The sequence below is a fragment of the Paenibacillus sp. 203 genome, from assembly GCF_037027525.1.
GTDB lineage: Bacteria > Bacillota > Bacilli > Paenibacillales > Paenibacillaceae > Paenibacillus > Paenibacillus polymyxa_B.
On the sequence record NZ_JAXCHD010000003.1, the window covers coordinates 576,716 to 634,386 of the forward strand.

At 42.1% G+C, this 57,671-nt stretch carries 42 protein-coding genes, 1 tRNA gene and 9 pseudogenes (1 of these 52 cut by a window edge); 12 read left to right on the forward strand and 40 right to left on the reverse strand.

Annotation, left to right across the window (positions count from 1 at the left end; all coding sequences use genetic code 11):
- The 6 genes from WA407_RS09055 to WA407_RS09075 all read right to left on the reverse strand — a co-directional run.
- A protein-coding gene (locus tag WA407_RS09055) for a hypothetical protein (RefSeq protein WP_336077220.1) crosses the window boundary here: on the reverse strand, window positions 1-92 show its beginning. The gene continues 97 nt to the left of window position 1, outside the view; 92 of the gene's 189 nt are visible here — the first part of the coding sequence; the start codon lies at window positions 90-92; its stop codon lies beyond the left edge, outside the window.
- A gap of 108 nt (window positions 93-200) precedes the next feature.
- Window positions 201-656, reverse strand: a complete 456-nt coding sequence (locus tag WA407_RS09060; RefSeq protein ID WP_336077175.1) for a sugar-binding domain-containing protein — start codon at window positions 654-656, stop codon at window positions 201-203.
- Between the two features lie 30 nt (window positions 657-686).
- Window positions 687-953, reverse strand: coding sequence for a substrate-binding domain-containing protein (locus tag WA407_RS09065; RefSeq protein WP_336077221.1), 267 nt, complete (start codon window positions 951-953; stop codon window positions 687-689).
- 437 nt (window positions 954-1,390) lie between these two features.
- Window positions 1,391-1,558: a LacI family DNA-binding transcriptional regulator gene (locus WA407_RS26730; RefSeq protein WP_442952027.1), complete on the reverse strand. Its 168-nt coding sequence runs from the start codon at window positions 1,556-1,558 to the stop codon at window positions 1,391-1,393.
- Between the two features lie 12 nt (window positions 1,559-1,570).
- Entirely contained in the window at window positions 1,571-3,040 is a 1,470-nt protein-coding gene (gtfA, locus tag WA407_RS09070; RefSeq protein ID WP_336077176.1) for a sucrose phosphorylase, read from the reverse strand.
- Between the two features lie 11 nt (window positions 3,041-3,051).
- A complete protein-coding gene (locus tag WA407_RS09075; protein ID WP_336077177.1) occupies window positions 3,052-4,008 on the reverse strand; it encodes a carbohydrate kinase family protein in 957 nt (318 codons plus the stop codon).
- Between the two features lie 166 nt (window positions 4,009-4,174).
- Between WA407_RS09075 and WA407_RS09080 the strand changes: the two genes are divergently transcribed.
- Entirely contained in the window at window positions 4,175-4,339 is a 165-nt protein-coding gene (locus WA407_RS09080) for a hypothetical protein (RefSeq protein WP_336077178.1), read from the forward strand.
- Window positions 4,340-4,421: 82 nt separating this feature from the next.
- Here the strand turns inward: WA407_RS09080 and WA407_RS09085 are convergent, their stop codons facing one another.
- The 6 genes from WA407_RS09085 to WA407_RS09110 form a co-directional block, all read right to left on the reverse strand.
- A complete protein-coding gene (locus WA407_RS09085) occupies window positions 4,422-5,750 on the reverse strand; it encodes an alpha-glucosidase/alpha-galactosidase (RefSeq protein ID WP_336077179.1) in 1,329 nt (442 codons plus the stop codon).
- Between the two features lie 24 nt (window positions 5,751-5,774).
- Complete coding sequence (locus WA407_RS09090; protein WP_254325704.1) at window positions 5,775-6,542, reverse strand: carbohydrate ABC transporter permease; 768 nt, start codon at window positions 6,540-6,542, stop codon at window positions 5,775-5,777.
- 109 nt (window positions 6,543-6,651) lie between these two features.
- Complete coding sequence (locus tag WA407_RS09095; RefSeq protein ID WP_044645832.1) at window positions 6,652-7,524, reverse strand: carbohydrate ABC transporter permease; 873 nt, start codon at window positions 7,522-7,524, stop codon at window positions 6,652-6,654.
- Between the two features lie 75 nt (window positions 7,525-7,599).
- Window positions 7,600-8,931, reverse strand: a complete 1,332-nt coding sequence (locus tag WA407_RS09100; protein ID WP_336077180.1) for an ABC transporter substrate-binding protein — start codon at window positions 8,929-8,931, stop codon at window positions 7,600-7,602.
- 396 nt (window positions 8,932-9,327) lie between these two features.
- Complete coding sequence (locus WA407_RS09105; protein WP_336077181.1) at window positions 9,328-9,510, reverse strand: tyrosine-type recombinase/integrase; 183 nt, start codon at window positions 9,508-9,510, stop codon at window positions 9,328-9,330.
- A 113-nt stretch (window positions 9,511-9,623) separates the two neighbouring features.
- Window positions 9,624-9,806: a tyrosine-type recombinase/integrase gene (locus tag WA407_RS09110; RefSeq protein WP_336077182.1), complete on the reverse strand. Its 183-nt coding sequence runs from the start codon at window positions 9,804-9,806 to the stop codon at window positions 9,624-9,626.
- Between the two features lie 120 nt (window positions 9,807-9,926).
- Here WA407_RS09110 and WA407_RS09115 point away from each other — a divergent pair, with 120 nt between their 5' ends.
- Window positions 9,927-10,256 carry an NAD(P)H-binding protein gene (locus WA407_RS09115; protein WP_254325637.1) on the forward strand — a complete coding sequence of 110 codons (330 nt, stop codon included), beginning with the start codon at window positions 9,927-9,929 and terminating at the stop codon, window positions 10,254-10,256.
- A gap of 367 nt (window positions 10,257-10,623) precedes the next feature.
- Here WA407_RS09115 and WA407_RS09120 read toward each other — a convergent pair whose 3' ends face one another.
- Window positions 10,624-11,832, reverse strand: a complete 1,209-nt coding sequence (locus WA407_RS09120) for a CynX/NimT family MFS transporter (RefSeq protein WP_336077183.1) — start codon at window positions 11,830-11,832, stop codon at window positions 10,624-10,626.
- A complete protein-coding gene (locus WA407_RS09125; RefSeq protein ID WP_044645853.1) occupies window positions 11,829-12,521 on the reverse strand; it encodes a FadR/GntR family transcriptional regulator in 693 nt (230 codons plus the stop codon). The genes WA407_RS09120 and WA407_RS09125 overlap by 4 nt, the downstream gene beginning before the upstream one ends.
- 505 nt (window positions 12,522-13,026) lie before the next feature.
- Here WA407_RS09125 and WA407_RS09130 point away from each other — a divergent pair.
- Window positions 13,027-14,456 (forward strand): annotated as a pseudogene (locus WA407_RS09130) (IS4 family transposase).
- A gap of 217 nt (window positions 14,457-14,673) precedes the next feature.
- Here the strand turns inward: WA407_RS09130 and WA407_RS09135 are convergent.
- Window positions 14,674-15,726, reverse strand: coding sequence for a LacI family DNA-binding transcriptional regulator (locus WA407_RS09135; RefSeq protein WP_336077184.1), 1,053 nt, complete (start codon window positions 15,724-15,726; stop codon window positions 14,674-14,676).
- A gap of 368 nt (window positions 15,727-16,094) precedes the next feature.
- On the opposite strand from WA407_RS09135, the gene WA407_RS09140 reads away from it, so the two are divergent.
- From WA407_RS09140 to WA407_RS09155, 4 genes are all read left to right on the forward strand, one after another.
- A complete protein-coding gene (locus tag WA407_RS09140; protein ID WP_044648988.1) occupies window positions 16,095-17,426 on the forward strand; it encodes an ABC transporter substrate-binding protein in 1,332 nt (443 codons plus the stop codon).
- Between the two features lie 77 nt (window positions 17,427-17,503).
- Window positions 17,504-18,388: a carbohydrate ABC transporter permease gene (locus WA407_RS09145; RefSeq protein ID WP_044648987.1), complete on the forward strand. Its 885-nt coding sequence runs from the start codon at window positions 17,504-17,506 to the stop codon at window positions 18,386-18,388.
- The gene (locus WA407_RS09150; protein WP_152643882.1) at window positions 18,388-19,215 is read left to right on the forward strand and encodes a carbohydrate ABC transporter permease; all 828 of its coding nucleotides are present in this window, start codon (window positions 18,388-18,390) and stop codon (window positions 19,213-19,215) included. The genes WA407_RS09145 and WA407_RS09150 overlap by 1 nt, the downstream gene beginning before the upstream one ends.
- A gap of 11 nt (window positions 19,216-19,226) precedes the next feature.
- Window positions 19,227-21,347 (forward strand): Sip1-related alpha-galactosidase, encoded by a 2,121-nt coding sequence (locus tag WA407_RS09155; protein WP_336077185.1) that lies wholly within the window; start codon window positions 19,227-19,229, stop codon window positions 21,345-21,347.
- A gap of 78 nt (window positions 21,348-21,425) precedes the next feature.
- Here the strand turns inward: WA407_RS09155 and WA407_RS09160 are convergent, their stop codons facing one another.
- Window positions 21,426-22,253 carry a helix-turn-helix transcriptional regulator gene (locus WA407_RS09160; protein WP_302055320.1) on the reverse strand — a complete coding sequence of 276 codons (828 nt, stop codon included), beginning with the start codon at window positions 22,251-22,253 and terminating at the stop codon, window positions 21,426-21,428.
- Between the two features lie 213 nt (window positions 22,254-22,466).
- Here WA407_RS09160 and WA407_RS09165 point away from each other — a divergent pair, with 213 nt between their 5' ends.
- Window positions 22,467-24,662 carry an alpha-galactosidase gene (locus WA407_RS09165; protein WP_336077186.1) on the forward strand — a complete coding sequence of 732 codons (2,196 nt, stop codon included), beginning with the start codon at window positions 22,467-22,469 and terminating at the stop codon, window positions 24,660-24,662.
- 183 nt (window positions 24,663-24,845) lie between these two features.
- Here WA407_RS09165 and WA407_RS09170 read toward each other — a convergent pair whose 3' ends face one another.
- From WA407_RS09170 to WA407_RS09280, 23 genes and pseudogenes are all read right to left on the reverse strand, one after another.
- Window positions 24,846-25,340, reverse strand: a complete 495-nt coding sequence (locus tag WA407_RS09170) for a PTS sugar transporter subunit IIA (RefSeq protein WP_044648982.1) — start codon at window positions 25,338-25,340, stop codon at window positions 24,846-24,848.
- A gap of 8 nt (window positions 25,341-25,348) precedes the next feature.
- Complete coding sequence (locus WA407_RS09175) at window positions 25,349-26,854, reverse strand: sucrose-6-phosphate hydrolase (RefSeq protein WP_336077187.1); 1,506 nt, start codon at window positions 26,852-26,854, stop codon at window positions 25,349-25,351.
- 48 nt (window positions 26,855-26,902) lie between these two features.
- Window positions 26,903-28,357, reverse strand: coding sequence for a sucrose-specific PTS transporter subunit IIBC (locus WA407_RS09180; protein ID WP_336077188.1), 1,455 nt, complete (start codon window positions 28,355-28,357; stop codon window positions 26,903-26,905).
- Window positions 28,358-29,168: 811 nt separating this feature from the next.
- Complete coding sequence (locus WA407_RS09185) at window positions 29,169-29,816, reverse strand: TIR domain-containing protein (RefSeq protein ID WP_336077190.1); 648 nt, start codon at window positions 29,814-29,816, stop codon at window positions 29,169-29,171.
- 17 nt (window positions 29,817-29,833) lie between these two features.
- The gene (locus WA407_RS09190; protein ID WP_336077191.1) at window positions 29,834-31,279 is read right to left on the reverse strand and encodes an SIR2 family protein; all 1,446 of its coding nucleotides are present in this window, start codon (window positions 31,277-31,279) and stop codon (window positions 29,834-29,836) included.
- A gap of 17 nt (window positions 31,280-31,296) precedes the next feature.
- On the reverse strand, window positions 31,297-31,809 hold the full coding sequence (locus WA407_RS09195) for a toll/interleukin-1 receptor domain-containing protein (RefSeq protein WP_052646741.1): 513 nt from the start codon (window positions 31,807-31,809) through the stop codon (window positions 31,297-31,299).
- Between the two features lie 1,505 nt (window positions 31,810-33,314).
- On the reverse strand, window positions 33,315-34,463 hold the full coding sequence (gene nspC, locus WA407_RS09200; protein ID WP_336077192.1) for a carboxynorspermidine decarboxylase: 1,149 nt from the start codon (window positions 34,461-34,463) through the stop codon (window positions 33,315-33,317).
- Between the two features lie 163 nt (window positions 34,464-34,626).
- Complete coding sequence (locus WA407_RS09205) at window positions 34,627-35,628, reverse strand: asparaginase (RefSeq protein ID WP_336077193.1); 1,002 nt, start codon at window positions 35,626-35,628, stop codon at window positions 34,627-34,629.
- 443 nt (window positions 35,629-36,071) lie between these two features.
- Window positions 36,072-36,240 (reverse strand): annotated as a pseudogene (locus WA407_RS09210) (pyridoxal 5'-phosphate synthase lyase subunit PdxS); the annotation flags it as partial.
- Window positions 36,241-36,382: 142 nt separating this feature from the next.
- A pseudogene (locus WA407_RS09215) lies at window positions 36,383-36,932 on the reverse strand (YggS family pyridoxal phosphate-dependent enzyme); the annotation flags it as partial.
- Between the two features lie 314 nt (window positions 36,933-37,246).
- Window positions 37,247-37,623, reverse strand: a pseudogene (locus WA407_RS09220) (carboxymuconolactone decarboxylase family protein).
- 79 nt (window positions 37,624-37,702) lie between these two features.
- Window positions 37,703-38,048, reverse strand: a pseudogene (locus WA407_RS09225) (pyridoxal 5'-phosphate synthase lyase subunit PdxS); the annotation flags it as partial.
- Window positions 38,041-39,240: a benzoate/H(+) symporter BenE family transporter gene (locus WA407_RS09230; RefSeq protein ID WP_336077194.1), complete on the reverse strand. Its 1,200-nt coding sequence runs from the start codon at window positions 39,238-39,240 to the stop codon at window positions 38,041-38,043. The gene WA407_RS09230 and the pseudogene WA407_RS09225, both read right to left, overlap by 8 nt.
- 200 nt (window positions 39,241-39,440) lie before the next feature.
- Window positions 39,441-39,824 (reverse strand): annotated as a pseudogene (locus WA407_RS09235) (aminotransferase class V-fold PLP-dependent enzyme); the annotation flags it as partial.
- A gap of 310 nt (window positions 39,825-40,134) precedes the next feature.
- A pseudogene (serA, locus tag WA407_RS09240) lies at window positions 40,135-41,725 on the reverse strand (phosphoglycerate dehydrogenase); the annotation flags it as partial.
- Between the two features lie 373 nt (window positions 41,726-42,098).
- Window positions 42,099-42,172, reverse strand: a tRNA-Cys gene (locus tag WA407_RS09245).
- A gap of 226 nt (window positions 42,173-42,398) precedes the next feature.
- Window positions 42,399-43,640: a serine hydroxymethyltransferase gene (glyA, locus tag WA407_RS09250; protein WP_336077195.1), complete on the reverse strand. Its 1,242-nt coding sequence runs from the start codon at window positions 43,638-43,640 to the stop codon at window positions 42,399-42,401.
- Between the two features lie 58 nt (window positions 43,641-43,698).
- Window positions 43,699-44,097, reverse strand: a complete 399-nt coding sequence (locus WA407_RS09255; protein WP_254351522.1) for a GNAT family N-acetyltransferase — start codon at window positions 44,095-44,097, stop codon at window positions 43,699-43,701.
- Window positions 44,098-44,417: 320 nt separating this feature from the next.
- Window positions 44,418-45,731, reverse strand: a complete 1,314-nt coding sequence (gene hemL, locus WA407_RS09260) for a glutamate-1-semialdehyde 2,1-aminomutase (protein ID WP_254351523.1) — start codon at window positions 45,729-45,731, stop codon at window positions 44,418-44,420.
- Window positions 45,732-45,798: 67 nt separating this feature from the next.
- A pseudogene (locus WA407_RS09265) lies at window positions 45,799-47,267 on the reverse strand (aminotransferase class I/II-fold pyridoxal phosphate-dependent enzyme).
- A 31-nt stretch (window positions 47,268-47,298) separates the two neighbouring features.
- On the reverse strand, window positions 47,299-48,387 hold the full coding sequence (gene serC / locus WA407_RS09270; RefSeq protein WP_254351524.1) for a 3-phosphoserine/phosphohydroxythreonine transaminase: 1,089 nt from the start codon (window positions 48,385-48,387) through the stop codon (window positions 47,299-47,301).
- 90 nt (window positions 48,388-48,477) lie between these two features.
- A pseudogene (locus WA407_RS09275) lies at window positions 48,478-49,669 on the reverse strand (acetylornithine transaminase).
- Between the two features lie 214 nt (window positions 49,670-49,883).
- Window positions 49,884-50,627: a YggS family pyridoxal phosphate-dependent enzyme gene (locus WA407_RS09280; RefSeq protein ID WP_254351525.1), complete on the reverse strand. Its 744-nt coding sequence runs from the start codon at window positions 50,625-50,627 to the stop codon at window positions 49,884-49,886.
- 298 nt (window positions 50,628-50,925) lie between these two features.
- Between WA407_RS09280 and pdxR (WA407_RS09285) the strand changes: the two genes are divergently transcribed.
- Window positions 50,926-52,350 (forward strand): MocR-like pyridoxine biosynthesis transcription factor PdxR, encoded by a 1,425-nt coding sequence (gene pdxR / locus WA407_RS09285; RefSeq protein WP_254351526.1) that lies wholly within the window; start codon window positions 50,926-50,928, stop codon window positions 52,348-52,350.
- 453 nt (window positions 52,351-52,803) lie between these two features.
- Here pdxR (WA407_RS09285) and WA407_RS09290 read toward each other — a convergent pair whose 3' ends face one another.
- Window positions 52,804-53,523, reverse strand: coding sequence for a type 1 glutamine amidotransferase (locus WA407_RS09290; RefSeq protein WP_336077196.1), 720 nt, complete (start codon window positions 53,521-53,523; stop codon window positions 52,804-52,806).
- 384 nt (window positions 53,524-53,907) lie between these two features.
- Here WA407_RS09290 and pdxR (WA407_RS09295) point away from each other — a divergent pair, with 384 nt between their 5' ends.
- The 3 genes from pdxR (WA407_RS09295) to WA407_RS09305 all read left to right on the forward strand — a co-directional run bounded on the left by pdxR (WA407_RS09295) (window position 53,908) and on the right by WA407_RS09305 (window position 57,154).
- Window positions 53,908-55,338: a MocR-like pyridoxine biosynthesis transcription factor PdxR gene (gene pdxR, locus WA407_RS09295; protein ID WP_254351528.1), complete on the forward strand. Its 1,431-nt coding sequence runs from the start codon at window positions 53,908-53,910 to the stop codon at window positions 55,336-55,338.
- A 343-nt stretch (window positions 55,339-55,681) separates the two neighbouring features.
- Complete coding sequence (locus tag WA407_RS09300; RefSeq protein ID WP_336077197.1) at window positions 55,682-56,212, forward strand: TetR/AcrR family transcriptional regulator; 531 nt, start codon at window positions 55,682-55,684, stop codon at window positions 56,210-56,212.
- A gap of 291 nt (window positions 56,213-56,503) precedes the next feature.
- The gene (locus WA407_RS09305; protein ID WP_254351530.1) at window positions 56,504-57,154 is read left to right on the forward strand and encodes a GNAT family N-acetyltransferase; all 651 of its coding nucleotides are present in this window, start codon (window positions 56,504-56,506) and stop codon (window positions 57,152-57,154) included.
- Window positions 57,155-57,671: the final 517 nt, after the last annotated feature.

Consider the following 57,671-nt stretch of genomic DNA (forward strand, 5'->3'; position numbering starts at 1 on the left):
TCGATGACTTGTTCGTCCTGCATGATTTGAAGCTTAAGATGATAGAGGAAATCATTCAGCAGTTCCCATAGTTTCGCGTTGTGGATAGGGATGGTACCGTAAGTCCCCTCACACTCTTAGCGAAATGCTCCAGACTGATCCACACAAGTAACCTTGACCTGAGCCTGGCCTTTGATTCCCGCCGTATCAATATTTTTATCCTAGACGTAGGCCGTTCTAGGGGTTGTGTAAATCTTAACCGGCCTGTGAATTCCTGCATAATTGAAGAAATCAAAATAAGGGCTGTTTTTGAAAATTTTTCCTCTCCTCGGCACTTCCATCTCGCTGTAATTTTCCATTGGAAGCGTGGTTTCATCTACAATATTGTTTACCGCTACCGTAAGGCAATTTTTGTTGGCTCGAACCAGCGAGTTGATCTCGGCTTCGAACGGCGTGAATCCGCCCACATGCTCGACGACAAGTTGCCCGTTTACATAAACCTTAGCCATTTGTATTACAAGCAGCCAATCGCGATTTTTTGAGTCTTGGCTGCTTATTGTTTTAGGAAATATAAAAAAAGCACGCAAATCGCGTACTTTTATGTCAGATAAAGTTGTCCCTCGCTCTACCAACTCCACTAGATAAACATTCCTCTGGGAAATCGGCTCTAAATTCATTTGTTTTTGGATTAAATTCACTGCCTTTTGTCACATATCCTCAATCGGCTGTTTGATCGTTGTTATGCCCGGGCAAAGCCAAGACGCTATGCTAACGTCGTCGTACCTAACAATTTTAATTTGAACAGGAATATCTTTACCCAACTGTCTACACTTGTTGATTACATGCGTTGCGATAATGTCGCTGGTGACGAAAACACCCTCCAGATGGTGCGCCGCGAACATATTTGATATTATATTTTCGTATTCCTCTTGATCAAAAGCATCCATCTTAGTTTCAAGAACGATGGTTTCGATGTGTGCACTTTTTACAGCATTTTTGAATCCCTTGGTCCTGAGGTTGGAAAGCTATCTAAAGATTGATTTCCGCAAATATGGACAATCTTTCGGCAGCCTTTGCTAATGAGCAATTCAGCGGCTAACCAGCCTACTTGCTCATTATCCGTGCAACAAATGGAAAACCATCGATTAGGGGATCTACTGTTACGATTGGATACTTCAAATTACGATAAATCTCTGTATCCAATGATGGCTTCACATTATGATGCCGTTTACCTGGTTCCTTTTCATCAATTTTAAAGATTTCTGCTCTTTGACCGGATCCAACTGTGAGTTACACAAGAGCATTATGCATACGAACAAGGATGCATAATGCTATACTGCAAAGGTAAACTCACCGAAAAAGGGATGAGGAACATTAGGAATGATCAAGCCGATGACATTGAATTGCTTACTCAATAAAGAGCAAACAAGTTCGTTGGGTTGATAGTTAATTTCTTCGATAGTTTGATAAACTTTTTGCCGGGTTCCCTTGCTGATGTATCCTCGTTGTTTAGTACTCGAAAAACGGTAGTGACTGACACTCTCGCTCTCTTCGCTACATCGTATATTGTCCTCTGCATCTCTTTCGTTAATCAGACGAAATATTCAATCAAGTTGCTATTCTCATCAATGTATTGGATAGTGGTTCGCTTGGTTATAAGATCAATAAGAAGTTCGCAGTACTTCCCATTATGATCCCAACGCAATCTAATTTCTTCTGTTGATGATTCCTTTACTTTAAACTCTCCGTTAAATGCCTCATAATCGTTACGGAATTGAATGAGCTTCAGAAGCCGCTGTACAACTTCTTTTTGAAGCGATTGCTCGATTTCTTCAAGAGTGTAGTTGTGACGGTTAATTTCACGGCCATCACCGGTTTCCTCAACACGCTCATAGTCATTTTCTCCGGCAAGCAGCCCTACATAATACACTTGTGGAATTCCGGGTGCAAAAAATTGAATGGCTCTTGCAGCAAGGTAAGAATCATCATCGCAATTAAGTACGGAGTAGTAGGTACAGCGAATCTGATGCACATCGAACCCGTCCTCCCCTTTATGCTCATCCGATAGAATTAAGCTGAGATTGGAGCCTCTATCCAAACAGATGTTCACGAGTTCTTGTGCCTCTGTGGTATTAATTAGTCCGTCCAAATCAGGCTTAACTGGGATGCCGTCATGGCAGTCAAGCATCGTGAACTGCTTGGCGGGACGGGTCTTCAAGTAGTCGCAGAGAGCTACGCTAGACTGGTTTATAATGGCTTGCAGAATGCGGTAGGGTAAAATAAAGTCGTAAATCCAGTAACCATGTTCTGCTAATTTATACTGAATGGAGTGATGTGAGTGTACTTCTGGAAGCAGTTCAATCTCTAATGATTCAGCAAGATCCTTGATCCAACCAAGAAAATCATAAATTTCTGGTTCAACGAAAAAACAACTAGTTCCCAGTTTCTTAATAACGTATCCCACCGCATCCAAGCGAACAATTTTGACATTGTATTTTTTAAAATTTTCGAAGAATAAGGTGAGGATCTGTTTTGTCATTTCCGAACGGATATCTAAATCAATTTGTTCAGAAGGATCCGTCTTTCCGAACGTAGTCCATACTTTTTCATATGTGTCGCTCTCTTGAATTTGAAAAGTTGAGTATGGCTGTGGCTTGCGCAAGAACATCTTGTCTATATCTTTTTGTACGGGGATCCCATCATCCCAGAGTTTATCTAAGGTGAGGAATAGGTCTGAATATTTTGAGTTACGACCGTATCTTAGAAAGTCTTGAAAGTATTCCGATTTCTGTGAAATATGATTAACCATAAAGTCAACTAGGATATCGAAACGTTCTCCTATTTCACGGATATCATCCCACGTTCCAAATGAGGGGTCAATTTCAAGATAGGTAATCGGAGCAAAACCCCTGTCGCCTGAAGAAGGGAACGGAGGGAGGATATGTACACCACCCTTAAAAATTTCCGAAAAATGTGAATTGAGTACATTCTTTAACGTTTTTAAATTTCCGCCAAGCGAGTCAGGGTATGTAATCAATTGTACTTGATTTTTTAATGGCATGTTTGTTCCTCCTAAATTCGGTATAAGGAGCTAATGACTTCAAGTTTGGGCAAGTCTATGACGGCACCGGTAAATTGTAATTTGTAAGCACTTGTAGCAAACCCCATACGAAGGGATTCACGAATCGTATGACCTTTTATAATCCCAGCATAGAACCCTGACCAAAAAGCATCTCCAGCTCCTGTAGTATCTATCACGTCTGTGGCTAATGAAGGGAATTTTTCGATTGAGCTGCCGTTGGACACAAGCGCTCCTTTCTTGCCCATGGTCAATATAACTAATTTAGCTCCGAGTTCAAGAAACTTCTCGATGTATCGTTCGGGTAAGTCACTGCCAAATAAGCGCTCAGCATCATCCTCAGATGGTTTTAGAATATCGCTCTTTGCAATAATGGATTGAACGTAGCTGATCCCATCCTCGCCTTTTTCCCAAAGCCTTTTATGATAATTAGGGTCAAAGCAAACGAGCACACCGTTTTCTTTTGCAATTTCGATTGCTCTCTCGATTGTCTGGCGGACAGGATATTTGGAGATTGGCCAGCAGGAAAAATGCAATACTTTAGAATCTTTTAGGTACTGTTCAAGTTTTGAGGTGTAGACCAGTTGATAATCAGCCCCTCTATAGAAAATCGGTATTGGTGTCGATTTGCTTTTCGTCAGCATTACCATGCTTGTCGCCTCATGTACTGTTTGAATGCAATCGGTATTCATTCCGGCGTTTTGGAGCTGTTTCAAAAGAAAATTTCCTAATCCATCATCCCCGATCGCTGATGCTACCACCGAACGAATTCCAAGTTTTTTTGCATTCATCACGATATTAGAGGGTGATCCCCCAAAATACTTTTGATAACTATTGCTCAAGGAGTCCTCATTATAATCGGTTGATATCAGATCGACAAGAATCTCTCCGATTGCTAACAGATCATTATTTTTGTTATGAAAGGTGATTTTTTCATCTAAATTAAACATGGCTCTCCTCCCCAAATTAAAAGTAAAAGTATAGCTCCCATTTTATATGTCAATCGATTGGCATGTCAATCGATTGACATATAAAAATACTTGCCTCGTATGCAGCAGTTTGGACTTTTAGAAAACTTCTATTATACTGGTGAATTTAGGATAATATGCAACGGAATTGTCAATAACTTTTTCTACAACCAGGCCATACTGGCCCATATCGTGGGAGAAGCAAGACGGCGATTCAGGCATTGGTTTTCAGGAAGAATGGTACAAGGATAACCTTCCCGATTCGATCAGCATGTCCGTCCCGTCTTCGTTCAATGATGTCGGCTGGTTATAGTCCTAAGCCTGTTATTTTCGGAACGAATCGTGCTTCGATTCGGTTCCGTGACACACATTATTCATTTTTTATTAATCACACATTAACAAGTGGAAGTAAAATAATTCCGATCTTCAAAGGTGGGCAGCCATTCTCCGTGTGCTTCGATTAAGTCATCACATAAGGAAATGATATCATCCAGAGATAATTCTGCAGCTGTATGCGGGTCCAGCATGGCTGCCTGGTATACATACTCTTTTTTCTTGGTGACGGCCGCCTCAATGGTTAGTAGTTGGGTATTAATGTTGGTTCGATTCAATGCAGCAAGCTGCTCAGGCAATTCCCCTATATAACAAGGAGTAATTCCGCTGCGATCAGCGATACACGGTACCTCTACAATAGCTTTACGGGGTAAATTACTAATGAGCCCGCCTGAATTCAAAACATTGCCCGCAAACTTAAAGGAGTTATTGGTTTCCATAGCTTCGATAATTCTGGAGCCATATTCTTTTGAACGTTCGTGAACAAGATTCGTGTTTGTTGTAAGAGTTTCTCTCATTTGTTCCCAATCGCGTATTTGATTTTCACAGCGACGCGGATATTCATCTAGTGGTATGTTGAATTTTTCAATCAGTTCAGGATAGCTGCGCTTTATAAAGTAAGGATGATATTCTGCATTATGTTCGGAGGATTCTGTAACATAATATCCGAATTTATCCATAAGCTCGAAACGAACCATATCATGATGTTTGGACATCTGCTTCTGCAAAGCCCGCCGTTTAATCTCAGGATATAAATCTTTACCATCCTTTTTCACTTCGAGCAGCCAAGCCATATGGTTAATTCCTGCGATTTTTTCTTCTAATCCATCAGGATCCATGTCTAATGCCTTAAAGAGTTCCTTTGTGCAAACTTGAACGCTGTGGCATAATCCAACGGTTTTGACATTCGTATACCTCAGCATCGCACCCGTTAAGGAGGCCATGGGATTCGTATAATTTAAAAACCAGGCGTCAGGGCATACATCTTCAATATCCCTTGAAATCTCAAATAATACAGGTATGGTTCTCAATCCTCTAAATATGCCGCCAATCCCGATGGTGTCAGCAATCGTTTGACGAAGGCCATATTTTTTGGGAATTTCGAAATCAATCACGGTGCTTGGTTTATACCCGCCCACTTGAATAGCATTAATCACGTATTTAGCTCCTTCTAACGCTTCTCGCCTATTCATATAGGCTTTAATTGTGATTGTCTGATTGTAACGATCTCTTAGGTTGGTTAGCATGGTTTCGGATTCTTTTAAGCGTTTTTCGTCGATGTCGTACAGAGCAAACTCAAACCCATCAAGGGCGGATACCATCATACAATCACCTAATACATTTTTCGTAAAAATGGTACTACCCGCTCCGATAAAAGTAATTTTTCGCATTTGTTAATCCTCCCAAAACATAATTTATTTAATGCCTGTAAGCGTGACTCCTTCAATAATTTGCTTTTGGGCTACAATATAAATAATCAATACTGGGATAACAGAGATTGTCGTTCCGGCCATCATTAATGACCAGTCTGCTATATACAGGCCTTTAAACGTATTGAGTAACAACGGTACTGTAAATTTCTCTGGTGTATTTAAGAAAATTAAGGCATCGAGGAAGTTATTCCAAGAACCTAAAAAGACGAAAATTCCAACAGCTGCTAGGGCCGGACGAATCAACGGCATAATGATCCTCCAGTAGATCTTAAAGCTGCCTGCCCCATCGATGATCGCTGCCTCTTCCAATTCTTTCGGAATACCCATCATAAATTGCCGTAATAAGAATACAGCAAATGCATTAAATAAGGCGCCTGGAACAATCAAGGATAAGTGGGAGTCAAGCCACCCAATTTTCGTCATAATGATATACAAGGGAATCATCGTTACTTGTTTTGGAATCATCATGGTCGACAAGAAAAGAATAAATATAAGATTGGCACCGGGGAAACGGATTTTGGCAAATGCATAGGCTGCCATTGAGGCCGTAAGCAATGTAGCCGACACAGACACGGTCGTAATGTAGAAACTGTTCCAGTAAGCCCTTCCGAACGGCATCGCGGTCAAGGAATCTATATAATTTGACCATTTAATGGGGTGAGGGATCCATGCCGGAGGCACAAGAAAAATTTGTGACATATCTTTCAGTGAACTGCTTACAGTCCACAGAAAGGGAAAAATCATTATCATTGCTCCAAGAGTTAATACAGCGTGAAGAATAATTTGAGACAGCTTAATATTTTTCTTTACCTTTTTCTGTATGACTGGAATAACATTCTTATCAACATTTCTCATAACGTCATTCGCCATAGTGAACCCACCTTTTTGACATTTTAAATTGGATAAGAGTGAAGATCAGAATAATGACAAACAAAATCATTGCTGAAGCAGCGCTCTGTCCCATTTTAAAGTCAATAAAGCCTTGTTGATAAATATGGTACACGAGAGTATAACTTGCTTTAGCCGGCCCGCCATTCGTCATTACGAAGGCCTGGTCAAATACTTGAAAGGAGCCGATAACAGACATAATGGCAATAAAAAAAGTTGTTGGTGAAAGCAATGGCAAAGTAATGTTCAAAAACTGTTTAAAACGTGAAGCTCCATCAATTTCAGCAGCTTCATAATAGCTTCTTGAAATCCCCTGTAATCCGGCAAGGAAGATAACCATGTTGTTGCCAAGTCCCCACCAAATACTTAGCATAGCGATAGAAGGAATAACCCAATGCGTATCGGTCAGCCAATCAGGCCCGTTAATTCCGATATGCGAAAGAAGAAGATTCAAGACCCCAAAATCACCATTTAATATCCACATCCAAATAACCCCGATAGAAACAGAGCTTGTTACTACAGGCATGAAGTAAAATACCCGATAAAGTTCCTTCCCCCTCACTTTATTCAGGCCAACTGCCAGGAACAGGGATAGAAAAATGCTTGACGGAATTACGAATATCATATAATAGACTGTATTTTTCATTGCAATCCAAAAATCAGGATTGTTAAACTGGTTCGCAAAATTTTCGAAACCAACAAAGGTTCTTGCGCCAAACCCATCCCAGTTCATGAAACTTAACACAAGAGCATAAACAACCGGGAGCAAAGAGAAGACAAGCAGACCGATTAATTGCGGGGAAACAAAAAGATATCCCGCTAACGTCCTTTGACGATTTCGCATGACTCACCCTCCATTTAAAATCGAAATAGAGAAAGGGATCGGTTTCTCACTTTCCCTCTCCTTAATTTTGTGTAATTATTTGTTCGTTTCGTGCTCCTTTGTTAGTTTATTCGTTTCTACTGTAATATTATTGATTGTTGTGTCCACATCTTGTTTTCCCAATAGCAACAAATCGTATTGTTCGTTTACTCTTTCGCTTAAACCGGGAATACGCCCTTTGAAATACTTAAGGGAACCGTTGGCATAACCTTTTTCACGCGCATCAAGTAAATATTGAGAATGCTCTATCGTTTTGTCGCTTGTTACGATATCGTCAATACCGCTAACCGACGGAACCGCACTGCTGTTTCCGGCAAGCCGTGCCTTTTGGCCTTCTTTTGATCCATAGAAAGTCACAAACTTCATTGCTTCTTCCTGTTCTTTAGACTTTTTGTTTACGGCAAAGAAGGCTATGGGAACTTGTACTGGCTCCATTTTGTTGTTTGTGTTGGATGGCCAATAAATGTAATCAAATTCCATATTTTTCGCCTGGCTGAACATTGGGGTTAACCATCGCCCTGCTGCTACAATTCCCACTTGATTGGACATAAACATGGCATCTAATCCTTGCCCCTTTGGAAGAGAGCCGGCGTATTTAATTTGTCCTTTTTCCCTTAAGTCGTTTACAAATTGGATGGCTTCACGAGCCTTTTGATTTTGATCCATTACGTAGTTTCCTTGGTCATCATAGGAGAGACCTCCGTTTGACCAAATCCAGGTTTCCATTGTCCAGGTTTCACCAATAAATCCTTGTTTGCCGGCGTCTTTTAACTTCTTTGTTACTTCATCAAAAGCCGCCCAGTTCCACTTGCCTTCATCAAAATATTCTTGAGGCGTCTTAATTGCCAAATCTTTAAACATCTTTTTGTTGTAGTACATTACCAATGGACTACAGTCCATTGTAATACCATATATTTTGTCGCCATCTTTTGCAGCTCCCCATAAGCCGTCTGCATACTCATCCGGTTTGACGTAGCTATTGTCCGTTTTCATAAATTCGCCCAAGTTAGCAAGGGTACCGTTTTGTACTAACTTGACCATCGTAGCATCCCCGACATAGAATACGTCCGGCGCATTACCTCCTTGCAGCTGTGTCAATAGTTTCTGCTCATACCCGTCGCTTGCCACCGGTATCAGTTTTATTTTTACGTTTGGATGTTTTTTGGTGTAGGCATCGATTCCTTTTTGATAAATCTTTAGTTCAGCCGGGTTTCCCCAAGCGGACATCGTAAGGTTTACTGTTTTTCCAGTTACGCTTTCACCTGATTCAGAAGATGTTGATGTATTGCCACTGCAACCGGTAAGGGCAATCACGCCTGCAAGAATAGCTGGAACAATTCTCAGTATCGCGTTTGATTTCATTTTCATTTCTATACCTCCCGATTTAAAAAAAAATTTGAAAACAGTGAAATGATATTCTTTATTAGCCTTCTACGATTGTAACCGCTTTCTTTTTTGTTCTAAAAAAACTGTTCTCATTTGCCTATCTCACAAGAGGGATATGGCCCCCGCAGTCACCACTTCCCGCCCCCCCTTCAATAAGAAAAAGCTCCCCTGTGACCTCTCATAACGGATTGAACCTTTCATCAGGATAAAAAATTGCTCAATCAGAATACTTATTTTGTAAAAGGAGCTGTTGTTGTAATGATAATAAAACACGACCCTCATCATTCTCAATGGTAAGTTCATGCGATAAAAGGGTAAAAAAATGCTCTTCATGGGTTAGTACCAGTGAAGCTGACACCACCCGCAAAGTAGATGTTATTATATGGGAAACTTATTAATAACCTCGTTGTACTCCTGCTGGGCATCAGTGATCGCCAGCTTTGAATAGACCTCTAACGACTTACGGCTTTCGTGACCGGAATAAGGCTGTATGAGTGCGTCATCGATGCCCTGCTTTTTAAGCCAAGTCAACAGGAAATGTCGCAGCTTGTGAGGTGACAAGTTTTGTACAAGACCGACTTCTTCCGAAATATTTGGCCAATATCTATCTTATTTCCCGATCCATATATTTTTCTTCCATGATGATTGGAACAGATAAACCTCCTGTTTCTTTTTCAATTGGCGTGCATGGCCAGCATTCCCTTAAACGATTGAAGGAATGGGACAATGCGATTCTTGCTACCCTCGCCCTTATTAATCCGGATTTGGCAGTAGTGGAAATCAACATCGGTCAACTTGATATTGATCAGCTCGCTTACCCGACCCCCGGTATATAGCAGCGTCTTGGCGATCATCATGTCTTGGAAGTTCTTTGCTTGCCAAACCGCATCGTAGCGTTTAAGCTCCTCTTCTGTAGGTGCATAGGGGAGCTTCTTCGATGTTTTTGGCCCAGGGGGGATGTATTCGACGCGTCGAGTATGGCCAAAGCCATTGCTGATACAGATGTGGTTATCAGTTGCATAGGTCCAACCAGTAACTTCTCGCCGGGTACCGTCATGTCGGAGGGAATCCCGAATATTCTTGCGGCCAGCCAGCGTGCTGGAGTTAAGCGCCTAGTCATGCAGAGCGGCATTGGTCTGAGCAACGGGAAAGAACTTTCCGCAGTCAATCGGTGGGCAATACGCATTCACCGGCGCATCTTCTCGAAGACGATCAAGGACAAGGCCATTGCCGGGCGTACGGTGCAACGGAGCGACCTAGATTGGGTTATTGTACGACCGGACTTCGTGACGTGGCTGTCACTTTGAAATATACGGCAGACCCCTCAGCCCGCATCGCTCCGTTCCTGCCGCTTCCCTTCTCAGACTGTGCTGACTGCCTCGTACGGGTGTCGACGAGTGAGCCAACCTGGCTAAGGAAAATCATCTCTGGACATTTGCCTGAAGCTGCGTTGACCGATGTATTTCTCGACAAAAGGACACCCGCTATCTTTTTCATTACATATTTTCACATACATTTGCGGGTAGTATCAGCAACGCTGGTACTACCCCATAGCCATCAAGCTAAGAAATTAATATATCCCCAAAACGAAAAAACCTTTTAAATAAAGGTTAGCTTTTTTTCGTTTTGGGGGTATTCGAAAATTTTAACTTGATGGGTATGTGGTACTACCCCTTATACCGTGTGATTTTTTGAGGCGACCAATCCAGATATGAACAACAGAGCGCTAACGACAAGCAACAATAACAGAGGGAGGCTCCAACTTGCCGTGATGTCATGGAGTAAACCAAATAAGATCGGTCCAGTTGCTGCCAGCAAATATCCAACGGATTGCGACATGCCCGACAAAGAAACTGCATCGTGGGCATCTTTCGTCCGCAAGCTTAAAAAGATCATGGCCAAGCTGAACGCAAATCCCCCACCAATTCCGAGTAAAATTGTCCATAACGAAATGAAAGCATTTCCGCCGAAGTAAAGGCCTCCCAATGAGACAAACAACAGGATAGTCATTATGATGACCAGTAAACGTTGGTTCTTCATGCGTCCCGCAACGATCGGCACGATGAACGCTACGGGCAGCGCAGCGATTTGAAACAGCGATAGCATCCAACCGGCGCTGTCTTCACTCAAGCCCCGGCTTGTCATGATTTCAGGCAACCAAGCGACCAAAACATAGAAAATGAGAGACTGCATCCCCATAAAAATTGTAATCATCAATGCCAGCGGTGAACGCCACAGACTTCGACGTGCTGACGCACCGCCTGTTGTCGTCCTGGAAGACGCGTGACTCGCTCGAGCCTGAGGTAACCAGAATAGCGCGGCCAACAGAGCAAGTGCGCCCCAGATGCCTAGCGCGCCATTCCAACCGAAACCGAGATTACGTGCGAGCGGAACACTTACACCGGAAGCGATCGCCCCGCATAAATTCATCGACACGGAGTACACTCCTGTCATGAGGCCGACTTGACGAGAGAGATCCCGTTTAACCAGACTCGGAATGAGCACGTTGCACACCGCAATCGCGAGCCCTAGCAAAGCGGTGCCTACAAACAAAGAAGCTGTTGCAGTCAATGAGCGGATAGCGATACCCGCCATGAGCAGGACCAACGCATAAAGCATGGTCCTTTCCACCCCGAAGCGGCGTGCCAAAATAGGCGCGAACGGTGAAAGAAGCGCGAAAGCAAGCATCGGCAAAGTTGTGAGCAGACCTGCCCCAGCATTCGACAGTCCGAGGGAATCGCGAATCGAGCCAAGCAACGGGCCTACCGAGGTTAGCGGTGATCGCATGGTCAGTGAGATCAGGACGATGCCGATGATGATCGGCCAACTCGACGACAACGACTTCTTCACCATCGTTGCCTTCGTATCGCTTTGTACGCTCACGGCTGTTTCCCTCCTTTGACGTCGAGAACAGCTTGCGATTCCGCAATATAACGGTGAACCGCTGCCACAGCACGATCGGCGTCCTGATCGACAATCGCTTCGACCAGTTGCCGGTGCATTTCCAAGAAATCCGCACCGACTTCATAACGAGTCAAGCTTGTAATCGAATCTTGCGCTGCTTCAGCGATATGGTCGTATAATTCGATCAATATTTCATTGTGAGATGCAGCGACGATGCTTTGGTGAAGACGAATATCCTCCGTTACAAAGCCATCAATGTCACCGAGTGCTGCCGCCGCCTCGCAGCGTTCAAGTTGGAGAAGAAGTTCATTCGCCTCGTCGCTCGTTCTGCGTTGCGCAGCCAGATGTGCTCCCTCACGTTCGAGAGCATGCCGGACTTCTAACGTTTGCAGCGTATCGGAGTGCAAAATGCGTTTTTGCAATACGACCCCCAAAACACTTGAAGAGCAGACGTAAGTTCCGTCACCTTGTTTCGTCTTCAAGAGTCCCGCATGTATTAATGCCCGAATGGCTTCCCTTAATGTATTGCGGCTAACATTCAATTCAGTCATCAACTTCGGCTCGGCCGGAATGCGCATCCCGACAACCCACTTACCGGATTCGATCAAACTTTCCATTTGCAGTGCAACTTGCTCAACCAGCGTTAGTCGATTTGTTTTCTGAAGCATAGGTTAACTCCTCCAACATTTATTTATCAAACATAGGATGTTTGGTATATTGGCATTTTATCACACTTATTTAATTGAGACAAATCCCTGCCCATTCGTAATAGTATAAAGTTCCGTTTATTATTTAGTAAATGGAACATCGAGCTTTTTGAAATACATATTGCCTAAAAAACATAGCATAGATATATTGATTTCAAATGCTTGGTTCCGACTCTAACCATTTTTGGAACCGACGATTACGTCTTAGATTAAATACATGTAAACAAAGTGGAAGCCCTTATTTAACAAGGACTTCCACTTTTGGAGTTTAGATAACTGACACTACGCTGGAACTACCCCTAGCTCGCTTACAGGCTCGGCGCGAGACATGGATTAGTCTTTGTGTATAGGGGTAATACCCCATGCCCATCAAGCTAAGATGAATCTATACCCCAAAATGGAAAAATAAGCTATCCTTTCTATATCAAGCATAATTCAATAGAAAGGATGGTTTGCCATGAATTCTATTCCACTTTCTATCAGCGAAGAAATGCATTTACTAGCCCAACAGCTTCAACATCATTTTTCTCCTACCCAACTTGAGGAGCTCGCTAGAAAAGCTGGCTTCGTCCAACGAAAAAGCAAATATACCGCGCAAGATTTGGTTTCCTTATGTGTCTTTTCAAATGATCATGTATCTGTGACTCCCCTCGCACGATTATGTAGCCAACTAGATGCTTCCAATCAGCTTTCGATGAGCGCAGAAGGATTGAACCAGCGGTTCAATCCTTCTGCAGTTGCCTTCCTTCAATCCCTTTTTTCAACGCTTCTCCAAGAAAAAATCTCGACTTCTTTCTCGCTGCCTTGTGAATGTAACTCCTAATATCATCGGATCCGTATTCTGGATTCGACTGTTTTTCAACTTCCAGATCCCTATGCAGACCGTTACCAGGGATCCGGAGGAAGTTCTCATACGGCTGATATGAAAATTCAACTCGAATACGAGTTGAAAACCGGAGAATTCTTACAAGTGGATGTTGGCCCCGGAAAAAACAACGACGGTTTATATGGTTCAAAACGAGCGAAAACGGTGGGAATGAATGATCTTTGTATTCGAGATTTGGGCTACTTTTGTTTAGAAGACTTCGAAGAAATAGAGCAGCGAGGAGCTTTTTATGTTTCGCGGTTAAAATTGAATGTCCGCGTATATGAACAAAATAAGGAAGTTGAACAATTCAAAGATGGCAAGGTAAAAAAACAATCATTGTTCAAAGAATCGATCTGGAAGCTATCATGAATTGCCTTCAATCCGGAGAAATGGTAGAACTTTCCAAAGTGTATCTGGGTCTCTATAAAAAATTTCGTACACGGCTTCTCATTTGCAAACTTACGGAAGAACAGACTCAAAAGCGGCTCCTGATGCGTGCTAAACAGGAGAAAAAGAAAAACATGACTTACAAAGAACGAACAAAACGCTTAAGTGCCATCAATATCTACATGACCAATGCCCCTGACATTTACTTAAAAAAAGAGCATGTCCATGACCTGTATTCCCTACGCTGGCAAATCGAGATTTTATTTAAAACGTGGAAATCCATCTTCCATATTGACCGATGCAAGCCGGTCAAAACCGAACGTTTTGAATGTCATGTATACGGGCAGTTGATCGCCATTTTGCTTAGTTCTTCTCTCATGTTTCAGATGCGTAGGCTTTTGTTGATGAAGAAAAAGAAAGAAGCCAGTGAATTCAAAGTAATCTGTATCTTAAAAGAATATTTTCTTTCTCTACATGATGCCATGAAAAAGCAAGCAGATGATGTACAGCGGGTGCTTCTCCAATTCTTTCGGATGATTGAAAAGAATGGACGCAAGTCACATCGGTATGAGAAGAAAACCGTATTTGACATTCTAGGTGTAGTCTATGAGTATAGACAGAAATCACGATCTGCTGCCTAGGAAATTGAAATTTTTAAAACCGAAGCCACCAAGGCTTATTTAAGTCTGTACAAAATCCAGTTCTAAGCTAATTGATTTGGATCAAGCAACGAAAGGTAGCATCTGTTCCTTTTTCTTTGTTCTTAGCTTGATGGGCATGTGGTACTACCCCTCCATTAACAAAAAAAACACCGCACAAATGCACAGTGGATTTTTGTTCTCTTGTTAAATTAGACTCTTAAAGTTGACCATTTCTAGAGTCACTATGATACCTAGTGGCGCCGCAGCTTTCACGCACCATAAGCTTAGTGGAAACGGTAACTGTTAAGGGGATATCACGGCCTTTAATTCGTTCGCACAGCAGATTTACCGCGGTTCTCCCCATTTGTTCGGTATAGATTCTAACAGAGGTCAATGAAGGCTGAACGAAACCGGCTAAATCAATATCATCGAAACCTACAACAGCCACTTCGTCAGGTACTTTAATACCTTCATCGTACAGGGCGCGCATCGCACCTATGGCCATCGGGTCGTTGGCAATAAAAAAAGCACTAGGCAAATTCCCCTTCTGAATGGCTTCTCGCATAAGTTCGTAACCGCTGGTTGTTGTCCATTCTCCTAAATATACATCCGACCTAGAAAACATCCCTCTTTCTCTCATCATCTTTTCGTAAACAGAGTAGCGGATTTCTGGAATTTCCCTTCCTTTCCGCTCTCCTTTAACAGGCGAATAATCTCTCCCCCCAATAAAACCGATCCGCTTATGGCCTAATTGAAGCAAGTGTTCTAGTACATCCTTTGTGGCTTGCTCTAAATTGGAAACAACGCAGTCATATTTTTGACGGTCCTGAGCAAAATTATTGACGAATACAATTCGGTCATTATTACCGTATAAAGAATCCAAGTCTCTGCTGTCAATCTTCCCAATTACGATTAAACCATCCATACCGTTCAAGGATGCTCCATCCTCTATGCCGTTCATACGGATAACCTCAGCAAGAACAATTCCTTCTTCCTGGCATCTTTTCTCTACGCCTTGGCGGATGGAAAGGAAATACGGATCGTCTGTTTCGTCTTCCGGAGAACACCACAAGACCATTCCGATCTTGAAAAGCTTTTTTGATGGTTTCGATCGCTTCCTTGCCCCTTTAAAACCCAACTCCGAAGCAACAGTATAGATTCGTTCTTTCGTATCCTGACTAATGGATAAGGTTGGATCTTGGTTGAACAATCGGGAAACGGCAGCAATAGAAACCTGGGCTTTTGTGGCAACATCGGATAACGTAGCCAAATAAACACCCCCGAAGTTAAAAAAAGTAAAAAGAAAGTTAAATAAATCTTAACAAAAACAACACCATTCGTCAAAAGCATTCCTTCAGAGCGGTAGGATCAATCGAACAAATATTAAGTTATGGATTGACAAAATAAAACGGTTACAATATCATGATGTTGTGCTTTTAACTTGTTTTTAACCGATGTTTTAACTCATTTTTTTAACTACTTTTTAACTGTGATTATCCTTTGATGCTAATGACAGTTTATAAGGAGGTGTTGGTGATTTACCCGCGAGAGAACTGATAAAATAGAGCAAATACATGAAGAGTGCTATCCCTTCAGAATCGGTTAAAAAGGTAAACTAAGAAATAGGGGGATTCAACAATGAAAAAACTACTTACTACAGTTGGAATCTTAGCACTTCTTGCTTCCGGTTTGGCCGCTTGCAGCGGATCAGAGAACTCCTCTTCTTCCGCCAATCAAAGAGGTGAACCTGCTAAAGCAGGAAGTCCTACAGAGATATCTGTACTTATCGGGAAGTCCGAGATCATCAGCCAGTTCGAAGAAATGGTGGAACACTACAATACATCACAAGATCAAGTCAAGGTTTCTATTATTTCTCTCGGTAATCAAAACGCTTTCGACAAAATGACAACTCTTTATGCATCGAACAATGCGCCTACTATTAGTATGATGGGTGCGGAATATGAATCTATGCATGATAAACTTTTGGACCTGTCCGATCAACCCTGGGTTTCGCATACCATGAAAGGCAGTTTGGATTATGTAAGGGACGGCAGCCAAATCAAAGGCATGCCAGTTTCGGTTGAGGCCTTCGGTTTGATTTATAACAAAAAGGTGTTGGACCAAGCAAGTGGCGGAAATTTTGATTCCGCAACAGTAAAAACACAGGATGAGCTCAAATCGCTGATGGATAAAATCACGTCATCAGGTGCGGCGGAAGGAGCAATCCACGTTTCTCCCATAGACTGGTCGCTAGGCGCCCATTATACCAATATTTTATTTGCAGACCAATCTTCAGATAGAGATCAACGTCATAAATTTATTAAAGATCTTAAGAATGGTACCGTCAAGCTCTCCGAGAATGAAATATTCTCCGGTTGGGTGAATACTTTTGATCTTATGAAAGCGTACAACATTAACAAAAGCGCTCCTCTCTCCCCTGTTTATGACGATGGCCCCATAGCTTTGGCTACCGGACAAGTCGGACTGTGGTTTATGGGGAACTGGGCGTACCCTCAGATTCTAGAACTTGATCCGGAGGGCCAATATGGATTTCTCCCTGTGCCGATAAGCAATAACGCAGAAGACTATGGCAATTCCCAGATCTCTGTCGGCGTTCCGTCTTATTGGGTCGTCGATGCAGAGCAATCCACAACCGACCAGCAAAAAGCAGCGAAGGAATTTTTAAATTGGATGGTCTCTTCTAAAGAAGGTCAAGATTATTATGTCAACAAACTCAATTTCTTACCAGTCTTCGATAATTTTACTGCGGAACCTGCAGATTCTCTTTCCCAATCCGTACTCAGTTATATGAAATCAGAGAATACGTTGGAATGGATGAATACGTACTACCCTGCAGACGCTTATCCTGCGATGGGAACTTCCATGCAAAAATATTTGGCCGATAAGATTAACAAATCTGATTTAGCTAAAGAATTCGAGGCGTATTGGACTAAGAAAAAATCCAACTAAAACTTTGAGACGGTGGGATATGCGGACTCGCTTATCCCACTCACATTCTCCAGTACGGAGGGTATGGAGGGATAACCTTGTATAAAGAAACGACTTTGAGAGAAAAGATTACGGTATTTTCCATCTTCGCGTTGATCCCGCTATTTGTTTTTACAGCAGTGGTGATCGTTCCATTTGTCGTTGGTTTTATAATGACCTTAACCGATTGGAATGGAACCTCTTCCGTTTTTCGGTTTATAGGTTTTGATAATTATAGAGCCGCGTTTTCGGACAATGAGTTTTGGACATCCCTGTGGTTCACCGTCCGTTATGTATTTTTCACGCTGATCTTAACCAATGTTGTTGCCTTCTTCCTCGCCTTGCTTGTAACGATAGGAAGAAAGGGTCAGAATTTTTATCGCGCGGGCTTTTTTACTCCCAATCTAGTAGGCGGGATCATTCTAGGATTTGTATGGCAATTCATATTTTCTCGTGTGCTTGTTTATTTTGGAAAAGCATGGGGCCTTGATTTTCTGTCCTACTCCTGGTTAGGAGATACGACGAAAGCGTTTTGGGCGCTTGTTACTGTCGGGGTCTGGCAAAACGCAGGCTATATGATGCTGATTTTTATTGCCGGCTTAATGAGCATTCCTTCTTCACTTTCTGAAGCGGCCAATTTGGATGGAGCCGGCCCGATCCAGCAGCTCTTACGGATCAAAATTCCAATGATGATTCCCTCCTTTACCATTTGTCTATTTTTGACACTGCAACGAAGTTTTATGGTATATGATACCAATCTTTCGTTAACGAAAGGCGGACCCTATCGAGCCACCGAAATCATCGCCATGCATGTATATAACGATGCATTTATTTACCGAAACTTTGGACAGGGCCAGGCAAAAGCCATCATGATGTTCCTGATCATATCGTTAATCGTCATTTTGCAAGTCCGAATCATGAAGAAATTGGAGGTAGACGCCTGATGCGAAATAAACGTTTATTTACCGCTGCAAGCTGGTATGCAGGCATGTCTATTCTTTTCTTTCTTTTTATATTTCCCTTTTTGTTGATCCTTTTAAACTCCTTCAAGTCGAGAGTGGAGATTATCCGAAATCCTCTAACCTTGCCCAAAACGTTTGATTTTTCAAACTATACGGACGCGTTCACCCGAATGAATTTTTCGTATGGATTATATAACTCCGCAATTATTACTTGCGTCTCCGTTTTGGCTATTTTGGTGTTTTCTTCCATGTTAGCATATTACCTGGTTCGTTGGTCGAATAAAATGTCCTCTATTATATTGCTTATGTTGGTTTCGTCGATGATTATTCCGTTTCAGGCCTTAATGATTCCATTTGTCTCCTTGTATGGAAATCTCCATATGCTCAACAGCAAATGGGCGCTTATTTTCTTTTACCTGGGCTTTGGCATCAGTCTGGCCACGTTTATGTATCACGGCTTTATTAAAACCGTTCCCAAAGACCTAGAGGAAGCCGCATTAATGGATGGAGCCGGGCGCATTCAAGTGTTCTACCAAATTGTCCTTCCTATTTTAAAACCAATCTCAACAACAATTGCTATTATAGATGTTTTATGGATATGGAATGATTTCTTGCTTCCCTCTCTGGTTTTGCTTTCGAAAGAACAGCAAACATTGCCGTTATCGACCTATTATTTCTTTGGGAAATATACATCGAACTATGGAGTTGCCATGGCCGCGCTAGTTATGGCAATCATTCCCGTCATTGTCTTTTACCTCATTATGCAAAAGCAAGTTATTAAAGGTGTCGTCGAAGGAGCTGTTAAATAAGCATGGAAAATATGATTAATTTAGAAGACGCTACATTTTTAACGAATTTGAAAGTGTGCGTTTCGACAGATGAAGAGTCCTCTTTACAAAGCCTGGATTTAAAAGAAATGAGCCAAACTTCAGGGCTCGATGAACACGGTAATTTCACTAAAAAGACAAGCCTGTACACGGACAAAGACAATTCTATTTCGGTTTACCTCCATCTTATGGATTATGGCTCGACAGTCGTCTGCTTTGTGGAAGCAAGCATGGATGCTCAGGAGGTATTCTGGCGTCGGTTTTCTTTCAATGCTAGACGATCCATCGTTATTTCGGTTCCTCAGCCCCAAAAAACGGATAAGTTTTTGGGCTTTTACCACTTTAATGATTGGTGGACGCGTCCTTTTTTTACTTCCCGTATGAGTGAACTGCCTGAACGTACCCAATCGGTTCTCTGGCAGTCCGGCTCCCGCTATGCCTATTGTTTGCCTGTTGTAACTTTGACTGAAAAAACGGAGATACGAGGCTGTAATAACGGCTTTGATCTTTGTCTTTCGACCAACGTAGGCGGCCGCGACGACATTTCCGCGCCACTGTTCGTCCTTTCATACGGAGAGAACCCTTATAGCTTAATCAAGGAAACGTTGAAGTTTACACTTGATTTAATTGGTAACCCGACATCACTGAGAGAACACAAACGTTATCCGAATGCTTTGGAATACTTGGGGTGGTGCTCCTGGGACGCGTTCCGTAACGAGGTTAACGATACGGGTCTAATTGAAAAACTCAAAGAATTAAACGAGAAAAACCTCCCTGTGCGTTGGGTCATGATTGATGATGGCTGGTTAGATGTGAAAGAAAAGGGTCTGATGTCATTTGAGGCCGATCAAAAGAAATTCCCCAATGGCCTTGCTTCTTTAATTGAAGTATTAAAATCGAACTACGGGGTCCGCTGGGTCGGTGTATGGCATACCCTTTTTGGCTATTGGGCAGGGATTCATCCAGACAGCGCCATCGTCCAGGAATTTGGTGAGTTTGTGTATAAAACCGCAAAAGGCCGGTTCATCCCCTACCCTCGTGCGGATAAAGGATTCGGTTTCTGGAATGCTTTTCATCGCAGTCTTCGCCACTCGGGCGTGGATTTTGTGAAGGTCGACAGCCAGGGATCGATAAATAGTTTTTTGTTTCACCACATTCCGGATGGCCGTTCGGCGTATGAAATGCACACCGCTTTAGAAGCGTCTGCCGGGTTGCATTTTGATCAGCAATTGATCAATTGTATGGGGATGGAGTCGGAAAATATATGGTTTAGGCCTTCCTCATCGGTATCTCGCAACAGTGACGATTTTGTCCCTGGCAAAGAAATCAGCTTTAAAGAACACGCGTTCCAAAACGCCTATAACTCCTTGTATCATCATGTACTTTACTGGGGAGATTGGGATATGTTTTGGACCAACCATGAAGAGGCGCTGCAAAATGCGGTACTTCGTGCCGTTAGCGGCGGTCCGGTTTATTTTAGCGACAAGCCTGGCACTACGGAACCGAAAGATCTGCTCCCGCTCGTATTTCGTGACGGCAAAGTACTGAGAGCCGATCAACCCGGATTGCCGACTTCCGACATCTTGATGGTTAATCCTCAAAAGGATAGCGTGCCACTGAAGGTATGGGCTCCTGTCGGAGGGTCCATTTCGGTTGGTGTATTCAACATTGACCAGGAAGACCGGATTCTATGCGGGTCTATTAGCCCTTCCCAGATTCCAGTTCTGTGTAATGTAGATCAAGAATTCTATCTGTACGAGCATTTTAGCCGAAAACTGATGAAGTGTTCATACCGTCAGAGCATCCCCTTTACAATCAAGGAAAACGGAGTGGCTTTATACTTGATGGTTCCCATCCTGAACCCTCGGTTCACACTGATCGGCCTTCTTAATAAGTATCTGTCCACAGCGGCGGTTACGATTTTATTTACCGATGACAACTCTACCTTGCTGCAACTAAGAGAAGGCGGGACATTGGGTTTTGGCGCCTGCCAAGAGCCTGCGTTAGTCACGGTCAATGGAGTACCAACTCCATTCCGGCGGGACGGGGATCTTTTTGTCATCGATACTATCGAGTCCATCGACCCCCTAATCATTAACGTAGTGTTTGCGTGACCCTTCTTTTTTTTAAGCCGCTTTAAAACAGGCTGCCGAAAATTTCGGCAGCCTGTTACTATCTTCAAGACCCTATTTTCATTGATCGCTCCGGATCAACCGCCGAATTTGATACAAATCGCCCTCCATGCGGAATTCGCCTGGAGCCATTCCTGTATACTTTCGGAACACTTTGCCGAAATAATTCGCATTCGAGAAACCGGACTGTTCCGCCACCTGCTCCAATGTCAGATTTGCGGGCTCCAGCAGAAGAGCAGCCGCTCTTTCCAATCTCATACGAGTTAAATAGCGGCCGGGAGAGAGGCCAAGCTTGCGCTCAAACTCACGGGTGAGATGAAATTTAGAACATCCGGAGACCTCCGCCATGTCCTGAAGGCCAATGCTCCGATGCAGATTACTGTCAATGAAGGTCTTACAGCGTTCCACAACCGGAGGCAATGGGACGCTGCTGGCAAGAGTGACAAGATGACTCGCCAGTGACATGGCCAGTGTATAAGCGGCCCGTGAGCACTGATACATATCGCGGTAGCTGTTCTCAATAGCTTCCCGATAAGTGGCCCACAGGAGATGCTCCAAATCGGACCCCGGCTCAATCCGGAAAATGTAGCCGCTTATGTCCAGCCATTCCTGGAGGAGATGCAGCGCCAAGTGTGACAGTTCGAAGTAGAGCACTTCCCATCTGGGAGAATCAGAGGGGAGACGGTAGATATGGTCGCCCGGAACATCAGCCAGAAAAGCATCCCCCGGCTCAAGGGAATGTCTCCTCCCCCCCGTTTCAATCTCACCGCGACCATTCAATGTATATTGAAGCACACAATGGTCTCCGGTACGGTTCCGTCCATCCCAGATATAATCATGCGAAGTAATCAGCTCATATCCGGCACCCTTTAACAAGATATAGGGCATTGGCGTTATAAAGTGAAAAGATATCGAGGACTGCTTCCCTTTCCCGTTTCCCTCCTCATGATTCACAGCAATATTTCACCCTCCTCAGTTTATAAAGTTACTCTTGTTTCGGTTCTTCAGCACCTTTACGCTAATGATGAAGACAAGTTTTCTATAATCAGTTATTTCACACTCTTACTAAATTATAACACTAAAAGGAGCACGATTTCACTTATGGGCATTCATTACGATGAGAAACGCATGGTGTTTCACCTGCAAACCCCCGGTTCCAGCTACTGCATTCAGATAATTCGCGACGGCTACCTTGGGCATTTATACTGGGGACGACGAATCGCCGTCTATCAGGATTCTGTACCTTTTGATTTTATCGATCGGGGCTTTTCTCCGAATCCTGACCCTACCGACCGAAAGTTCTCCTTGGACAACCTTCCGCAGGAGTATCCGGGTTACGGGAACGGCGATTTTGGCATACCCGCCTATCAGGTCGGCCAGTCTAATGGATCTGAAATCTGTGATTTCCGTTACCAGACTCATCGGATATTCGCCGGCAAGCCAAAGCTTCCAGGTCTCCCTGCCACTTACATCGAGCGGGAGGACGAAGCGGATACGTTGGAGCTTGTGCTTGAAGATGCACTGACCGGTCTGCGTGCTACCTTAATTTATACTGTCTTTAACGAATATGACGCCATCGCGCGGTCGGTTCGTTTTGACCATACCGGCTCCGATAATTTGGTCCTTCTTCGCGCGCTCAGCGCCAGTATCGATTTCAGAGATGACGAGTATGACATGTTGACCTTCTACGGTACGCATACCAATGAACGAAATATTGCGCGGAGACCCCTAATGCCCGGCATACAGAATGCGGAAAGCCGGCGAGGTGCTAGCAGTCCCCAGCAGAATCCGTTTCTGGCCCTACTTCGCCCTGGCGCTGATGAAGACAATGGCGAGGTATACGCGCTCAATCTCGTTTACAGCGGAAACTTCATCGCCCAGGCCGAGGTTCAGCAGTACCGGACGACTCGGGTGTCGATCGGCATCAATCCGTTTGGCTTCTCCTGGCAGCTGACTCCCGGCGAAAGCTTTCAGACGCCAGAGACCATCATGGTATACTCTGCACAAGGCTTGGGCGGGATGTCCCGCGTCTTTAATAGGCTGTACCGCACGCGGCTCAGTCGCGGCAATTTTCGTGATGCCGAACGTCCGATTCTAATTAATAACTGGGAGGCCACCTACTTTGACTTTAACGCCGACAAGATCGAAGCGATCGCCCGCGAAGGGAAAGAACTTGGTATGGAGCTCTTTGTCCTGGACGACGGTTGGTTCGGTAAGCGGGACAATGATTTGAGTTCCCTGGGCGACTGGACCGTTGACCGCCGCAAGCTTCCGGAGGGGCTGGACAATCTAGCCCGGCGGATAACCGGAATGGGTATGAAGTTTGGTCTGTGGTTCGAACCGGAGATGGTCTCACCGAACAGCGAACTCTATCGGCGTCATCCCGACTGGTGTCTTCATGTGGCGGATCGTCCCTGCACGGTGGGGCGGAATCAGCTTGTTCTTGATCTGTCGCGGCGGGATGTATGCGACTATATTGTTGGAGCGCTGTCCGATATTCTGTCTTCCGCGCCGATTACGTATGTCAAATGGGACATGAACCGCCATTTGACGGAGATCGGCTCTGCCCTTCTTCCGGCGGAGCGCCAGCGCGAAACGGGACACCGGTATATCCTCGGTCTGTACAGGATATTGGACGAGCTCACTTCCGCCTTCCCGGATGTACTGTTCGAGAGCTGTTCCAGCGGAGGAGGGCGCTATGATCCCGGCATGCTTTATTACATGCCGCAAACGTGGACAAGCGACAATACCGACGCGATCAGCCGGCTAAAAATTCAGTACGGCAACAGTATGGTCTATCCGGCTGTGTCTATGGGCGCTCATGTTTCGGGTGTACCGAATCATCAAGTCAACCGGGTTACTCCTCTTGACACCCGAGGACATGTCGCGATGTCGGGAAACCTTGGCTACGAGCTCGATCTTACCAAGATGTCGCCGCAGGAAAAGATAACGATCAAGTCCCAAGTTGCGCTGTATAAAGAAATTCGCCCCCTTATCCAATTCGGAGAATTTTATCGCATTTTAAGTCCGTTCGAGGGCAACGAGGCGGCCTGGGCCTTTGTTTCTGATGACCAGAGCGAAGCTGTACTTGCTTTCTTCCGAGTGCTGAGCCAGCCGGGTGAAAGGGTGCCTATTCTGAAATGCAAAGGATTGAATTCGCGTTACCTGTACCGCCATCACGAAACTGGAAAGATATACGGAGGTGACGAGCTGATGTACGCCGGTTTGACACTTCCAAGAATAAAAGGGGATTTTATCAGCCTGTTCTGGCGGTTTAGTAAGATCGACGAGCAATGAATGTATCAAAGCAAAAAAATTAGAAGTCCAACAGAAAGCAGGGCCTGAAATCATGAGATTTCAGGCCCTGCTGGCTATGCCCCTTCGCCGTTTTGACGTGGTTATACTATTTTTGAGAAGCAAAAATCAACTGGCAAAAGTGCTGTAACAGCTTGGCGGTTCTTCGAAATCCAAGCTACACCATCATTTTAAGTGAACGCGAAGCAGTGGGACACCGTCTACCACCCCAGCGCCTTCCATCGTCTCCACCGATTTCACCATTTCCTGGTCGTCCGGGACCAACACCGGTGTGATCACCGGAAAGCCCGCCTGCTCGATTTCGGAAATATCAAATTCTAGCAGCAGCTGTCCTTTCTTGATTTTCTCACCGGTCTGAACTCGTAGGGTAAACCCTCTTCCCTTCAACGACACCGTATTAATGCCAACGTGAATCAGCAGTTGAATACCGCTAGCATGCTCCAGCAGCAGCGCGTGATTACTCCGGCCGAACGCATGCGCTACTGTTCCGTCAAACGGCGCGTAGACTTTACCTTCCCGGGGCTTAATGGCTATTCCTTTGCCCATAAAGCCACCGGCGAATGCCGGATCGGGTACTTCCGAAAGCTCAACGACACTACCTGCAAGCGGAACTCCAACTTCGATAACCTCCAGCTTTTCCTTCTTCTTAAACCATCCCATCTCTTTCCTCACCCTCCAGTTCCTAAAACATTCAGTTGGCTGCCCTCTACTTCAATTGCCCACATGTTGGCACGGTATAGAACATCACCGCCTTTGGCGAAAATGGAGAATCCCCGGCTCTCCTCGTGGGGGAATATTCGCGCGGTAAAGACCTCGCGGCCGTCATCTACGAACACTTCTACAGATGATGTATCCATAAACAAATGCAGCTTGACAGCCAAAGGATTCACCTTGCAGCTTCGGACCGTACCAAATTCTTCTGCAATCGGCCTTCCGGACAGCGTTCGATCCAGCATAAGCCTGGATTCCCTGGTGTTGCATACCAGATTCGTCCCTTCTTCTTCTCCTGTTCTCAGTCTAATACCAAATTCGACGGCGTCTACATTATTGAATTCTATTATCAGCTCGTAGCGGGAGCCGGCAAAACCGGCCGGACTAAGCGTATCGTTTGAAATTTTCCCGTCCGCGAACCTTTCCCTTCCTCTGATAGCCTGAAGTTCACGAACGGGAACCTGGTACAATCGGCCGTCCTCCACGCGCAATTCACGCGGCAGCGTCAGGCAGTGGGCCCAACCGTGATCGTCTGTGGGATAGACAATATCCGGCAGACCCATCCAGCCGACCAGAATTCGTCTGCCATCCGGCGTTAATGTTGTCTGGGGAGCATAGAAATCAAAACCACGATCCAGCAAGCGAAAATTCCCATGTCGAAACTCTCCCGTCTCCACATTCAGTGGATCACCGATTACATAACCCGACGGATAAATATTACCAGGGTCGTTCAGCTTCGCTCCCTGCGGACAGAAGCAGAGAACCCCCTGACCGTCAAATTCAAAATAATCCGGACATTCCCACATATAGCCGAAATCGGACAAACGGGTATGCAGTTCGCCAACCTCTTCCCATTTGTAAAGATCAATGGAGCGATAGAGCATGGCACAGCCAGTAAGATTGGAACGTTGCGCTCCAATTACGGCATAAAAGCAATTTTTCTGTTTCCATACTTTGGGGTCGCGATAATGATCGGTATATCCGGACGGAGGTCCGCTTATAACCGGGGAGGAGAACTTATGTATACGTCCATCTCTCTCCATTTGAGCCATACACTGATAAGGCATTCGCTCCCAACTCTTATCACGTGTATTGCCGGTGTACATGAGGTACAATCGCCCATTGTGTTCGATTGCACTGCCCGAATATACTCCATGACTGTCAAAATCCCGGTCCGGTTTTAACGCCACCCCCCGGTTCGTCCAGTGAACGAGATCCGGGGAGCTGGTATGATACCAATATTTGAGACCATGCACAGGGCCGAGAGGAAACCATTGATAGAACAAATGATACTCTTCATGAAAAAAAGCAAATCCATTCGGGTCGTTCAGCAACCCTGTCTCAGGCTGGATATGATACCCCTGGCGCCAGGGGCACCTTGCCACTCTGGCGGCCAGACCGGAGATTTCATCCGGATCGGTATCTTCTAATCTTCTGTATCTCTCTTCTTTTGTCCACTCCACTTCCACAGCAACCTCCTTACTGCAAAATAGTTCCAAGCATGCTTAAACCTACGGTCGATCCGCTGCTTCGTTTGAAGTCTCCCCTGAGGCTGACGCATTTTTTCGCTTGCCCCAGAACAGGGTGATGAGAAACGTAACCAGAAAGCTGATGCCCATGCCGATACAGAAATCAGCGATGGACTGTGGACGGATTGCGATAATACCGGGTAGCGCCGCCGGTCCCATCGAAATGGACAGCACATGTGCGTAAGCAATATAGGCGGAAGCCAGGCCGGAACCGATCATCGCAGCAATGAACGGATAGCGAAGCTTCAGGTTGATTCCGAACATTGCAGGTTCGGTAATACCGAGCAGCGCGGATATGCCAGCAGCTGAGGCGATACTCTTCGTCTTGCTGTTGCGTGTGATGAGAAAGACGGCCAGCGTAGCCGCGCCCTGAGCGATATTCGCCATCGAGGCAATCGGAAGCAAGAAGGATCCGCCCGTCTTAGCAATATCCGACAATAGTTGGGTATCCACAGCGAGGAAACTGTGATGCATTCCCGTTATGGCAATCGAAGAATAGAAAAAACCGAAAATACCTCCTCCAATGAAACCCGTCGTATCATAGAGCCAGAAGAGACCATCTGTCAGTCCGTTGCCCGCGGCGCGAAGGACCGGTCCAACAACAGCAAAGGTCAAGAGGCCGGTAATGAGGACAGACAGCAAGGGAGTCAACAGATTATCAAGATAAGATGGAATTACCTTTCGCAAATTTTTCTCGATTACCGATAAAATGTAGGATACGGCCAGTACTGGCAGAACCGTTCCCTGATAGCCAACCTTTTCGATTGAGAAACCGAACAGTTGCCAGGTGGGTACTGTCCCATCTACAAGTGTCTGGCCGTAGCTGTAACCATTAAGCAGATCGGGATGGACCATAATCATGGCCAGCGCCGCACCCAAATAAGGATTTCCACCAAACTTGCGAGTGGCCGAGAAGCCGATCAGGATGGGAAGGAAAACAAAAGGAGCGTTGGCGAATAAATTAATAATGCTTGCCCAATCGGCAATACCAGGGTACATCTCGACCAGAGACCTGGGACCAAACAGATTGCTGGCAGTCAGAACATTGTTGATCCCCATTAATAGACCCCCGGCAACAATCGCCGGAATGATCGGAACAAAAATGTCGGAAAGGGCTTTCACAAGCCGTTGAAGCGGATTCATTTTAGCTGCTCCTGCCGTCTTTAAATCGCCGGTGGACATTTCTCCGAGACCCGTAAGTTTGGCGAACTCGCCATACACGTTATTTACAATCCCGGCTCCAAGGATAATTTGATATTGCCCTCCTGTGGAAAAAGTCCCTTTAACAACATCCATTTGATCAAGCGCTTTTTGATCAAGCAAAGATTCATCTTCAAGAACGAGCCGCAATCGCGTCGCACAATGCGCAGCTGCCGTTATATTTTCCTTACCTCCCAGAGCATTCAGGATGTCAGTTGCTACTTGCTTGTAATCCATATTTCTCTCCTCCTAATATTATGAAACCGGTTCCAATTCAATTAAAAAAATGCTCGTTACCGACATTGGCCAGTAATTTTTGTTCGAAAACAACTGCCCTCCTATTACTTTCTCCGAAGAAGGTTATTGCCCCACTTCACCACTTCTCGCTCCATTCAATAAGCCCCTTTTGACCTCCTGTAAGATTGGATGGACATACAACCCTTCCATAGGATAAAAAATTGCTCAATTCAAAATGTTTGTCTTGTATTAAATTTTGTAAGGGGGCTGTTATTTGATAATAAAACACTATCCATGTCATCCTCAATGGTAAGTTAATGCGATGGCAGGGTAAAAAATTGCCCTTCATTAACACAAAAATCCACCGCACAAATTCACGGTGGATTTTTGCTCTCTTGTTAAATTAGACTCTTAAAGCTTGGGACACTGAATAATGGGGTACTATCCTATCCAGTACCTGCAGATAAACCTATCTCGTGAATCAGCATCAATGATGCAGCGCAATATCATTACTATGCTTTAAGACATCCTGAACTTGCAGGAAGTATTATACCGGCACCAGGCCCGGAGGCTCTCACCGGTTCACAATTAGCTGAGACATTTAGTGATGCATTGGATGAAAATATAAGCTTTGTCTCTTTGCCTTTTGATAGCTTCGAAGCGGGTTTACAGTGTATTTAATGGTCAATCATCCAGTTGTTTTGTATCAATTGTACGGGTAGAATGGAGGATTTTAAGAATTTATGAATAAAACTATGGCTCCTCTATGAACAAACTCTAGATAAAACAATTTTCAATTTCGTTATGATATTTATAAAAAAGAAGACCACCAATTTTTTTGAGCATTAATTTGTTTTGTAATATTAAATACATTAATTTTTTTACTTTTCTCGTAAGCATTTTCAATATACTGATTAGGATTTGAGATAAAATCATCTTCGGTTACTAAGGATATATATGAACCATTCAAAGAATCCACACTTTGGCAAGTCGGACATGCATATATAGGATTCTTAAGATTTGTTCGATTTTTGATAATGATATCATATAACTTACTTTCATCAATGCTCCTTGAACTGCATCCATCTGGATTTCTAATCGAATTAAGAATCCATCCATAGCCACCGAAATAATAATCCTTTTGGATTACACCCACAATCCCGTTACTTCTAGAAGTTCTGTCTTCTCTAGTTGTTTCTCTCAAGGAATATTCAATTTCCCAATTAATCCAATTACTCAGCTTCATATTCGGAGATATAACAACTATGGTCACCGAAGTATCAAAAATCATTTTTTTTAGATGGTTCTTAATTGTCTCTGTCTTTCTATCTGTCAAATTCGGTGATGTACTAGTTTCTCCTTGGTAGTAGCGAGCATCCATTCCGAGAGCGCCAATAATCTTATCTCTTGTCCCTTGCGCTTCGCTGTATTTATAGGAAATGAATGTTTTTCGCGCCATCTTTATTCCCCCTTATATCATTTTTTTCTTTTCTCAAGTTCGTTTATAATTTCAATTACATTACGTATTAATACTTCATCCGGTTGACTTTCATCCCCCAGCAGTTCATACTTCCCTTTCAAACTTGTATCAAGAACAATTTGCTCAAAGTCTTTCATAACAGCTTCCCATATCTTTCTGGCGGTAAAGCCAGTCGCTCCTATTGGGATAGGTATTACCCCAAGCCTCAAGCTTATCTCAAACTCTTCTATCATACCGTTAGCTTCTATAATCTCACCTGATGTATCACCAACCTTATTTCCAAAAATAAAAACAGAAATTCCAACACTCTGAATCATGTTATTACGATGCCTTGTCCACAATTCTTTTAATGGAATTTTTCCAGTTGTATTTTGAGGAAAAGGCCTTGATATTAGCCTATCTTCTACCCGTTGATTTCGCTTTTTATAAACCTCCTCTAATGCTCCTGAAATCACACAGCTTCCTACTCCTATGCCAAAACCTGTAACAATATTATTACCATTATTAATAATCGCTTTGCTAAGATTGCTCGAAAACTCAAAACAACGCCGTTCTCCCCAACTCCCGTAATTGGAAGCGCTTCCTGAAACAAATATGTTTCTCCTTTTATATTGTTGCTCCAATTTTTCTAGTATAGCGGTAATATCCTCATACTGATTTACCAACAAGACTTTTATACTATAACGCCTTAAATCGTTAACTTTTAGTGTTTGCTGAATTTCAGCATACTGAAATTCAGACTCATCTTTGAAATCGTTTCGATGTACTTTTTTCATAAAACAGTAATGAGTTCGTTGATTTTTTTCCAACAAGATTCTTATGCGACTTAATATATATCCCAAGTTAGGGTCATCAAAGCTGAACCCAATAAACAATAACGTCTTTGAAACTAAATCTCCTTGCAAAGCCGTTGTGAATAATTGTCTTTTGCTGTTGTAATTCTCATAATCGTCTTTGGTTAACACAGCTTCATGAGGAAGTGAAATATCACCGTGCATTTTGTAGATAATTGCATCATTATTAGGTTTCGTATGTGCTAAATTCTCAATAGTTATTTTTGCGTCTATTCTCTTTTCCTCATTCTTCAATGCTTCCTCAATTAAAGTATCGTAATTAGTTGTCCAATATGTACCTATAGGTAACCTGGATAGTATTTTATGGTTATCAGTAATCTCAGCATCTTTAGTGAACTCATCAATAAGTGTTTGATTTATTTTCCCTCTGTTCCCTCCATTTTCATTTACGTGGTATTGCGCCACTGCTATAAGATCGTATTCAACATCAATATTAAGCCTAATGTCACTAGCTATATCTCGAAGCAACTCTTTCCAATTTACAAACCCAGCGGGTTTAGATAAACCCGCACCAGCAAATATGGCGGCAGTAGAATCTTCAATGGCTATTTTGTAAGTTTTCAGAAACTCAGCAACGTCTCTATCCATATGACTTTCCCCCTCGTTTAGACCTCAAACCAGCTCTCTAAAGGAACTCCTGTTGACTCTCCTTGCTTAAAAACTCCCCACCGACCATCAGAAACTTGTTCAATGTAATTATATAGACCATAGTATTCTCTTTCATCCCAATTGGTATCGTTATTTACTAGCGGGAGAATAGCAATTCTCTCCAATCCCTTTACGCCATCAGCAATCCCCAGCTCCCAAGGAATCCAAATTGATTCAAGACTTTTGGGAGTAGCTAACAAAACAAATTTATTGGACTTAGTAATCCTATTTTTCAATTTATCAGCCGTTTCTGAAGAAGTTCTACTAGGCATACTGTGGTCAAGCCAATCAATATAGGTTTTTTGGCCAAATTGTGCCAAAAAACCTACTGCTTTTTTCACAGCTTCTTTATCTGTATGACGATGCGAAAGAAAAACAGTGTATTGTTTATTAAATTGAGTGTTTCCATTAAGTGATTTTTGAATTGTCTGCGGCATACTATTAAGTTTGTTGAACGTCAAATACGACATTTACCTCTCCCCTTTTAGGACTATTCTACTAATAACCACTACCAAAGTCTACATATTTTTCCCAATATTCTTAGTCTTATTATCATAGCCATTATCTACGAATCAAATAAATGCTAACAGGGCAAAAGTATTACGAGACAAGAAACCAGTAACTAAAACATGGTTGAAATTTTCTGTGAAAGAGCCGCTTTAGTAGAAGGTTGGGCGGGAGGAGGGTTAACTGCCCGATTTCGATAAAAACTCATTTATTAGGCACTGGGTGGTGGGGAAGTCTAAACGCTCATAACCGCTTGAATACAGGGGGGCAGGGTGTACACTGGAAACTATTCTGATAGTACATAATTATGAGAACTAAACTTGAACTTTCACATACAAAAACGCCATCCTTTAACATTGAATGGCGATCTCATTTGTTACAATCTATCCTATTTTGCATTTATTGCTTCTAACGATATCATAATTTTTCACTTACTTCGGAGGATTGTTCATCTAAAATCTAGCTCTACGGCTTTTTTCTAATGGAGTCTCTGCCAATCAATTCAGCAATTCATTAAATGTTTCTGTTTTTGATTAGTAAAAAGCTAAGTATTTATTCAGTGGAATTTCTCCGATACGGTCATCAAATGAAGACCGAACTAAACGGGTTTTTCCTACCCTTATCTGGTGACCTGCTAATTGCACCTTCTTTTGACCAGACGTCGGTATTCATCATCAATGTTCTTATGCCGCGGCACTTAATGATAACCGGCAAAAATTCAGGCGGCTATGAATTCATATTTGTTGAGTTAACTGGTACAAGTTTTTGTTGTCGACTCCGGACACTAACTTGTACCGATAAACAAAAAAGCTGTTAAAATATAAACCTTCGATGATTGGTTCGTTGGGAATGGGATAATATTCTTGTCAAAATCGGTAATAGGATAAAAAAGCCGCGATTTTCGCAGCAATTAATGAGATAATGTTCTTATCACCCGACAGCTTTCTTATTTCATCTATGAGTAGAAAGATTAAAGAAAGTATTTAAACATAGGAACCAGAACTTAAGGCTTTGCTGACCTTCACGTTATCGTTTAGCTTTACTCCCAAATTGATCTAAAAAGCTTGCTTATTCTTCAATATCTTATCTACTTTAATAAATTTAAATCAATTTCATATTTATAATTATTATGATTGTTTTAGCCTATAAAATCGCTTTTTCTATAATGAAAACGAATTCTTTATATTGAATTATTTACATATTTAGGAATTTCTACTGCCTCTCCAAATATATAAATCATTATACGATCAGTTTTTTTGTAAATGAAACATCCATAATTTCAAAAACACACTTTAGGCCGTCATTTTACTGACGACCTCTTTTCTCAATTCTATACTCTTAAATTTAAAAAACTTTAGGCCTCTTTTACCTAATAACTGATGGATCGGTTTTCTATTCATACATTTCATTTTGCCCCCCCTCTGCGTTCTCAGGTAGAAGATACACATAACTATATAAAAGTTAAGGATCAAAACAAACGATTGGTATAATCCTCATATTTGAATTGACTTACTACCTTGAAGCCATCCTCTTTGTTAAATGTTACAATTGAAGGAAGATTCAAACCGTTAAACATTTGATTTTTAATCATAGTATAGTGGGGCATGTCCAAGAAGACCAGTTTATCGCCCGCTTGCAACGGCTTCTCGAAAGAATAGTCACCGATGATGTCATCAGCCAAACAAGTTATACCGCCCAAACGGTACGTATACGCATTCTCGCCAGGTAGCCCGGCACCAATAATCTGCGGTCTATAAGGCATTGCAAGTACATCAGGCATGTGGCATTCCGCAGAAGTATCTAGAATGGCGATTTCTATTCCGTTGGTAACGATATCAAATACAGTCGCTGTCAGGTAACCCGTGTTCAAGGCAATTGCTTCACCTGGCTCCAGATAGACTTCCACGTTGTACGTTTCTTTCAATTGATTAATGATGCGAATGAGCTTTTCAATATCATAATCCAGTCTAGTAATATGATGGTCGCCACCTAAGTTCAGCCACTTCATCTTATGAATGTACTCGCCGAATTTATCTTCTACGACCTTGATTGTATGCTCCAGTATATCGGAATTCTGTTCGAACAAGCTGTGAAAATGAATACCGTCCACACCATCCAGTTCTTCCGGCTTGAAATTCGCCAGTGTGATACCAAGACGGGAATGAGCATAACAAGGATCATATAGAGCGGTCTCTGTCTCTGAATATTGAGGGTTTACCAGCAGGCCGATCTCGATGTTCTTGCCTTTCACATTCTTCACTTTGTCTTTGAACTTCTTCAACTGATTAAAGGAGTTAAAGACTATGTGATCTACATAGCTAAGCATCTCATCAATTTCATGATCGCTGTATGCTGGCTGGTATGCGTGAACTTCCTTGCCCATTTTCTCAAAGCCGAGACGAGCTTCAAATAGGGAACTGGATGTTACCCCTTTAAGATACTCCCGTACAAGAGGGAACGTGGACCACATCGAAAATCCTTTAAGAGTGAGCAGGATGCTGGCTCCAGTACGTTGTTGTACTGAATCCAGTACTTCTAGGTTACGCTTCAGCAGTCTCTCGTCAACGATGTAACTGGGTGAAGGCAGCTGCGTGTTATCGAAATCTATCTTTGTCATATTACACCTCTAACAAGCAGCATTGGCGAGAAATTCTCCCACCAAGGCAAACTGTATTTATTTTGAGCCTTCATGAATGGATCCGGATCAAACTCTTCAATTACTGCCCTGAGGCTGGCGAGAAATTCATTTTCGACAGTTATTTCGTAATTCTTTCAACTATTCACGCCCAATCGAATACGGCTTTGCGCAGGCCAACCTCCTTGCCATCTTCGTTGATCATCACATTCGGCGCCAATGAATACAATCGGTCTATCGTCTCCCTTTTGTTGTAACCGAGCCGCTCGAAAATTGAAGCGATGATGCAAGGCCATACATATTCGGCGCCGTCCGCCACTTTGAGCGCAATGCCGAGTCGCTCCTTGCGCAGCCCGATACCGTACACCCCTTTGGCCCCGCATTTGGCGACCAGGTTGTCGTCACGAAGCAGCTCAGAGCAAACAAACTTCGTGTCTGCAATCATTTCGGGATGCTCATTCATCCGTTTGGCGATGGAGCTGGCGGCAAAGCGAATGTCGGCTTCGCCAATCAAATCCGTACATGCGAGCTTCATATAGGAAAGAGCGATGTTGCGAAGCGGAAGCGCGAAGATTGGAAGGCCGCATCCGTCAACCCCTTCCTGAATCGATTCCTTATGCACCTCGGCCAAATAAGCAAGTGTATCGACGATTTCCAGCTGTACCGGATGATCAGATTCATAATATGTCTTCTCGTCCCAGCCCATATGCTTACACAGCGCGATCAAGCCGGCATGCTTGCCCGAACAGTTGTGAAAGATACGCCGTTTTGGCTCGCGCGCCCGGTGACGAGCTTCTTTGGCGTGCTCGTTCAACGGATAGGTAGCGCAGCAGTGAAGCTTATTTTCGTCGATACCGATTTTCTTGTACATTGACTCGAGCGCAGCGATATGGTACTCCTCCCCACGATGAGACCCAGCAAACAAAGCTGTCTCTCCCCCGGTCAGTTCATAGATTTCCGGAATCCGCCGCTTCAACACAGGGATAGCTTGAAAAGGCTTGGCCGCCGAGCGGAGAAAGGTCATATGTTCAGGATCGCCCGCCCGATGGACAACTTTCCCTCTCTCATCCACTACACAAATCGCTCCGTAGTGTACATTCTCAATTACTTCGCCTCTCAACTCATGAACCAGTTCAGTAAATTCCACCCAAAATTCCTCCTTATTTAAAGTCACATAGCACGTGCGACCGCCCGAAATGAACGGTTATGGCAGCGCAAAAAAACGGTTATAAAGCTTCTTCAATTCATTATCGAAAATATGTCTAGGAAATCCCCTTTTAGAATGACGATGTCGAGATTATCATGCACACGAATTTTGAATCAGGTTAGCAATATAATAAGGGAGTCGGCAACTCAAACAGCCTCTCCTCATTGGGTTTTAGTTAACGGAATAGCAAATTAGTATTTCTACACCCTAAAAGCTAGGGACAATTAACTGCAATTGGTGCTAAAAGAAAGAATAGGATAATCCCTTTAACCCATATTCTCTTTTAATAATTGGAGAAGATAGTTTCTTCGAATCTCGTAGAGACGGTGATTGATCATCTATCTGGGCTTATAGTGACGTCTACGGATTTATGCCTCTACGTGAATAGATTCATCATTACTGTAGTCAACGCCCATTGATTCAAGAATTTTCGCCTCAAGGTAATGGCCTATGCGAGCCTTTGCCATAACTGGAATGGAAACAACCTTCATAGACACCACCTTTTTGTATTTCTGCCATCCCTCTTTTAACCCGCTTTGTACCTGTCTTCATTTTTTGTCTCCAAATTTTTCTGAATTTTTGTATTCGACTCGCTTTAAGATTTTGAAGAGATTCCCCTGAACTAACAGTAGAGTCAATCTGCTAGGGGTTACATCCACATCAATAGTGATTAATTATTTACATGATCTCTCTTCTAATCTTCCTGGCGCATATTCTCGTTCCAATAATATTCGTCCGGCAAATAACGCGGACCGAATACACTTGTCCCTACACGGATAATAGTAGCTCCTTCTTCAATAGACACTTTGAAATCTCCGGACATTCCCATTGAAAGGATATCCATTTCTACACGCGGAAACTTTTTCTCCTTTATTTGTGTTTGAATAGATTTTAATAATTGGAAATTAGTGCCGGGTTTCATCGTTTGTGGCATTTAGTTTACCAATCGTCATTAAGCCTTTTATGTTTAATGTTTCGAACTGAGACAATTGTTCCACCAATTCCAATGCCAATTCAGGCGGAGCACCAAATTTGCTTTCCTCGTAGGAGGTATTGATTTGTACCAGTATATTCATGGTCTTGTTCTCTTTGACGAGATAGTTATGCAACGCTTGTCCCAACTTCAAACGGTCCACAGAATGAATGAACGTGACATATTTGACAACATCCTTTATTTTATTCGTTTGCAGATGCCCGATAAAATGCCATTCTACCTGTTTGAACTGCTCCATAAGTGGAAATAACCAATTGTGTAACTTACTTCTTTGATTCCCCCCTTTCGCGGCGCCGACGTTACCGCTCAACTGCACATTAATTCCCGAATATCCAGTTGTCGCTTTACTTCGGCAAGTTGTTGACCCGTCAGTTTCTCCAAAATATTTCTCATCATGTGATTCTCCTAAAAAAATATTAAAAACCACATCCCAGAAAAAGAACGTGGCTCATTCACGCAGTAGCACCCCTTTTCTTAATGATCGAACGGATTCTGCTTTTTGGAGGCACGTTTCATTTGTTCTATCAATGGTTCCCGTTAGGAGCTGTACACGGGTCAGCTAATTTACTCGGCCTCATAGCCAATAGAAAGCCGATTCCAACATTAATTTGATTAATGATGAAAATTAAGTCCGTATATCCTTTTTCCCCGTAGTGTTGCCGCACACGATCGTAAACTTGATCCGGAACACGTTTATGTGAAACAAGCGTGACATGTTCCGTAAGCTCTAATACCACTTTTTCTTCTTCAGAATAAAATATACATTCCTCCCAAGTACCTACACAATAAATGTGCTGTTCCGATTCACCTATTTTTTTGGCGTCGGCGGCATGCATATTTCAGCAAGAATGCGCAGCCGTTGATTTGCGATGCTCTGGTTTTAATTAACTCAATAAGTTTTGCACTGATTTCTGTCTGCTTGTTATAAGCTTCCATCTCATTATTATATTAAATGCTTCAGGCGCAATGTTGTAATAGTCTATTCTCTTGCCATAATTTATGTTCCTTCCGTATAATTATTATTTTAAGGTTAGCTACGCCGAGGTCTTTCGCACCGCAAACGAATGGCACAGTAAACTCATCTATACTGATATGATAAACTTCATCTGCGGGGGTTAACACTTCGCTTTCATCAATATAATCGCCCCCCCCATGATTCCAGTACTTTGGCCTCGACGTAATGTCCGATACAAATTTGGACCATTACCGGAATGGATATACCCTCATCACTTCTTCTACAATTGTTGGGTCAGCCATTCGAGCTACACCACCAGCGACTCGAAATCAGAAAGTACGCGCGTTTAAGCGCCATACCAGCCGTTGCCTCAGCAGCTTCCGCAATTTTAGCTTGTTCCGCTTCAGTCAGTTGATACTTCTTTTTTTAATTTACCATGTATCAGTAGATGAGCTACCAAGCCTGCAATAAGTCCCCAAAATGCTCCGCCTACACCAAGTAAAGTTACATTTGCTGCTGTTGCCAAAAAAGTAATCAAGGCAGTCTCACGACCCTTGGGATCGGTCAACGCATTAGCAAGGCTACCGCCAATTGTTCCGATTAGAGCCAAGCCGGCTAGCGTTGCAATAAAGCTAGCGGGAAGAATCAAAAACAAAGCTGCCAATGTCACCCCGAAAATACCAACAATAATGTAAAAAACACCACAGGCAATGCCTGCAATATAACGCTTTGAAGAATCCTCATGTGCATCTTTCCCTGTACAAATTGCTGCTGTAATGGCTGCTACATTGAAAGCATGTGAACCAAATGGTGCTGTTATGAGAGAACCCAATCCCGTTACTGTCAAAATGGGATTTGCGCTCGTTTTAAATCCGTCATTTCGCAAGACAAGCATGCCGGGCATATATTGCCCAGTCAAGGTAATAATAAACAAAGGCAGTGCTACACCCAATACTGCATGTAACGAAAACTCCGGAAAGACAAAAACAGGTGATGCAACTGCTAAGCTAACGGAGCTGAAATCTACTTTTCCCAAACTAACTAAATAAATGAGTCCGATGACCAAAATACCTACAATTGCATACCGGGACGTAAAGCGCCTTAACAAGATGTAGGCGACAAACAATGTAACAACAAGCAGAGGATCTATTTTTGCTCCTTCAAAGGCTGAAATGCCAAACTGCAATAGAATGCCTGCCAATAAACCTGAAGCGATACCTGGAGGAATAATCCGGACAAAACGTTCAAACATACCAGAGAGCCCTAAAACAATAAAACCTGCTGCAGAAATCATGTAAGCACCGATAGCCTCAGGATAAGGTGTGACCGCCAACGCCGAAACAAGAAATGCAACACCTGGTGTCGACCAAGCTGTAATGATGGGCTCTCGATACCGATAACTCAGCCAAATCCCGGTTACACCAACGCCTATAGAAATGGACCAAATCCACGACGCCGTCATTTCGGGGCTTAAACCGGCAACTTTCGCTGCCTGGAATACCAGAATAAAAGTACCCCCGTAGTTGACAATAACTGAAATTAAAGCGGCTATGGTGGGCGATATGAAATCTCGGCCACGAAGTGAATGGGATTTCTCGTTCATTTGTGTTCTCCTACCTCTCTCTTAATCATTCCCATGCATGTTTTCTTTCTAATAATACCCATCTGATAAATAGCTTTGTCCCGAACCTTTGTTCCTACTCGAGCGTAGCACCTTTTTCAATAGCTACTTTGTAATCGCCAGACATCCCCATTGAAAGAGTGTCCGTACCACATGCGGATAGTTTTTCTCTTTATTTGTGCAAGGAGATTGCTATGATGCTCCATAGCAGAGACAACTATCTCATCACCTTCTTTGCATATCGCTCGTATGTAGCTGCTGGCGACGAGGTTAATGGATGAAGTTGTCCCACGTGTGAAAATAATTTCTTCAACCCGTTCTGAATGGATAAAATGGGCTATTTTAGCTCGCGCTCCTTCATAAGCTTCTGTTGCACGTGATCCTAACGTATGAACACCACGATGAACATTCGCATTATCTTGTTCATAATAGCGTTTTAAGGTTTCTATCACCTCAGTCGGTTTTTGTGCTGATGCTGCGCTATCCAGGTAGACAAGCGGATAACCATTAACTGTTTGACTCAATATAGGAAAAAGTTTTCTTATGCTAGAAGTATCCAAAATCATCATCCTTTATAGCTGGTTTTGGTTAATACAAGATAATGAGCTCTGATCGTCCTTTTGATATCCCCGTCGTAATGAAGTGCCAAAACGAAACTCATTTCGTATAATGTAGGGGCAGTAAATTACCAAACTTCAGCACACCTGTATATATGCCTTAAAGAACTGCGTATTTTATGGCAGTGTCGGGTCTCCTCATTAGCCGCATTCAGATTGTCAATCATCATTAAATCAATTATATTTAAAGTTTAATGTTTCAAACTGGGGCTGTTGTTCTATCAACTCCAGTACGCTCCTCTTCTTCCTCGCCACGCTCGTCAAAGGAGATTTCTCTTACGCGCTTGATTTCCCGTATCGCGAGTAAAGACTCTATCACGTTCTTTGATGCTTTTTTATCGATTTTTTAAGATCATGACTGCTGAACCGCCAACTTTATTTCTCCCCACTTGCATTGTGGCAATATTTATACCGCTATCTCCAAGCAATGTTCCCACCTGTCCAATGATTCCTGGCATATCTTGCTGTGAAATCAATAAAACATGTCCTTCAGGTAGAAGCTCAACTGGATACGGACCAATTCGGACAAGACGTTCCCCAACACCGGACAGTGATGTTCCTGTCACCCATCTTTCCTCGATAGTCGTTTTAAGTCGAATGGTTATCTCACAGGATGCGTTCTGGACGAACAACGATTTTCCTACTGTAAGGCGAATATCACGAAGCTTCGCCAAATGAATAGCATTGACGATATTGACCTGTTCCGCGCCGAGATGATGAGATAGTATCCCCATGAGCACATAAGGGATAAGCGGAGATGTGTCTAGATTCGCAAGTTCGCCTGCACATTCCACCGTGACTTCTCTTATCGCTCCGTCCGTCATCTGAACAAGCGATTTCCCCAGTTGTTCGCACAATCTGAACCAAGGCTGTAATTGGTTTAGTAGGTCGGATGAAACGGTCGGTATATTAACTGCATTTTTATAGGGTTCCTGTCGCAGGATATGAATTACTTGTTCAGAGACATCAACAGCTACGTTTTCTTGCGCTTCCAAAGTAGACGCACCCAAGTGCGGAGTAACGATGATTTTGGGATGCCTTAAGAATGGGTGATCCGGTGCCGGAGGTTCATGTTCAAATACATCGAAAGCAGCGCCTGCCACAATCCCTTCATCGATTGCTTTAACAAGAGCCGCCTCGTCAATAATTCCCCCGCGCGCGCAGTTGATGATTCGCACTCCCCGCTTCATGACTTCGAACTGTGTCCATGCAATCATATGATGCGTCTCTTTTGTTATTGGCGTATGCACAGTAATAAAATCGGCAATACGGATAATTGCGTCTACAGTCGCCGGCTCGATCCCCAGTTTACTCGCCCTTTCATCCGTTAAAAAGGGATCGTAGCCGATAACTGTCATGCCAAACGCCGCAGCGCGTTTAGCTACTTCAATCCCGATGCGCCCAAGTCCAAGCACGCCAAGTGTCTTATTTCGCAATTCAACACCAAGAAATGATTTGCGGTCCCATTGTCCAGCAACGGTTTTGGTATAGGCTTGCGGAATATGCCGCGCGAGTGACATCATCATCGCAAAAGTATGCTCGCACGTCGTGATTGTATTACCGTCAGGTGCATTGACTACGACAATACCTTGGTTTGTCGCGGCATCCAGATCAATGTTATCCACCCCAACTCCAGCTCTACCTATGACTTTCAAACGAACGCCTGCCTCTATAATGCGCTTGGTCACTTTTGTTTGAGAACGAACGAGCAGTGCATCATAGGAATGAATGATAGAAATGAGCTCCTTTTCGCTCATCCCCGTTATTTCGACGACCTCCACGTCTTCAGCATGCTTCAACTGCTGCAATCCAAAATCGCTTATTGGATCTGATACAAGAACTTTAAACATGACCTTCGCCTCCCTCTCTATCCGAAAACTGCAAGATATAAATGCGGTCTTGTAGTTTGTAAACCACTTGTTAAGAAACATAACGATAGTTTAGCAAGGTATGGTTTGTATAGATATATCCAAAATCGATATATTCAAGCACTCCATAAATAACCAAAAAAATCACCAAGATTGCTCGAATTTATTTTAGTTGTAAAGGGATACAACTTGATTTTAGTTCGAAAATTCATTTTAAATATTGTATAAAAATAAAAACAAACGGCTCAAAGTATCAACATAGCCGTTTGTTTTTACGCTAAATCATAAAACCATTATATATTTAAGGTTGTTAGTTATAGCTAAAGAACTATTTTGTTTGAACTAGAAATTATGATGGAGGCGCCACCCAGATTCGAACTAGGGATCAAGCCTTTGCAGAGCTCAGCCTTACCACTTGGCTATGGCGCCATCAATAAAAATATTTAAAGATACTGCCCTCACTTCTCATGATATTTGATCACTTGCTATGTTTATAATATATCTATTAATGGGTGGAAGTGAAACATCCAAAAACTAATAATCTGCTCAATCCATAAATTCGACATAACCGTTGCATATTTTTTATATTTATTTCAAATTGAAAAAGAACTGCCGATACAGATACGGCAGTTCTTTCCTTCAAAGCTTCAACACTTTAAAGGCCACTGTATAAAGGAAATTGAGAAGTGATTTCTCGAATTTGCCCTACAATTTGTCCTTTAATCGTTGAGTCCTTGGGATTTTTTAAAGCAAGCCCAATAAGCCGCGCAATTTCTTTCATTTCTATACGTCCTAGTCCCCTAGATGTCATAGCAGGAGTTCCAAAACGAATGCCGCTCGTTACTAGCGGGCTGACAGTATCATAAGGAATGGAGTTTTTATTCGCAGTGATTCCTAAATTATCAAGTATGGTTTGTGCTTCTTGCCCTGTCATTCCAATAGTACGCAAATCAACTAATACAATATGATTATCCGTTCCTCCTGTAACAACAGATAACCCCTCGTTAATTAACGAATCTGCCAATACTTTGGCATTGTCAAGAACCTTTTCTATATAAGTTACAAAATCCTGCTGCATAGCTTCTCCCAGTGCAACTGCTTTTGCTGCAATGACATGCATAAATGGACCACCTTGTGTTCCAGGAAATATGGCTTTATCAATCACCTGAGCCCAAGGTTCCCTACACATAATCATCCCCCCTCTTGGTCCTCTCAAGGTTTTGTGCGTAGTTGTTGTTACGAAGTGGGCATTGGGTACTGGGTTAGGATGTAAGCCTGCTGCAACAATTCCAGCGATATGTGCCATATCTACTAAAACAAGAGCTCCAACTTCATTGGCGATCTGAGCGAATATCTCAAATTCAATCACTCTTGGATAGGCACTTGCTCCTACTACAATCATACGTGGCCGATGCTTATGTGCGAGTTTTCGCACTTGATCAAAGTCGATACGTTCCGTTTTTTGATCAACACCATAAGAAACAAAATTATAGATTTCTCCAGAAAAATTTACTGGACTTCCATGTGTAAGATGTCCACCATGAGATAAATTCATGCCTAGAATTGTGTCACCTGGTTTCACTGAAGCGAAATAGACAGCCATATTTGCCTGTGCACCAGAATGAGGCTGCACATTGACATGCTCTGCACCAAAAAGCTCCTTGGCGCGATGAATAGCAAGTTTCTCAACCAGATCGACGTATTCACATCCACCATAATATCTTGCCCCTGGGTATCCTTCCGCGTACTTATTGGTCAAGACGGTCCCCGTCGCCTCCATAACTGCTTGACTAACAAAATTTTCAGAAGCAATCAATTCTATTTTATTTTGCTGCCTAAAAAGCTCTTGATTGATAGCATCGGCTACCAGTTTATCTTGACGACCCAGCTTATTCATGAACATCTTCCTCTCAATTTATATCATCAATATTGTAATAAGAACGATTCAGCATTTGTTATTTCCTACGTTTGATCATAAAACCATTATCAATTAGGTCGAAGCCGATTTTAGGATAATATGTCATTGCGCTCGGTGCAGCTAATAAGATTAAAGCAACACTTTCTCCTATTTCTTCTTGAGTCTTGGCAACTAGATTTCGACCCACTCCAGATTTTTGAAAGGTTTGATCAACAGCTAAATCTGACAGATAGCAGCAAAAACTCCAATCTGTTAATCCACGAGCTATCCCGATCATCTTATTCCCATGCCATGCCGAGAGGAGAATATCTGCATTACTTATCATCATCTGGATTCTTTCGGGTTGATCAATCGGACGAACAATTCCACTTGTTCTGAATACCCGAATCACATCCTCAACGCTCACATCTTTATGATTTTTATAAGTGATATCCAACCTGCTTATCTCCTTTCGGTCTACAAACGAGTTGCTTTTATGACTTCTTTGTTCCTTCCACTTTCGAGCGCTTAATCATCTTAATGAATTACAAATGTAGAGATATATCGTTAGTTAATTCGGTATGAAATGAAGTAACCTTGTGGATTTATCCTGTTGCGTTGCAAATATATGATCTTCACATTTAGATAATATAGTTATATCAGATCCAATTTCTTACCCATATTGGTTTCTCTATTCCTCTTTATGTCCATAATAACAGTCCACAAGAAACAATAAATATTGGTATTACTTTAATTAACGATTCATTTTGTACCTTCTCACATCTCTTCGCAGATTTGTTTCAATGCTTTATAATGACTGTTGATTGTATATTCAATATCTATATCAGAATGTGCAGTAGAAATAAAAAGAGCTTCATATGGACTAGGAGCTACTAGAATTCCATGATTCAGCAAAACTGCATAATAGGATTTGAATAATTTAATATTTGATGAATTAACGGTTTCAAAATCTAACACTTCACAGTCAGAAAAATATGGGCACATCATAGATCCTACTCGGTTCACTTTCAGTGGCATCCCGGTTTTCTCAGCATTTTGCAAAAAACCTTGCTCCAGCATAGATGCTTTTCTTTCCAGATCTTCATATACACCTGGCTGTGTTAAAAGTTTCAAAGTAGTATAACCTGCTGCCATAGCAAGGGGATTTCCGGAAAGTGTTCCTGCTTGATATACAGGTCCAACAGGTGCAACATATTCCATGATTTCACGTCTGCCACCATAAGCGCCAACCGGAAGTCCACCGCCAATAACTTTGCCTAGACAGGTAATATCCGGTGTTATTCCATACAAACCTTGAGCTCCCTGTAATCCTACCCGGAAGCCAGTCATTACCTCATCAAAAATAAGCAAGCTTCCAAATTTATGTGTTACCTCACGCAGTCCTTTTAAGAATTCCGGTCTAGAGGGGACAACTCCCATATTTCCTGCAACGGGCTCGACAATAATTGCCGCAATGTCATCTCCATGTTCTTCAAATATGCGAAAAACATCATCTAAATTATTGTATGACAAAGAAAATGTATGATTTTCTGCATTTTGAGTAATTTTTGAATTATTCTGTATTCCTAACGTAAGGACGCCTGAACCAGAATTAACTAGCAATTCGTCTGCATGTCCATGATATCCTCCGTCGAATTTTACAATTAAATTTCTTTTGGTAAACCCTTTGGCTAGTCGTAAAGCACTCATCGTAGCTTCTGTACCTGAATTCACCATACGAACCATTTCGATAGATGGGATATTCTCACATATGATCTTGGCCATTTTAACTTCAATCTCTGTTGTTAAACCAAAACTTGTTCCTTGCAATGCTGCGCTGTGTATCGCTTCAAGGACAGTAGTGTGAGCATGGCCCAAAATCAACGGCCCCCACGATCCAATATAATCGATAAACTCATTCCCATCGAGATCCATTACACGAGATCCATATCCTTTTTCCAGCACGACAGGTGTTAGTCCAACATTTGAGAACGCTCGTACAGGGCTATTAACTCCACCTGGAATATGAGTAAGTGCCTCTTCATATATTTGTTTTGACTTCTGGTCATTTCTGCCTTGCATCGATATCATACTTATTCAACCTCTCTTCTAATGAACTTGAATAACTGGACCTACTCCATGATAAGCTCGAATGGTCTCAGGAAATAGCTTTAACTTCATCAACAACTTTGACATAAGAAAGAGATAAATCCGTCGGCCCTTTAACTGGTAGACCTACTACCAAATGACCTAAGATATAATGAATATGCTTTTCTGCAATGACTTCTCCCGGTAATAAGATCGGAATTCCAGGGGGATACACATAAATCGATTCTGCAATAATTCGTCCACAAGATTCACTGAATGGCACAAGTTCGGTATCACTATAGAAAGCTTCACGTGGGCTTAATGAAAGCAATGGTACATCAGGAATATCTACATTTAATTCGGAATATGAGAGCCACTACTTCGAATTGAGGCAAGCTCTTCCAATGCTTCTATCAGAGAATCAACCGTTTCAAATGAATCACCAACGGTTATCAGACACAAAATATTATACATATCACTTAGTTCAACCTCTATTTTGTAATGATCACGCAGCCAATTTTCCACAGCATAACCGGTCATTCCAAGTTCGACTACATGAATACTCAATTTTGTAGGATCAAAATCGAAAAGAGCATCTGTTCCAACGATCTCTCTTCCAAATGAAGAAAGGCCTTGTAATTTATTAATACGCTCCCTAGCATAGTCTGCTAGCTGTATTGTTTTTCCCACTATTTCGTGGCCATTTGTGGCAACATACTTTCGGGCAATATCCAATGAAGCAAGTAATATATATGATGTCGATGTTGTGGTCAACATACTGAACATGGCCTGTACTTTTTTGGGATCAACAAGTCCCTCTCTGATATGAAGAAGTGAACTTTGCGTTAGGGAACCGCCAAGCTTATGCATACTGGTAGCAGCCATATCGGCCCCCGCTTGCATAGCAGATAATGGAAGTTTGTCATGGAAATTCAACAATGCTCCATGTGCCTCATCTACAAGTACTGGAATGTTATGCTGGTGGGCAAGATTTACAATTGATCTCAAATCAGTACAGACTCCAAAATACGTTGGATTGATTATAAGTACAGCTTTAGCATCCCTGTGTTTTTCTAAAGCTTTCCTGACCGAACCAACGGAGACACCATGATCAATTCCCAATTTAATATCTCTTTCAGGAACAACAAAAACAGGTTTCGCACCTGAAAAAATAATCGCCGACAATATGGACTTGTGTAGGTTGCGAGGAACAATGATTTTATCGCCTGGTCCACAAACCGACATAATCATGGTCATAATCGCACAACTGGTGCCTTGAACGGAGAACATGGTATAGTCCCCACCAAATGCTTGGGCCGCGAGACGTTGTGCCTTATCAATAACACCAGTAGGTTGATGTAAATCATCCAAAGGAGCAATATTAATAAGGTCAATGGACAATACGTTTGCTCCCAGAAAATTTCTGAATTCGGGTTCCATCCCTTCTCCTGCCTTATGACCTGGTATATGAAAAGGAATAGGATTTTGTTGAGCATGTTCAATCAGTGCGGTAAACAAAGGTGTTTGATGCTGATTCATGAAAATATATGTTCCTTTCTAAATTAAAGTTCTAACCAAATCGTCCTTGGAAATAACGCATGAACTCCACCAGGTGTTCACATTGCTTATAGGATACTGCGTTGTAGATCGATGCTCTCATATGTCCGGCATCCCGGTGTCCTTTAAGGCCAACAAATCCATTATTATTTGCCTCATCAAGGAATAGCCCTTCCAGTTGCTTATTCCCTATTCCGAATGTAACATTCATCATGGATCTGCTATAAATATCGGCCAGTCCATTATAAAATCCATCACTCTGGTCTATAGTGTCATAAAGAAGTGCGGCCTTCATGCGATTCTGCTCTTCTATAGAGACGACACCCCCGTTATCCTTAATCCATTTAAGAACAAGCCTTACGATATAAACAGCAAATACGGGAGGTGTGTGATAAAGAGATACACTGTTTGCATGTACTCGATAATTCATAATATCCGGTATTTGTTCAGGGATTTGCGAGAGCATATCACGCTTTACAATAACAACCGTAACTCCAGAGGGACCTATATTTTTCTGAGCTCCTGCATATATAAGAGAGAATTTAGAAATATCAATTTTCCGAGAAAGAATATCACTAGACATATCCGCAATTAGTGGAACTTGCCCCGTGTCAGGGAATCCACTATATTGCGTGCCAGCTACAGTCTCATTTGAAGTCAAGTGAATATAAGCAGAATTAGGAGATAAATGTACATTATCCAAATCAGGCATCTTAGTGAAATTACATGATTCCGAACTTCCCGCTATAACCACTTTGCCTACTTTACGAGCTTCTGAAATGGCTTTTCCTGACCAGGTGCCACTATAAATGTAATTGCTCACACTACCTTTGATAAGAAAGTTTATCGGTACCATAGCAAATTGAGTACTTGCCCCTCCCTGCAAAAACAATACTTCATATTCGGAGGGGATATTTAAAAGATCTCTTAACAACTGCATGGATTCTTCATTTATATCTTCATATAGCTTACTTCGATGTGAAATTTCCAGAATGGATAGGCCGCTGCCTTGCAAATCTAGTAACTCGGTTTGAAGTTGAGACATTACATCGCTAGGCAAGGCAGCTGGACCAGCGTTAAAATTCAGCACATTGCGTTCCATTTCATCCCTCTATTCAATTAATATCCTTACATATACAGAAGGGATGCCTAAGCACCCCTTTTCCAAAGCCTTATTCATCACTCTTGATGGTTACATACTTGCGAAAAGAACTGAAGAGATGATATGACAAGCCCGGTCTATTTCTTCCTGGGTCACATACAAATTTGGCATGATACGAATAACGTTGAGTCCACCTGGCACTACAAGCAATCCGTACTGATGCAATTGCTCTATAATCTCTGAAACTGATTCGTTAAATTCAATACCAATTAACAATCCCATACCACGAATAGCCTTTACCCTATGATCGTTTTCAAGCAAAGCAGACAGCTTAATTATGAGATATTTCCCCATCTTCTCGGCATGCTCAAAGAGTCTTTCTTCCATTAATACTTCTAAAGTAGCAATGCCAGCCGAAGTGGCTAATGGTGATCCTCCAAATGTCGAAGCAGGGCTTCCGGCAGAGAAAGCATTACCGAGTGAACTTTTCCCAATCATTGCTCCAATAGGAAAGCCACTAGCCAATCCTTTAGCTAGCGTTACGATATCAGGTTCAATACCGTAATGTTCGTATGCAAATAATTTTCCGGTTCGACCCATTCCTGTTTGTACCTCGTCAACAATTAAGAGTATTCCTCTTTTTTTGCATAAATCAGCAAGTTGAGTAACAAATTTAGGATCGGCTGGATAACCCCCACCTTCACCTTGTACAAGTTCCAGCATGACGGCGGCTGTTCGATCCGTCATTTTTTCTTCTACTGACGTAATGTCATTATAATTAGCATATAAAAAGCCCTCTGGTAATGGAAAAAAACCATCCTTAACTTTATCTTGACCTGTTGCTGTTAATGTCGCTGTTAATGTCGCCAATGTACGGCCATGAAATGATTTTTCGAATGTGATGATTTCGTATTTTCCATTTTTCAAAATCTTTTGATGATGACGTCTTACGCATTTAATAGCCGCTTCATTTGCTTCGGCCCCACTATTACAAAAGAAAACGAGATCAGCAAAGCTATGATCAACAAGCAAACGTGCCAATTCTTCCTTGATTAGAAGTATGAAACAGATTAGAAACATGCAATAAACGCTCTAGTTGTTCCTGAACACGTTGCTTTACCTTATTGGGTACATGCCCCAAGTTGCATACAGCCAATCCAGACATAAAGTCTAAATATTCATTCCCTTCATTATCCCATAATCTGCTTCCCTCTCCTTTCACTAAAGTGATGGGGAATTTCGCATAATTTTGAAATAAGGCGCTATGTTGTTCTATGTCCAAATTTATCACTCCATAAAATACTCATTGGTTTTAAATAATACAATTAGAAAGCGGTCAACATCGTCATCTGTATCAAGATATAGAAACTCGAATGGGCGACTGACCATAAACCTAGATGTCTACAAATAGAAAAGTATATTCTCATTATTTATTGATTAAGATTGGAATTGTTTGCGAATTTCTATCTGATCCATGTACTCCTTTCTATATCAATCTATTCATCATAATTCCCTTTCTCGTTCCAGTAATATTCATCAGGTAAATAGCGCTGTCCAAACACTCTGGTCCCTACGCGAATAATCGTGGCACCTTCTTCAATAGCTACCTTAAAATCCCCAGACATTCCCATTGAAAGAATGTCCATCTCTACACGTGGAATATTTTTTTCCTTGATTTGTGTCTGAATAGACTTTAATAATTTAAAACAGTGGCGAGTCTCATCGTTTGTAGCACTTAACTTCCCAATTGTCATCAAACCCTTTATATTTAATGTTTCGAAATGAGACAATTGCTCAACTAACTCTAGTGCTGATTCAGGCGAGACACCAAATTTGCTTTCTTCATATGAAGTATTGACTTGCATCAATATATCCATGGTTTTATTCTCTTTGAGAAGTTGATTGTGCAATGCCTGTCCTAACTTCAAACGATCTACAGAATGAATCATGGTTACATATTTAACAACGTCCTTAACTTTATTCGTTTGGAGGTGTCCAATAAAATGCCATTCGACTTGATTATATTGTTCCATAAGCGGAAATTTCCCGCGCAACTCTTGCGCTTTATTCTCACCAAACAAGATTTCTCCTGCTTGCATTGCTAATTCAAGCTTTTCAATCGGCACCGTTTTAGTGGCCAATAATAATTTCACTTCGTCGATGTTGCGGCCAGATGCTTGGCATGCAGCTCTCATTTGCTCTTTGACGCTTCGAAGATTTTCTTTAACAAAATGATTCATTATTTTCCCACTCCTTGTTCTCTGTATTCCGTGTTTTTGTTCTCATCTATTTTGGGAATAATAACTCCCCACACCAGCCCAGTTCATTTAACGAAAATGACAACCTACCGCGATACTTCCGTTTTTATAATTTTCGTTTGATAAGTAAGTGATAATTCGCAATCGTTGTACAAGCAAATAACCCTATGCTAGTATAGCAATAGGTGGATTGGTTATATATATCCAAAACACTGCAATTCTAACAATCCAAAAACATTAATAATTCACATGAATTTTATTAAGGATGGGATACGAGTTCATGAAAATAGATCGTACCGATAAAAGACCAATATGGCAGCAATTACTTGATCAGGCTATAAATCATATTGTAAGCGGTGTTTGGAAGCCTGGCCAACTCCTTCCACCTTCTCGGGAACTTGCCAAACAGCTAGAAATTTCTCGTTCAACCGTACAAATTGTGTATGAAGAGCTAGTTACTCGTGGGTATACGGTGACCTCTCGACGTGGGGGAACACACGTGAATGATTGGAGGCACTTTACTGGAAAGCCAATAAAGGAGAAAATTTCACCTTCCCCCCCTAAGCTCCCTGATCTGCCTCATTTTGTTGATCAGTCACAACATTGGTTCAGAAGCAAAGATCACCTAAATTCAGTTATAGATTTTAGCCCCTATCAACCTTATTTGGATTCGCACTTTCAAAATTTGTGGCGTAAGTCTTATTTGAAGGCCTCTTCCAATTTAAGTGCATCCAGTTGGTCTTACGGGGATTCTTATGGATTTGAGCCTTTACGCGAACAAATCCAGCGCCATTTATCACTTGAACGTGGCATTCACGTTCAAACAAACCAAATTTTATTAACATCTGGAGCACAGCAAAGCATTGATCTCATTGCCCAAGCGCTTTTGACCGAAGGAGATACGGTGTCCGTGGAGGATCCTGGTTATCCCATAGCATGGATGACAATGAAGTATCGGCATATGAGGGTTGCTCCAGTTCCTGTTGATGAATACGGTCTTGTAGTGGAAAGCATAGCACCTGAAGCCAAACTAATTTTTGTAACCCCTGCTCATCAATGTGCTGTTGGCGTAATGCTGTCGGCATCGCGCAGACAGCAGCTTCTGCATAAGGCAGCGAAACAGCGAGCTTGGATTATTGAAGATGATTATGACAGTGAGTTTCGTTACCGCGGGGAACCTGTGCCGACTTTATATAGTCAGCTACCACAAAACTGTCTTTACTTAATGAGTTTCTCAAAATTAACTGCACCGGGCATTCGAATATCAGCAATTATTGGGCCTACAAAAGCGATTGAACAATTGGCTCGCGTCCAAGCATTCACCTATCGTCATCTTCCAATCATGGAGCAAGTAACACTATCGCACTTCATTGAACACGGATATTTTATGCGCCATATGCGACGAGTTAGAAATGTCTATCGTCGTCGACACGAGATACTGCAAAAGTCAATTGTTGCAAGTGGTCTTCGCGAGAAATTTACATTACAAGGAATTGAAACTGGTCTCCATGTATTACTGGAGGCTAATGAGTGTTTCGAGGAGAGTATGATGACCCATCGTGCATTTCTGAAAGGAGTTCATGTACATCAACTTCATTCTTACTGCTTGGAGAGCAAACGTAAAGGATGGGTATTAGGTTTTGCAAAGGTAGACGAGGAATTAATTGAGGAAGGAATATACCGACTTGCAGAAACAGTCTTATGAAAATACGTAAGATTCATTATCACGACCATGTCGTGATGAATAGCGATAGTTCCATCTATATATTAAACATTGATAATCTACTTTTAATGTTTGACAGATTTTAAAAAGTCAACAATATATAGGTTTACCCAGAGTGGATATCACGTTCCTCGTTTATACTAAATAACTCTAGGGTTTTTCTTACAATCATGGAATTAACATTCTGGAGTAGATCCAATATCCAAAAGTTCAAGAATTAAGGTCGCATGTGAGAGCAGCGACCTTTTGAACAATCCACTATCAATTTTACAGCAAATCTTATGGTTTCACACGAATCACAATACAAATCAAACAGGTGACCAGCTCTAGCCAACATTTAAGCTGATTGACTAAAACCATAGCCAATTACTCATGCGCGAATCTACGTTTACAAAAAAACTCATCTATCTTGCTCCACTCTACCTATCTCCTGAGCTATTTCTTCAAATATTCAGAAGTAAATTTATCCAGGAAGGAAAATAATTGATTATTCATTGAAGTGTAATCATTTTTCCTTAATTCATCAGCTTGCTGTACAAAACGTTTGTTTTTATCTCGAATCAACTCTTCTTCTGAATGTGCAATCAAAAGCTCAATCAACTCCGGATTGAACTCCATGTGACATTGAAACCCATACACAAATTCTTGGTACCTTACAATTTGTCTTGGACAACCTTCGCTGTATGCCACCACTTGGCTTCCTTCTGATAATCCAGGCATATCATTATGCCAATGACCTACAACACTGGTATTATCGAAATGAGAAAAAAGTTCTATCTTCTTCCCTTCATCCGTAAATGTTATCGGAAAACAACCAACTTCTTTTTCTGGACTATGCTCATATCTTGCCCCAAGAGCTTCCCCAATGAGTTGAGCTCCCAAACAAACTCCTAATACAGCCTTGTTTGATTCCACGCACCTTTTAATCAGCGCCACTTCTGAGGCCGAATCAAAGTGTGGGCACATTTTTACGGTTGTACTTGGAGATTGAGGTCCACCCAATACAATTAATAAATCAATTTCCTCGATCGATTGAGGAAGCTGTTCACCATTATAAACCCTTGAATATCCAACGCTATGTTTATTTGCTTCGGCCCATGTAAGAAAAGCACCCGGCCCTTCGAAAACTTCATGAACAAGAAAATGAATATGCATACAAAAAACTCCTTTTTTGTAATTGATTTTCTATACTTTGATTCATCTAAATCATGAACCTTATTCTATAGAACTATCTTTAAATTTCTTAAAATTATAACAGTTATTTAGCCAATAGAAACTTCCATACTATTATTTTTTGAACAATCCATTTCATATCCCATCTCATTATTTTTTCGGAACCTAACACAAATCAGATATGATCTTAATACCTATTTGAAGTGGATTGGAACGCTCTAGCCTACGCTCTATCAATTCTAGAAATTTTGCTAAAATAACATTGTCCATGTTAGTATATTTTCTAATGGACTGTTAATGATACACAATGATATATATTTTACACAGTCCATACTTCATTACTTGAAGGGATCCGAGGTGAAACCGATGTTGAAAGTAAATCGAGATGATAAACAACCAATTTGGCAGCAATTACTTGATCAAATGATTCATAATATTACAACGGGGAAGTGGCCTCCTGGAGAACTACTGCTTCCTTCTCGTGAACTGGCCCAATTAGTTGGGGTTTCGCGTTCAACGATTCAGATAGTTTATGAGGAGTTATTCAGTCGCGGTTACACAGTAACATCTCGCCGAAACGGTACAAGAGTAAGTAATTGGGCATGTGGGTCTCTTTTACCAGAAGAAGCATCCTTCCGAGAACCAATAAGTCCTGAATTGCCAAAATTAAATATAAATGCACGCTATTTACACAACTGGATCAGAGGAGAGAACAATCAAAAGGTAGTGATCGACTTCAACCCTCATGAGCCATATTTGGATGATCAGTTTCAAAAAAATTGGAGGCAATCTTTTCTAAAAGCCTCTTCAGTAACAGAATTGCAGGATTGGGCATATGGTGATGCTTATGGACTTGTATCATTACGCGAACAAATTCAACATTATTTGTCAGTTGAAAGGGGCATCCAAGTAGATCTCGATCAAATCCTTTTAACTTCAGGCGCACAACATACTCTCGATTTGATTGCCCAAGGCCTTCTAAAAGAAGGGGATACTGTATCGGTAGAAGACCCCGGATTCCCTGCTTCTTGGTTGGCAATGAACTATCGACGGATGAAAGTTGTTCCAGTTCCTGTAGATGATTACGGGCTGCAAGTTGATCGTGTTGACCCTCAATCCAAACTTGTTTTTGTAACACCAGGACATCAATGTGCAGTTGGGGTCATCATGTCAGAACCTCGAAGACAGCAGTTATTACAAATGGCCGCACAACATTCATTCTGGATTGTTGAGGACGATTATGACAGCGAATTTCGCTATCGTGGTGACCCCCTCCCATCGTTATACAACCAGCAACCTCAAAATACATTGTATATGATAAGCTTTTCAAAAATGGTCGCCCCCGGTATTCGCACATCAGCAATTATCGGTTCTAAAGATGCCATTTGTCAGCTTGCACACATACATGAATTGATCTATCGCCATCTTCCCATTATGGAACAGTTAACACTTGCTCATTTTATTGAGCATGGCCATTTCATGCGTCATATGAGGAGGGTGCGAAATGTATATCGGCGTAGACACGCAGCCATGACGAAAGCTATCCTCGCGGCAGATTTAAACAAGCATTTCCGATTAAGCGGCGTAGAAACAGGCTTGCACATGCTTCTCGAAGCTGAATCTTCATCAGATGAAGGAACAATAACAAATAAGGCACTTGAAAAGGGGGTGCGCATTTACCCTCTTAGCACATATTGTTTGGAGAGTAATCGAAAAGGATGGGTACTGGGCTTCGCTAATGTAAGTGAAGCAGCCATTAAGGAAGGCATTGATCGACTATCTGATATTTTAATTTAGGTGGATTCGCAATCAACCAACATTACCTGAATAATCGCCAAAACCGCTGATCTTCACTAACGGTGACGACACCATCAACTAGATGGAAGTACACAGACAAGGCTATATCTTGGGTAAACAATACCTTTCACAAAGATAAGATTAATTAGAATAACGCTGGCAGTCACCTTCGGTTCTACGGATGCCTGTTACCCATCTGCAGAATTTTGACACACCATCGATATAGCTGCAGCTCATCTTCGACTGGACAGATCATATAATTGTTTACAAGTCGACCCTTGATATACTTCCATCCCGCCTGTAGTATATAAACGTTTACTCAAATAGCAAGGAGAGCTAATACGTGCTTGAAGAGGACATTAGAATAACGAAAAGTAGAGAAGCTATTGTACAAGCAATGGATACTTTACTCGAACAAAAGCCTTTCCGAAAAATTACCGTTAATGATATTTGCAAGACGGCTATTATAGGACGTACCACGTTCTATGCTCATTTTGAGGAGAAATATAAGCTTATCTCTTATATTTTGCATCAAGAGCAGAAAGGGCTGGAAGATATAATACTGAACTCGCCACCAGAGGAAGTAATACTACATGTTCTCCTTGATATTCGCGACAATAAAAAGCTGTACTATAATCTCTTTGTGGCAGAAATGTCAGATGAATTACAGCGACTGCTTCAAGGGACATTTAGCAGCTTCTTTACCAATATACTCAATGTCTGCAAGACGGAGGGTGTACAGTTGGCCTGTGAGACCCTGCCGCCTTTAGTAGCTTATTATACAACTGGTGTTGTCGGTATTATAATGTGGTGGACTGAGACGGATTTTCCATGCCTGCCGAAGAAGTCACCTTATGCCTGTCAAATCTATTAGGATACCTATGGGAATAGAACGCCATGCCCTATATTCTCCATTTTATCTTATGCGTGATTAAACTAACAATAATCAAAGTAAACTAAAATATCCGCTAACGAACATTGTGGAGCAAAGTGTTCGTTAGCGGATATTTTGATTATAACTGTGTCTTACTATAAGCCCCTTATTAAGGTTAAAATTTAATAAATACTGAATGAGCTATTTCAATGGCAGTAATAACAACTTGATTTGTCTAATATTACTTACTTTAGAACAACAATTAATAAATGAAATTAGGAGGAATCGAGCATGATTAATTACAGAAGACCAACGCTGGAAGAATTGAAAGAGGTAGCACGATTGAATGCCGTGTCATTTGCAGATTATCCATTATGCAGTGAGATCAGGAGTGAATTTACAGATGAGGATAGCTTTGTTGATTTTATGACAGAAATCTTTCAGGTTTACATCGGAGCATATTATAAGAAAAGTGTCGTTTTTGTGGGCGAAGTAGAAAATCAGATAAAAAGTTTTGCTATTTTAGATCGCCCTTATAGTAAGGGTATCGGTTTATTTGACTATTTCCGTGCTGGTGCATTCAAATTATTTAGAACAGTCAGCATCACCAAAGTGTTTAAATTTTTAAAGATTCTCAATGAAGGTCATGAACCCAGTAAGGATCTTAAAAAACGTTCCTGGTTCTTAGAATCCCTGGCAGTTGACAACTCATGCAGGGGTCAGCAATTGGGAAGTAAAATGCTTAAGGACTGTGTCATCCCCTACATTAAAGAACAAAGTAAAGGGAGCAAGTCAGAATCGTTTGTTACTTTTACGAATAATGATATCAATAGAAAATTCTATACTAAGAATGGATTTACCGAGTTTGATTTTACAACAATTGAACGGAATGGAAAAACAATTGGCAACTGGAGTTTCAAGATGTCTGTATCCCCAACATAATATCTCGAATTTCTGATAATATTACCTTTTATATATCGTCTTTTTTCTTTGCTATCAGTACGATATATCCATTCCCGGATTCATGGTGAGAGGCACGAAAGTCTTTAGATAAACGAAATCAGAACCGATGAGAAAAGAAACACGGTCACCACTTCATATAGCGAACATAAAAAGGCCAGCCAGAGTTTTCTGGTTGGCCGAATAATACAAACAAAATGATGCTAAATCTTCTGTCAGAGAAACAATCTTGTCTGCATCCTGATAAGCTTTATTCACTGCTAGAGGGAAGGACTTGGGTTTATAAGCAATGATACTACACCTTGACTAATATTTAGATCCGCGACTTCACAATTCTGTTCTTCCCTAATTTGGGCTCGCTTCGCATTTATCTCAACATCTGCAATCAAAGGAGCAAAGCCTTGCTCTTTTGCATAGAGATACATCATTATATATGTTCCCACATCCCTTGGATGCGTACGGTCGCTGCCTATAATAGTTGCTTTTGAATCATCTTTTT

Excerpts from the sequence above, each read along its gene's own strand:
- WA407_RS09305 (WP_254351530.1), top strand. The coding sequence starts at position 56,504 with ATGATTAATTACAGAAGACCAACGCTGGAAGAATTGAAAGAGGTAGCA.
- WA407_RS09115 (WP_254325637.1), top strand. The coding sequence starts at position 9,927 with ATGGCCAAAGCCATTGCTGATACAGATGTGGTTATCAGTTGCATAGGT.
- WA407_RS09090 (WP_254325704.1), bottom strand. The coding sequence starts at position 6,542 with ATGATAATGATTTTTCCCTTTCTGTGGACTGTAAGCAGTTCACTGAAA.
- WA407_RS09060 (WP_336077175.1), bottom strand. The coding sequence starts at position 656 with ATGAATTTAGAGCCGATTTCCCAGAGGAATGTTTATCTAGTGGAGTTG.
- hemL (WP_254351523.1), bottom strand. The coding sequence starts at position 45,731 with ATGATATCGATGCAAGGCAGAAATGACCAGAAGTCAAAACAAATATAT.
- WA407_RS09195 (WP_052646741.1), bottom strand. The coding sequence starts at position 31,809 with ATGTCGTATTTGACGTTCAACAAACTTAATAGTATGCCGCAGACAATT.
- WA407_RS09290 (WP_336077196.1), bottom strand. The coding sequence starts at position 53,523 with ATGCATATTCATTTTCTTGTTCATGAAGTTTTCGAAGGGCCGGGTGCT.
- WA407_RS09085 (WP_336077179.1), bottom strand. The coding sequence starts at position 5,750 with ATGCGAAAAATTACTTTTATCGGAGCGGGTAGTACCATTTTTACGAAA.
- glyA (WP_336077195.1), bottom strand. The coding sequence starts at position 43,640 with ATGAATAAGCTGGGTCGTCAAGATAAACTGGTAGCCGATGCTATCAAT.
- pdxR (WP_254351526.1), top strand. The coding sequence starts at position 50,926 with ATGAAAATAGATCGTACCGATAAAAGACCAATATGGCAGCAATTACTT.
- WA407_RS09155 (WP_336077185.1), top strand. The coding sequence starts at position 19,227 with ATGATTAATTTAGAAGACGCTACATTTTTAACGAATTTGAAAGTGTGC.
- WA407_RS09165 (WP_336077186.1), top strand. The coding sequence starts at position 22,467 with ATGGGCATTCATTACGATGAGAAACGCATGGTGTTTCACCTGCAAACC.
- WA407_RS09095 (WP_044645832.1), bottom strand. The coding sequence starts at position 7,524 with ATGCGAAATCGTCAAAGGACGTTAGCGGGATATCTTTTTGTTTCCCCG.
- WA407_RS09075 (WP_336077177.1), bottom strand. The coding sequence starts at position 4,008 with ATGTTTAATTTAGATGAAAAAATCACCTTTCATAACAAAAATAATGAT.
- WA407_RS26730 (WP_442952027.1), bottom strand. The coding sequence starts at position 1,558 with ATGCAGAGGACAATATACGATGTAGCGAAGAGAGCGAGAGTGTCAGTC.
- WA407_RS09170 (WP_044648982.1), bottom strand. The coding sequence starts at position 25,340 with ATGGGATGGTTTAAGAAGAAGGAAAAGCTGGAGGTTATCGAAGTTGGA.
- WA407_RS09110 (WP_336077182.1), bottom strand. The coding sequence starts at position 9,806 with ATGATGATCGCCAAGACGCTGCTATATACCGGGGGTCGGGTAAGCGAG.
- WA407_RS09100 (WP_336077180.1), bottom strand. The coding sequence starts at position 8,931 with ATGAAAATGAAATCAAACGCGATACTGAGAATTGTTCCAGCTATTCTT.
- gtfA (WP_336077176.1), bottom strand. The coding sequence starts at position 3,040 with ATGCCATTAAAAAATCAAGTACAATTGATTACATACCCTGACTCGCTT.
- serC (WP_254351524.1), bottom strand. The coding sequence starts at position 48,387 with ATGGAACGCAATGTGCTGAATTTTAACGCTGGTCCAGCTGCCTTGCCT.
- WA407_RS09180 (WP_336077188.1), bottom strand. The coding sequence starts at position 28,357 with ATGGATTACAAGCAAGTAGCAACTGACATCCTGAATGCTCTGGGAGGT.
- WA407_RS09160 (WP_302055320.1), bottom strand. The coding sequence starts at position 22,253 with ATGCCCTATATCTTGTTAAAGGGTGCCGGATATGAGCTGATTACTTCG.
- WA407_RS09280 (WP_254351525.1), bottom strand. The coding sequence starts at position 50,627 with ATGAATCATTTTGTTAAAGAAAATCTTCGAAGCGTCAAAGAGCAAATG.
- WA407_RS09190 (WP_336077191.1), bottom strand. The coding sequence starts at position 31,279 with ATGGATAGAGACGTTGCTGAGTTTCTGAAAACTTACAAAATAGCCATT.
- WA407_RS09185 (WP_336077190.1), bottom strand. The coding sequence starts at position 29,816 with ATGGCGCGAAAAACATTCATTTCCTATAAATACAGCGAAGCGCAAGGG.
- WA407_RS09140 (WP_044648988.1), top strand. The coding sequence starts at position 16,095 with ATGAAAAAACTACTTACTACAGTTGGAATCTTAGCACTTCTTGCTTCC.
- nspC (WP_336077192.1), bottom strand. The coding sequence starts at position 34,463 with ATGACAAAGATAGATTTCGATAACACGCAGCTGCCTTCACCCAGTTAC.
- WA407_RS09125 (WP_044645853.1), bottom strand. The coding sequence starts at position 12,521 with ATGCTTCAGAAAACAAATCGACTAACGCTGGTTGAGCAAGTTGCACTG.
- WA407_RS09150 (WP_152643882.1), top strand. The coding sequence starts at position 18,388 with ATGCGAAATAAACGTTTATTTACCGCTGCAAGCTGGTATGCAGGCATG.
- pdxR (WP_254351528.1), top strand. The coding sequence starts at position 53,908 with ATGTTGAAAGTAAATCGAGATGATAAACAACCAATTTGGCAGCAATTA.
- WA407_RS09230 (WP_336077194.1), bottom strand. The coding sequence starts at position 39,240 with ATGAACGAGAAATCCCATTCACTTCGTGGCCGAGATTTCATATCGCCC.